At 70.3% G+C, this 57,224-nt stretch carries 49 protein-coding genes and 1 riboswitch (1 of these 50 running past the window's edge); of the genes, 15 read left to right on the top strand and 34 right to left on the bottom strand.

Annotation, left to right across the window (positions count from 1 at the left end):
• Both HC031_RS25700 and HC031_RS25695 read left to right on the top strand, forming a co-directional pair.
• Positions 1-780, top strand: partial view of an IclR family transcriptional regulator domain-containing protein gene (locus HC031_RS25700; protein ID WP_167927993.1) — the 3' portion only. The gene continues 6 nt to the left of window position 1, outside the view; the window shows 780 of its 786 coding nt (coding positions 7-786); its start codon lies beyond the left edge, outside the window; the stop codon is at positions 778-780.
• On the top strand, positions 777-1,781 hold the full coding sequence (locus tag HC031_RS25695) for a D-2-hydroxyacid dehydrogenase family protein (protein ID WP_167927992.1): 1,005 nt from the start codon (positions 777-779) through the stop codon (positions 1,779-1,781). Before HC031_RS25700 ends, HC031_RS25695 begins: the two co-directional genes overlap by 4 nt.
• Before the next feature lie 19 nt (positions 1,782-1,800).
• Here HC031_RS25695 and HC031_RS25690 read toward each other — a convergent pair whose 3' ends face one another.
• The 8 genes from HC031_RS25690 to HC031_RS25655 form a co-directional block, all read right to left on the bottom strand.
• The gene (locus HC031_RS25690; RefSeq protein WP_167927991.1) at positions 1,801-3,087 is read right to left on the bottom strand and encodes a DUF6986 family protein; all 1,287 of its coding nucleotides are present in this window, start codon (positions 3,085-3,087) and stop codon (positions 1,801-1,803) included.
• Positions 3,088-3,094: 7 nt separating this feature from the next.
• Positions 3,095-4,654 carry a malate synthase A gene (gene aceB, locus HC031_RS25685; protein ID WP_476704276.1) on the bottom strand — a complete coding sequence of 520 codons (1,560 nt, stop codon included), beginning with the start codon at positions 4,652-4,654 and terminating at the stop codon, positions 3,095-3,097.
• A 44-nt stretch (positions 4,655-4,698) separates the two neighbouring features.
• Complete coding sequence (locus tag HC031_RS25680) at positions 4,699-6,069, bottom strand: L-serine ammonia-lyase (RefSeq protein ID WP_167927989.1); 1,371 nt, start codon at positions 6,067-6,069, stop codon at positions 4,699-4,701.
• A gap of 234 nt (positions 6,070-6,303) precedes the next feature.
• Positions 6,304-6,397: riboswitch (glycine riboswitch) on the bottom strand.
• Positions 6,398-6,466: 69 nt separating this feature from the next.
• Positions 6,467-7,303, bottom strand: coding sequence for a nitrilase-related carbon-nitrogen hydrolase (locus tag HC031_RS25675; protein ID WP_167927988.1), 837 nt, complete (start codon positions 7,301-7,303; stop codon positions 6,467-6,469).
• A gap of 87 nt (positions 7,304-7,390) precedes the next feature.
• Positions 7,391-8,773 (bottom strand): dihydropyrimidinase, encoded by a 1,383-nt coding sequence (hydA, locus tag HC031_RS25670; RefSeq protein WP_167927987.1) that lies wholly within the window; start codon positions 8,771-8,773, stop codon positions 7,391-7,393.
• Complete coding sequence (locus HC031_RS25665) at positions 8,770-9,735, bottom strand: N-carbamoyl-D-amino-acid hydrolase (RefSeq protein WP_167927986.1); 966 nt, start codon at positions 9,733-9,735, stop codon at positions 8,770-8,772. Before HC031_RS25665 ends, hydA begins: the two co-directional genes overlap by 4 nt.
• A 42-nt stretch (positions 9,736-9,777) precedes the next feature.
• The gene (locus HC031_RS25660; RefSeq protein ID WP_205863249.1) at positions 9,778-11,043 is read right to left on the bottom strand and encodes a M20 family metallo-hydrolase; all 1,266 of its coding nucleotides are present in this window, start codon (positions 11,041-11,043) and stop codon (positions 9,778-9,780) included.
• 21 nt (positions 11,044-11,064) lie between these two features.
• Positions 11,065-12,537, bottom strand: a complete 1,473-nt coding sequence (locus tag HC031_RS25655) for an NCS1 family nucleobase:cation symporter-1 (RefSeq protein ID WP_167927985.1) — start codon at positions 12,535-12,537, stop codon at positions 11,065-11,067.
• A 437-nt stretch (positions 12,538-12,974) separates the two neighbouring features.
• Here HC031_RS25655 and HC031_RS25650 point away from each other — a divergent pair, with 437 nt between their 5' ends.
• Positions 12,975-14,018 carry a LacI family DNA-binding transcriptional regulator gene (locus HC031_RS25650; RefSeq protein ID WP_167927984.1) on the top strand — a complete coding sequence of 348 codons (1,044 nt, stop codon included), beginning with the start codon at positions 12,975-12,977 and terminating at the stop codon, positions 14,016-14,018.
• A 62-nt stretch (positions 14,019-14,080) separates the two neighbouring features.
• Here HC031_RS25650 and HC031_RS25645 read toward each other — a convergent pair whose 3' ends face one another.
• The 8 genes from HC031_RS25645 to HC031_RS25610 all read right to left on the bottom strand — a co-directional run bounded on the left by HC031_RS25645 (position 14,081) and on the right by HC031_RS25610 (position 24,160).
• Complete coding sequence (locus HC031_RS25645; RefSeq protein WP_167927983.1) at positions 14,081-14,968, bottom strand: polysaccharide deacetylase family protein; 888 nt, start codon at positions 14,966-14,968, stop codon at positions 14,081-14,083.
• A gap of 68 nt (positions 14,969-15,036) precedes the next feature.
• On the bottom strand, positions 15,037-15,987 hold the full coding sequence (locus HC031_RS34555; RefSeq protein ID WP_338090831.1) for an asparaginase: 951 nt from the start codon (positions 15,985-15,987) through the stop codon (positions 15,037-15,039).
• 240 nt (positions 15,988-16,227) lie between these two features.
• Positions 16,228-17,157 (bottom strand): alpha/beta hydrolase, encoded by a 930-nt coding sequence (locus tag HC031_RS25635; protein ID WP_167927981.1) that lies wholly within the window; start codon positions 17,155-17,157, stop codon positions 16,228-16,230.
• Positions 17,158-17,336: 179 nt separating this feature from the next.
• Positions 17,337-18,905 (bottom strand): APC family permease, encoded by a 1,569-nt coding sequence (locus tag HC031_RS25630; protein WP_167927980.1) that lies wholly within the window; start codon positions 18,903-18,905, stop codon positions 17,337-17,339.
• Positions 18,906-19,063: 158 nt separating this feature from the next.
• Complete coding sequence (locus tag HC031_RS25625; RefSeq protein ID WP_167927979.1) at positions 19,064-20,449, bottom strand: glutamine synthetase family protein; 1,386 nt, start codon at positions 20,447-20,449, stop codon at positions 19,064-19,066.
• A complete protein-coding gene (locus HC031_RS25620) occupies positions 20,446-22,098 on the bottom strand; it encodes a flavin-containing monooxygenase (protein ID WP_167927978.1) in 1,653 nt (550 codons plus the stop codon). The genes HC031_RS25625 and HC031_RS25620 overlap by 4 nt, the downstream gene beginning before the upstream one ends.
• A gap of 10 nt (positions 22,099-22,108) precedes the next feature.
• Positions 22,109-23,296: an iron-containing alcohol dehydrogenase family protein gene (locus HC031_RS25615; protein ID WP_167927977.1), complete on the bottom strand. Its 1,188-nt coding sequence runs from the start codon at positions 23,294-23,296 to the stop codon at positions 22,109-22,111.
• An 84-nt stretch (positions 23,297-23,380) separates the two neighbouring features.
• Positions 23,381-24,160 carry a gamma-glutamyl-gamma-aminobutyrate hydrolase family protein gene (locus HC031_RS25610; RefSeq protein WP_167927976.1) on the bottom strand — a complete coding sequence of 260 codons (780 nt, stop codon included), beginning with the start codon at positions 24,158-24,160 and terminating at the stop codon, positions 23,381-23,383.
• Between the two features lie 42 nt (positions 24,161-24,202).
• On the opposite strand from HC031_RS25610, the gene HC031_RS25605 reads away from it, so the two are divergent.
• Positions 24,203-24,949: a FadR/GntR family transcriptional regulator gene (locus HC031_RS25605; protein WP_167927975.1), complete on the top strand. Its 747-nt coding sequence runs from the start codon at positions 24,203-24,205 to the stop codon at positions 24,947-24,949.
• Between the two features lie 58 nt (positions 24,950-25,007).
• Entirely contained in the window at positions 25,008-25,313 is a 306-nt protein-coding gene (locus HC031_RS25600; RefSeq protein ID WP_167927974.1) for a hypothetical protein, read from the top strand.
• 18 nt (positions 25,314-25,331) lie between these two features.
• Here HC031_RS25600 and HC031_RS25595 read toward each other — a convergent pair whose 3' ends face one another.
• The 5 genes from HC031_RS25595 to pcaH are packed head-to-tail and all read right to left on the bottom strand — an operon-like array spanning position 25,332 to position 30,405.
• Complete coding sequence (locus tag HC031_RS25595; RefSeq protein ID WP_167927973.1) at positions 25,332-26,510, bottom strand: 4-hydroxybenzoate 3-monooxygenase; 1,179 nt, start codon at positions 26,508-26,510, stop codon at positions 25,332-25,334.
• Entirely contained in the window at positions 26,510-27,697 is a 1,188-nt protein-coding gene (gene pcaDC, locus HC031_RS34985; RefSeq protein ID WP_167927972.1) for a bifunctional 3-oxoadipate enol-lactonase/4-carboxymuconolactone decarboxylase PcaDC, read from the bottom strand. The genes HC031_RS25595 and pcaDC overlap by 1 nt, the downstream gene beginning before the upstream one ends.
• A complete protein-coding gene (gene pcaB, locus HC031_RS25585) occupies positions 27,694-29,070 on the bottom strand; it encodes a 3-carboxy-cis,cis-muconate cycloisomerase (protein WP_167927971.1) in 1,377 nt (458 codons plus the stop codon). The genes pcaDC and pcaB overlap by 4 nt, the downstream gene beginning before the upstream one ends.
• On the bottom strand, positions 29,057-29,614 hold the full coding sequence (gene pcaG, locus HC031_RS25580) for a protocatechuate 3,4-dioxygenase subunit alpha (protein ID WP_167927970.1): 558 nt from the start codon (positions 29,612-29,614) through the stop codon (positions 29,057-29,059). The genes pcaB and pcaG overlap by 14 nt, the downstream gene beginning before the upstream one ends.
• A complete protein-coding gene (pcaH, locus tag HC031_RS25575; RefSeq protein ID WP_240942974.1) occupies positions 29,611-30,405 on the bottom strand; it encodes a protocatechuate 3,4-dioxygenase subunit beta in 795 nt (264 codons plus the stop codon). The genes pcaG and pcaH overlap by 4 nt, the downstream gene beginning before the upstream one ends.
• Before the next feature lie 353 nt (positions 30,406-30,758).
• On the opposite strand from pcaH, the gene HC031_RS25570 reads away from it, so the two are divergent.
• Positions 30,759-32,456 (top strand): IclR family transcriptional regulator domain-containing protein, encoded by a 1,698-nt coding sequence (locus HC031_RS25570; protein WP_167928020.1) that lies wholly within the window; start codon positions 30,759-30,761, stop codon positions 32,454-32,456.
• Positions 32,457-32,540: 84 nt separating this feature from the next.
• Here HC031_RS25570 and HC031_RS25565 read toward each other — a convergent pair whose 3' ends face one another.
• Genes HC031_RS25565 through HC031_RS25555 form a run of 3 tightly spaced genes read right to left on the bottom strand, consistent with a single transcriptional unit; the run spans position 32,541 to position 35,120 of the window.
• A complete protein-coding gene (locus HC031_RS25565; RefSeq protein ID WP_167927969.1) occupies positions 32,541-33,752 on the bottom strand; it encodes an acetyl-CoA C-acetyltransferase in 1,212 nt (403 codons plus the stop codon).
• A complete protein-coding gene (locus HC031_RS25560) occupies positions 33,745-34,419 on the bottom strand; it encodes a 3-oxoacid CoA-transferase subunit B (protein WP_167927968.1) in 675 nt (224 codons plus the stop codon). Before HC031_RS25560 ends, HC031_RS25565 begins: the two co-directional genes overlap by 8 nt.
• Complete coding sequence (locus HC031_RS25555) at positions 34,416-35,120, bottom strand: CoA transferase subunit A (RefSeq protein WP_167927967.1); 705 nt, start codon at positions 35,118-35,120, stop codon at positions 34,416-34,418. Before HC031_RS25555 ends, HC031_RS25560 begins: the two co-directional genes overlap by 4 nt.
• Before the next feature lie 82 nt (positions 35,121-35,202).
• Here HC031_RS25555 and HC031_RS25550 point away from each other — a divergent pair, with 82 nt between their 5' ends.
• The gene (locus tag HC031_RS25550; RefSeq protein ID WP_167927966.1) at positions 35,203-36,129 is read left to right on the top strand and encodes a LysR substrate-binding domain-containing protein; all 927 of its coding nucleotides are present in this window, start codon (positions 35,203-35,205) and stop codon (positions 36,127-36,129) included.
• Here HC031_RS25550 and HC031_RS25545 read toward each other — a convergent pair.
• From HC031_RS25545 to HC031_RS25500, 10 genes are all read right to left on the bottom strand, one after another.
• Positions 36,102-37,583: an aldehyde dehydrogenase family protein gene (locus tag HC031_RS25545; protein ID WP_167927965.1), complete on the bottom strand. Its 1,482-nt coding sequence runs from the start codon at positions 37,581-37,583 to the stop codon at positions 36,102-36,104. The two genes, HC031_RS25550 and HC031_RS25545, sit on opposite strands and share 28 nt — an antisense overlap.
• Positions 37,580-38,248 carry an HD domain-containing protein gene (locus HC031_RS25540; protein ID WP_167927964.1) on the bottom strand — a complete coding sequence of 223 codons (669 nt, stop codon included), beginning with the start codon at positions 38,246-38,248 and terminating at the stop codon, positions 37,580-37,582. Before HC031_RS25540 ends, HC031_RS25545 begins: the two co-directional genes overlap by 4 nt.
• The gene (locus tag HC031_RS25535) at positions 38,245-39,534 is read right to left on the bottom strand and encodes an NAD(P)/FAD-dependent oxidoreductase (protein ID WP_167927963.1); all 1,290 of its coding nucleotides are present in this window, start codon (positions 39,532-39,534) and stop codon (positions 38,245-38,247) included. Before HC031_RS25535 ends, HC031_RS25540 begins: the two co-directional genes overlap by 4 nt.
• A 2-nt stretch (positions 39,535-39,536) precedes the next feature.
• The gene (locus tag HC031_RS25530; protein WP_167927962.1) at positions 39,537-39,857 is read right to left on the bottom strand and encodes a 2Fe-2S iron-sulfur cluster-binding protein; all 321 of its coding nucleotides are present in this window, start codon (positions 39,855-39,857) and stop codon (positions 39,537-39,539) included.
• 17 nt (positions 39,858-39,874) lie between these two features.
• Positions 39,875-40,639, bottom strand: coding sequence for an SDR family NAD(P)-dependent oxidoreductase (locus HC031_RS25525; protein ID WP_167927961.1), 765 nt, complete (start codon positions 40,637-40,639; stop codon positions 39,875-39,877).
• Between the two features lie 3 nt (positions 40,640-40,642).
• On the bottom strand, positions 40,643-42,472 hold the full coding sequence (locus tag HC031_RS25520) for a PEP-utilizing enzyme (RefSeq protein ID WP_167927960.1): 1,830 nt from the start codon (positions 42,470-42,472) through the stop codon (positions 40,643-40,645).
• 82 nt (positions 42,473-42,554) lie between these two features.
• Positions 42,555-43,646 (bottom strand): PEP/pyruvate-binding domain-containing protein, encoded by a 1,092-nt coding sequence (locus tag HC031_RS25515; RefSeq protein WP_167927959.1) that lies wholly within the window; start codon positions 43,644-43,646, stop codon positions 42,555-42,557.
• 1 nt (position 43,647) lies between these two features.
• Positions 43,648-44,784, bottom strand: coding sequence for a cytochrome P450 (locus HC031_RS25510; protein ID WP_205863248.1), 1,137 nt, complete (start codon positions 44,782-44,784; stop codon positions 43,648-43,650).
• A gap of 251 nt (positions 44,785-45,035) precedes the next feature.
• A complete protein-coding gene (locus HC031_RS25505) occupies positions 45,036-45,809 on the bottom strand; it encodes an IclR family transcriptional regulator (protein WP_167927957.1) in 774 nt (257 codons plus the stop codon).
• A 19-nt stretch (positions 45,810-45,828) separates the two neighbouring features.
• Positions 45,829-46,515, bottom strand: a complete 687-nt coding sequence (locus HC031_RS25500) for an HD domain-containing protein (RefSeq protein ID WP_167927956.1) — start codon at positions 46,513-46,515, stop codon at positions 45,829-45,831.
• A 529-nt stretch (positions 46,516-47,044) separates the two neighbouring features.
• On the opposite strand from HC031_RS25500, the gene HC031_RS32650 reads away from it, so the two are divergent.
• The 8 genes from HC031_RS32650 to HC031_RS25460 all read left to right on the top strand — a co-directional run bounded on the left by HC031_RS32650 (position 47,045) and on the right by HC031_RS25460 (position 56,922).
• Positions 47,045-47,518 carry a DUF3311 domain-containing protein gene (locus HC031_RS32650; RefSeq protein ID WP_205863247.1) on the top strand — a complete coding sequence of 158 codons (474 nt, stop codon included), beginning with the start codon at positions 47,045-47,047 and terminating at the stop codon, positions 47,516-47,518.
• A 3-nt stretch (positions 47,519-47,521) separates the two neighbouring features.
• Positions 47,522-49,192, top strand: a complete 1,671-nt coding sequence (gene mctP / locus HC031_RS25490) for a monocarboxylate uptake permease MctP (RefSeq protein WP_167927955.1) — start codon at positions 47,522-47,524, stop codon at positions 49,190-49,192.
• Between the two features lie 161 nt (positions 49,193-49,353).
• Positions 49,354-50,508: a GAF domain-containing sensor histidine kinase gene (locus HC031_RS25485; RefSeq protein WP_167927954.1), complete on the top strand. Its 1,155-nt coding sequence runs from the start codon at positions 49,354-49,356 to the stop codon at positions 50,506-50,508.
• Positions 50,505-51,137, top strand: coding sequence for a response regulator transcription factor (locus tag HC031_RS25480; RefSeq protein WP_167928018.1), 633 nt, complete (start codon positions 50,505-50,507; stop codon positions 51,135-51,137). Before HC031_RS25485 ends, HC031_RS25480 begins: the two co-directional genes overlap by 4 nt.
• A gap of 529 nt (positions 51,138-51,666) precedes the next feature.
• Positions 51,667-51,864, top strand: a complete 198-nt coding sequence (locus tag HC031_RS25475) for a hypothetical protein (protein ID WP_167927953.1) — start codon at positions 51,667-51,669, stop codon at positions 51,862-51,864.
• 143 nt (positions 51,865-52,007) lie between these two features.
• On the top strand, positions 52,008-53,681 hold the full coding sequence (locus tag HC031_RS34080; protein WP_277349800.1) for an exosporium protein: 1,674 nt from the start codon (positions 52,008-52,010) through the stop codon (positions 53,679-53,681).
• 105 nt (positions 53,682-53,786) lie between these two features.
• The gene (locus HC031_RS25465) at positions 53,787-56,246 is read left to right on the top strand and encodes a DUF2334 domain-containing protein (RefSeq protein ID WP_205863246.1); all 2,460 of its coding nucleotides are present in this window, start codon (positions 53,787-53,789) and stop codon (positions 56,244-56,246) included.
• 151 nt (positions 56,247-56,397) lie between these two features.
• Positions 56,398-56,922, top strand: a complete 525-nt coding sequence (locus tag HC031_RS25460; RefSeq protein ID WP_167927950.1) for a hypothetical protein — start codon at positions 56,398-56,400, stop codon at positions 56,920-56,922.
• Positions 56,923-57,224 lie beyond the last annotated feature (302 nt).

The following is a 57,224-nucleotide window of genomic DNA, read 5'->3' as shown; positions in this document are numbered from 1 at the left end:
CGAGAGGATCCGGACGTCATCGATTCGGTAGAAAAGGCCTTCCGGCTTCTCCAGGCATTCTCGGCTGAACATCCCACGGTGACCGTCAGTGAGGCTGCCCAGCTCACGGGGCTCACCCGGGCCACCGCGCGCCGGATCCTGCTGACGTTCACGCGTCTCGGCTTCGCCGAGTCAACCGGGCGCGAGTTCCGGCTCACCCCGCACGTGCTGCGGCTCGGTTACGGGTACCTGAACTCGCAGCCGGTGGCCGAGCGAGCGCAGCCGCACATGCGGGCGCTCGCCGACAAGCTGCTGGAGTCCTGCTCCATGGCGACCCTCGACGCGAGCGAGATCGTCTACCTCGCACGCGTGCCCGCCGCACGCAGCATGTCGATCACCCTGAGCGTGGGATCGCGACTGCCCGCGTACCCGACGTCGATGGGCCGCGTCCTCCTCGCCGCGCTCCCGCCGGAACGGCTCCAGGCGTACCTCGACGGCGTCGAGCTGCGCAAGCTCACCCCGCGCACGATCGACGACGCCGAGGCCCTGCGCGCCGAGCTCGAGCGGGTACGCCAGCAGGGGTACGCCGTGGTCGACGGTGAGCGCGAGGAGGGGGTACGGTCGGCGGCGGCTCCGGTCCGCGACGCCTCCGGCGCGGTCATCGCAGCGATCAACGTGTCGGCGAACGCCGCCCGGGTCTCCCTGGAGAGCCTCCGCGAGGAGTTCGTCCCGCACCTGGTGGCGACCGCCGACGCCGTTTCCCGGGACATCGGCTTCGACGGGGCACGGGCGGTGTCATGACCGTCGAACGTCCCCTGCGCGTCGCCGTCCTCGACGACTACCAGGGGGTGGCTCTGCGCAGCGCCGACTGGTCGTCGCTGGCCGGTACGGTCGAGGTCACCGCGCTCCGGGAACACCTACGGTCGGAGGCCGCCGTGGTCGAGGCGCTGCGGCAGTACCCCGTGGTGGTGGCGATGCGGGAGCGCACGCCCTTCCCCCGCACCACCCTCGCGCGGCTGCCGCGGTTGCGGCTGCTCGTCACCACGGGGCCGCGTAACACCGCCATCGACCTGGCGGCGTGCCGGGAGCTCGGCATCACGGTGTGCGGAACGGGCGGATCGGGCCTCGCGACCGCCGAGCGGACGTGGGCCCTGCTGCTGGCCTGCGCCCGGCGCATCGACGTCGAGCTCTCGAATGTCCGCGCCGGCGGCTGGATGACCACCCTCGGCACCGAACTGCGCGGGCGCACGCTCGGCGTTCTCGGCCTGGGCCGCCTCGGCACGCAGGTCGCGGTGGTGGCCCGCGCGTTCGGCATGCGGGTCCTCGCCTGGAGCCAGCACCTCACCGAGGAGCGGTGCGCGCAGGTCGGCGCCGAACTCGCCGTCTCCCTCGATCAGGTGCTGGCCGAGTCCGACTTCGTCACCATCCACCTCGTGCTGTCGGAGCGCACGCGCGGGCTCATCGGGCCGCAGCAGCTGAGGCGGATGAAGCGCACCGCGTGGCTCATCAACACCAGCCGCGGCCCGATCTGCGACGAGTCCGCCCTGGCACGCGCGTGCGGCGAGCGGTGGATCGCCGGCGCCGCCCTGGATGTCTTCACCGACGAGCCGCTACCGCCGGACCACCCCTTCCGCCACCTGGACAACGTCCTGGCGACCCCGCACATCGGCTATGTCACCGAGGACACGTACCGGACGTGGTTCGCGCACGTCGTCGAGGACATCGCCGCGTTCCTCGCCGGCGCGCCGGTGCGCGTACTCGCCTCCCCCGGCCAGTCGGATCGCGACGACCCGATTTCGTGACCGTGGCCGGAAACCCGGATCACGAGCCTCCACCGACCCCGGAGCGACGCCGCGCCACCTCCTCCAGCGCGGTCCGGTCCAGGCCGGTCGCCGCCCGTACCTCGGGCTCGTCGAGCGCACCGCAGTCCAGGCCACGCGTCAGGAAACCGGCGAGGGCGAGCGCCGTCGCCGGCTCGTCCAGCACCCCGGACTCCGCCCGCCGGGTGTACGCGGCGAGCCGCGCCGCGGCCGCACCGAAGCCGGCGCGGAAGAACGCGTACGTGGCGAGAAACCGGGTCGGCAGGTGCCCCGGGTGCAGGTCCCAGCCCTGGTAGAAGCCGCGCTCGAGGGACCGGCGGACCAGCCGGGCGTGCAGCCGCCACGCCGCGTGTACCTCCGCGGTACCGCCGACCGGCAGCACGTTGGTCGAGCCGTCGGAGCACCGCACGCCGGTACCGGCCGCCGCGACCTGCATGACCGCCTTGGCGTGGTCGGCGGCAGGGTGGTCCATGCTCTGGTACGCGGCGGCCACGCCCACCGAGGCGCTGTAGTCGTAGGTTCCGTAGTGCAGTCCGGCGCAGCGTCCGGCGGCCGCGTGCACCATCCGGGCCACCGCCGCCGTCCCGTCGGACGCGAGGATGGACTGCGGCGTCTCCACCTGGATCTCGAACCGCAGCCGCCCGTCGGGCAGCCCGTGGGCGTCCTCCAGCCACCGGCAGACCGTCACCATGGCCTCGACCTGTTCGACGGCGGTGACCTTCGGCAGGGTGACCACGAACCCGGGCGGCAGTCCGTCGGCGCCCCGCCGGTCGAGCAGCCGGGCGAGGACGAGGTCGAGCGTGCGCAGCCCGCGTCGGCGGCTGGCCCGCTCGAGGCACTTGAACCGGATCCCGAAGAACGGCGCGCCAGGGCGGTCGGCCAGCGCGTCGGCGGTGGCGAGGGCGGCCGCGTCCTCCGTACCGTCGCCGCGCCAGCCGTACCCGTCTTCGAAGTCCACCCGCAGGTCCTCGATCGGCTCGGTCGCCAGCTTCGCGCGGACCCGGTCGAAGACCTGCGCCACCACGGCCGGGTCGATTCCGGTGGCCGCCGCCAACGCGGCGGCGTCCGGGGCGTGCTCGTCGAGCAGCGCGAGCGCCGTGCGGCCCCAGTCGGCCACGGTGCCGCCGCGAAACCGGTCGGCCGGCACGTACACGGTGTGCACCGGCTGCCGGGTGCCGGGGTCGCCCGGGTAGTCCCGGGCGAGCCGGGTGTCCGTCTCGGCGAGCCGCACGTCGAGCTCGCCGAACAGGGCCTCGTCCAGCACGAGCCGGCCGCTGTCGATGGCCATGCCCGCCTCAGTCGATCAGCTCGTAGGCGGGCACGGTGAGGAAATCGGCGAAGTCGTCGGCGAGCGCCACCCGCTCGAAGAGGTCGCGCGCCTCGGTGAAGCTGCCGCCGTCGACCCGGTCACCGCCGGTCTCGTCGAGGATCCGCCGGACGAGGTCGGCGGTTACCGGTGCGCCGGTGTCCAGGACGACGCCGTTGTGCAGCCACTGCCAGATCTGCGACCGCGAGATCTCGGCGGTGGCGGCGTCCTCCATGAGGTTGTTGATCCCGACGGCGCCGCTGCCGCGCAGCCACGCGTCGAGGTACCGCAGGGCCACCGAGACGTTGTCGCGCAGGCCCTGCTCGGTGGCGCGGCCGGGGGTCGCGCGGACGTTCAGCAGATCGGAGGCCGCCACCCGCACGTCGTCCCGCAGCCGGTCGACCTGGTTGGGCCGGTCGCCGAGGACCCGGTCGAAGACCTCCCGGCACACCGGCACGAGGTCGGGGTGGGCCACCCACGAACCGTCGAAGCCGTCACGTGCCTCGCGCTCCTTGTCCTCGCGGACCTTCGTCAGCGCCCGCTCGTTGACCTCCGGGTCGCGCCGGCTCGGAATGAAGGCCGCCATCCCGCCCATCGCGAACGCGCCACGGCGGTGGCCGGTCGAGACCAGCAGTTCGGTGTACGCACGCATCATCGGCGCCGTCATGGTGACCGCTCCCCGGTCGGGCAGCACGAACGCCGGCCCGGCATCCCGGAAGTTCTTGATGATGCTGAACAGGTAGTCCCAGCGGCCGGCGTTGAGACCGGAGGCGTGGTCGCGCAGCTCGTACAGGATCTCGTCCATCTCGAACGCCGCGGTGATCGTCTCGATGAGGACCGTGGCCCGGACGGTGCCGACCGGGATCCCGAGCGCCTGCTGGGCGTGGACGAACACGTCGTTCCACAGCCGGGCCTCCAGGTGGCTCTCCGTCTTGGGCAGGTAGAAGTACGGACCGCTGCCGCGGGCGAGCAGCTCGGCCGCGTTGTGATGGAAGTACAGTCCGAAGTCGACGAACGCCCCCGCCACCGGTTCGCCGTCGACGAGGAGGTGCCGCTCGTCGAGGTGCCAGCCGCGGGGCCGCATCACGATCGTCGGGTACGGGTGGTCGCCCAGCTCGTACCGCTTGCCTTCCGGGGAGCGGTACGAGAGGGTACGGCGGACCGCGTCGGCCAGGTTGACCTGGCCCCCCGAGACGTTGCGCCAGTGCGGGGTGTTGGCGTCCTCGAGGTCGGCGAGCCATACCCGGGCCCCGGAGTTGAGCGCGTTGATCGCCATCTTGCGGTCGGTGGGGCCGGTGATCTCCACGCGCCGGTCGGTGAGGTCCGCGGGCGCCGGCGCCACCCGCCACTCGGCCCGGCGCACCTCCGCCGTCTCCGGCAGGAAGTCCAGCCGCCCGGTTCGGGCGATCTCCGCGCGGCGCTCCCGCCGCCGTGCGAGCAACTCCTTGCGCCGTGCCCCGAAACGAGCGTGGAGGTCGGCGACGAACTCCAGCGCCGCCGGGGTGAGCACCTCCTCCTGGCGGTCGACGGGCTCACCGGTCACGCGGATGTCTGGCACGGCTGGCACCTTTCTGTCGATTCTGTCGGTGAACCTCAGCACTCGATGACGTTGACGGCGAGGCCGCCCCGGGCGGTCTCCTTGTACTTGACCTTCATGTCGGCGCCGGTCTCGCGCATGGTCTTGATGACCTTGTCGAGGCTGACGACGTGCTGACCGTCGCCGCTCAGCGCGATCCGGGCCGCGTTGATCGCCTTCACCGCGGCCATGGCGTTACGTTCGATGCACGGCACCTGAACCAGGCCGCCGACGGGGTCGCAGGTCAGGCCGAGGTTGTGCTCCATGCCGATCTCGGCCGCGTTCTCGACCTGGGTGTGGGTACCCCCGAGCACCTCGCAGAGCGCCCCCGCCGCCATCGAGCAGGCGGAGCCCACCTCCCCCTGGCAGCCGACCTCTGCCCCGGATATGGATGCGTTCTGCTTGTACAGCACACCGATCGCGCCGGCGGTCAGCAGGAACCGGACCACGCCGTCCTCCGACGCGCCCGGTACGAACCGGCGGTAGTAGTGCAGCACGGCGGGGATGACCCCGGCCGCGCCGTTCGTGGGGGCGGTGACCACTCTTCCCCCGGCGGCGTTCTCCTCGTTGACGGCGAGGGCGAACAGGTCCACCCAGTCCATCACCCGCAGCGGGTCGGTGGAGTACGGGTCCTCGACGAGCCGGCGGTACAGATCCGGCCCACGGCGACGCACCTTCAACCCACCGGGCAGCACGCCCTGGTTGGTGATACCGGCCTGGACGCAGTCCTGCATCACCTGCCAGATCCGCAGCAGCCCCGCCCGTACCTCGGCTTCCGGCCGCCACACGGTCTCGTTCGCCAGCATCAGGTCCGAAATGGACATCCCGGTGTCGGCGCACCGCCGGCACAGCTCCTCGGCGGTGCCGAACGGGTACGGCAGAGCCGTGTCGTCGGGCTTCACCCGGTCGGCGCCGGTCGCGGTCTCGTCGACGACGAAGCCTCCGCCGACCGAGTAGTACGTCCGTTCGCGCAGTGGCGCGCCCGTCGCGTCGAACGCGGTGAACCGCATGCCGTTCGGGTGGAACGGCAGGGTGGCACGGCGGTGCAGCACCAGGTCGGCCTCGGCCAGCGCCACCGGGTGCTCGCCCAGGAGCCGGACCGACCCCGCCGCTTTCGCTTCGGTCACCCTCGGCAGCACCGTGGCGGTGTCGACCTCCTCCGGCGTCTCCCCCTCCAGCCCGAGGATGACCGCCCGGTCCGAGCCGTGTCCGTGTCCGGTGGCGCCGAGCGATCCGAACAGCTCCGCTCGCACGCGGGCGACGCGCTCGAGCACACCGTCCTGCTTCAGGCCGAGCGCGAAGGTACGGGCGGCGCGCATCGGGCCGACCGTGTGCGACGACGACGGTCCGATGCCGATGGAGAACAGGTCGAACACACTGATCGCCATCAGACGCCACCCTTCCCGACCGTGGCGCCGAGCGGGGCGTGGCTGCCTTGAAGAGGCGTCTGCCTGGACACCGGTTGCGTCATTCGGGAGGCTCCCCTGGTCGTGGCTCCGCGGATGCGCAGCCGTGGTGGGTAACCTCCCCCTCTGTCATCACGGCCTGAGAGCTTCACCGCCCGGTATGAGCGGTTTGCACCGTTGGCGCAGGACGCACGGGCCCTGTCTTTCCAGAGTCGCCTCGCCGCGGCGGTCATTGTGCCTGAGAGATTCTGGGGAGAGTTGCTCCTTCGGCGCCATGCCCGATCGGCATGGACTCTCCCGCTGCGGTTCGAACAGCGCAATATGTACTTGTTCATCGTGACTATAGCCGGTGCCATGGACAGGCGTCAGCCGACGCCGATCACGGGCGGACGAGGTCCGCGTACGCGTCCGGACGGCGGTCGCGGTAGAAGGCCCAGCGGTTGCGGACGGTCTGGATGAGGTCCATGTCCAGGTCACGAACGATCAACTCGTTCGTGCTGCGGTCGCCGACGTCGCCCACGAACGCGCCTTCCGGGTCGACGAAGTAGGAGCTGCCGTAGAAGTCGTCGTCGCCGAGCTCCTCGATACCGACGCGGTTGATGGCGCCGACGTAGTACTCGTTGGCGACCGCCGCGGCGGGCTGCTCCAGCTTCCACAGGTACTCCGACAGGCCCGCGCTGGTGGCGCTGGGGTTGAACACGATCTGCGCGCCGTTCAGTCCGAGCGCCCGCCAGCCCTCCGGGAAGTGGCGGTCGTAGCAGATGTAGACCCCGACCTTGCCGACCGCGGTGTCGAACACCGGGTATCCACCGTTGCCCGGACGGAAGTAGAACTTCTCCCAGAAACCGTTCACGTGCGGGAGGTGTTGCTTGCGGTACTTGCCGAGGTACCTGCCGTCCGCGTCGACCACGGCGGCGGTGTTGTAAAGGACTCCCGGCTGCTCCTCCTCGTACATCGGCAGCACCATGACCAGACCGAGCTCCTTGGCGATGGCCTGGAAGCGCTGGGTGGTCGGGCCGGGGATGGCCTCGGTGTACTCGTAGTACCTGGTGTCCTGCACCTGGCAGAAGTACGGACCGTAGAACAGCTCCTGGAAGCAGATGACCTGGGCACCCGCCGCGGCCGCCTCGTACGCCCGCTCCTCGTGGTGGGAGATCATGCTTTCTTTGTCCCCCGTCCAGGCGGCCTGCACCAGAGCCGCGCGCACCGTCGTCATGTCGGCTTCTCCTCGGTTGTCCTCGTTGTCATCGGTGGTTGGTCGCCGCGGGTGACCGGGATCCGGCCACCCGCGGCGAAAGGCCTGTTACAGCGACGCCCGCGCGATGAAGTTCCCGCGCCCCTCACGCCCGACGTACTTGCCGTTGCTGGCGATCAGCTCGCCGCGGGAGTAGACCGCGTCGATCCGGCCCGGCAGCTTCCAGCCCTCGTACAGGCTGTAGTCGACGGCCTGCGTCTGGGTGGCCGCGGAGATCGCCGTCTCGCCGTTGGGGTCGAGGACGATGATGTCGGCGTCGGAACCCGGGGTCACGCTGCCCTTCTTCGGGAACAGCCCGAACTGCTTGGCGGGCGCGGTGGAGGTCACGTCCACGAACTTCTCCAACGTGATGCGGCCCTCGGCGACACCACGGCCGTACATGACGCTCATGCGCTGCTCGACGCCCGGCCCGCCGTTCGGGATCTTCCGGAAGTCGTCCCCGCCGAGCCGCTGCTTCTCCTCCAGGCAGAACGGGCAGTGGTCGGAGCTGACGACGCTCAACGAGCCCGCGGCGATCCCGCGCCACAGCGCATCCTGGTGCTCCTTGGTACGCAGGGGCGGGGTGAGCACGGCCTTCGCCGGCAGGAAGCCCGGCTCGTCGTACACGCTGCGATCGAGCGCGAGGTAGTGGGTGCAGCTCTCGCCGGCGACCGGGAGGCCGTCAGCCTGGGCGGCGCTGAGCGCGGCGACCGCGCCCTCGGTGGACAGGTGGACGAAGTAGATCGGCGTCCCGGCCAGCTTCGAGATCATGATTGCCCGCTGTACCGCCTCCACCTCGGTGGACGGCGGCCGGGCGATCTCGTGCGTGGCCGGGCCGGTCTTCCCGGCGGCGATGAGGTCGTCGGCGATCCGGTCGATGACGTCACCGTTCTCCGCGTGCACGCACACCTGGGAGCCGACGCGGTTGGCGGCCCGCAGGACGTCGTACATCTCGCCGTCGTGCAGCATCAGCGAACCCCGGTAGGCCATGAATACCTTGAAGCTGGTGACCCCGGCGGTCGCGACGTCGGCGAACTCCTTGGTCGCGCCCTCGTACAGATCGGTGATGCACATGTGGAAGCCGTAGTCGATGACGGCCTTGCCCTGGGCCTTGCGGTGGTGGGCCTCCAGGGAGTCCAGCAGGCGGTGCCCCGCGGGCTGCATGGCGAAGTCGACGATCGTGGTCGTGCCGCCGACCGCCGCGGCCTTGGTCCCGGACTCGAAATCGTCGGCGGTGTTGGTGCCCATCATCGGTGAGTCGATGTGGGTGTGTACGTCCACGCCGCCGGGCAGCACGTACCTGCCGCGGCAGTCCACCCGTTCGACCTCGCCGAGCGGCACGTTGGAGAAGTCCCCGACCGCCTCGATCCGGTCGTCGACGACAAGGACGTCGCAGGTCGTACGGCCTGCGGAGCTGACTACCGTTCCACCTTCAAGCAGAATCTTGTTCATGCGTCTCTCCTAGCAGCGGTTGTGACCGGGGGCTGGTCGAACGACACGGGGACCGGCTCGCCGCGACCCACCCGGTCGACGATGAGGCGGTAATGCTCGGGCCGGCGGTGGGCGGCGAAGTTGAAGACACTGGTGCGGTAGATCTCGCTGAGGCCCAGGTCGACGTCGGCGACGATGAGCTCCTCGCCCTCGGAGCGCGCCTTCGCGACGATCTCCCCGCTCGGCGCCACGATCGCCGAACCGCCGATCATGTGGTGGCCGTCCTCGTAACCGCACTTCGCGGCGGCCGCCACCCACACGGAGTTCTGGTACGCGCCCGCCTGAAGCGACAGGAGGTGGGTGAACATCTTGGCGTGCGGCTCCTCCTGCCACCCCGGCACGAAGACCGGCGTGTTGTAGCCCAGGACGACGACCTCGGCCCCCTGCAGGGACAGGCAGCGGTAGACCTCAGGCCACCGGCGGTCGTTGCACAGGCACATGCCGACCTTCACGCCGTCGACGTCGAACACCCCGAAGCCGAGGTCTCCCACCTCGAAGTACCGCTTCTCGGCATGCTGGGCGGGTACGTCGTCGAGCCGCTCCGCGTGGCCGGGCAGATGGATCTTGCGGTACTTGCCGACGATCCGGCCTGACCTGTCGACCAGGATCGACGTGTTGAAGCGCCGTCCCCGCGGATCGATCTCCGCGTACCCGAGGTAGAACGCCACACCTCGGTCCGCTGCCAGTTCGAAGAGCGGGGCGACGTCGTCGCCCGGCATGCTGCGCTCGAAGAACCGGTCGGCCTCCGCGGCGTCGTCGTACCAGTACCGGGGGAAGAACGTCGTGAGGGTCAGTTCCGGAAAGACGACCAGGTCCGCACGCTGGTCGGCGGCCTGCTCGAGCAGGTTCGCGAGACGGCCCACGACCGCCCTGCGCGTTTCTGACAGCTGGATCCCGCCGACCTGGGCGACCGCGATTCTCATGTCAGTACCCGCTTTCTGTCACGTTGTCGGGAGGTCGGCGCGTCAGGCGACCGTGCGGTCGAGCGCGACGAGGGTGGCGGCCAGCGCGTCGACGCCGGTGGCGATGTCCTGCGCGTCGGTCCACTCGTCCGGTGAGTGGCTGATCCCGCCGTTACGGGACGGGATGAAGATCATTCCGGCCGGCGCGAGCGTCGCCATGTGCACCGCGTCGTGTGTCGCCCCGCTGGGGATGGGCATCCACGGGATGCCGAGTCCGTCGAGCACACCGGCGGTGGTGTCCTGCACGACCAGGTCGGTCGGTACGACCTCGTTGTCGGTCGACCAGTCGACCTCGACGTCGACCCCGCATGCCTGGGCCGCCTCCAGGATCTGCTCCGAGACCCGGCGGCGGGCGCCGTGCAACCAGGATGCGTCGATGCTGCGTAGCTCGCTCTGCAACGTCACCCGGGACGCGACGACGTTCGGCGACGGGTTGGCGTTCTCCACCTTCGTCGTCGTCGCCACGCCGTGCACGGGCGCTTCGCAGCCGGTCCGCTGGATGGCGAGTACGGCCTGCGCCGCGGCCACCATGGCGTCCCGGCGGTCGGTCATCGCCCGCGTCCCGGCGTGGTCGGCGCGGCCGAGGAACCGGGCGATGAGCCGTTCGATCCCGGTGATCGCGGTGACTACCCCGATCGGCAGGTTCTGCTCGGCGAGCGTCGGCCCCTGCTCGACGTGGAGCTCGACGAACGCCTTCACCGTGCCGGGCACCCACACCGGCGTACCGATCTCGCCGGGATCGATCCCGTCCACGGCCAGCCGCTCGTGCAGTGGCACGTCGTCCTGGTCGCGACGGTCGAGGAACGACTCCGGGATCCCCTCGGCCGCCGCACGACTGCCGAAGCAGCCGAAGCCGAAGTCGTTCGTCTCCTCGCCGAAGAAGTCGACGACCAGGAGGTCGTGAACGAGCTGGACGCCCGACTCCTGAAGACAGCGTGCGGCCTCGATCGCGCCGAGCACCCCGCAGATTCCGTCGAACCGACCGCCGCCGACCACGGAGTCCGTGTGTGATCCGGTGACCAGGGCCCCCGGACGGCTCCCCTGACCGGGGAGCCGTCCGAGGATGTTGCCCGCCTTGTCCCGGGACACCTCCAGACCCGCCGACTTCATCAGCGCGGCGACCCAGGACCTCGACTCCCGATAGGGCTCGGCGAGAGCGCGCCGGGTCCAGCCGGGCATCGACGCATCCACGAACTCCGCAAGGGCGTGCAGGTCGGCGGTGAGGCGGTCGATCTGAGCAGCGGCCAGGTTCCTGCTGCGATTCATCATGAACCTATTCCTTTGCGCGTCCTACGACGCCACGGACTCTCCACTTGCGACAACCGCCGGCGCGGGTCTGGGTGCGAGCGCCGCCCGTTCGGCCCCGTTGAGGAGGTAGTAGCTCACGCCGCCGAGCAGCACCCCGATGGGCCAGGAGAAGTGGGCGAGCACGCTCAACGCGGGAACGTACGCCGCGGCCAGCGCGGCCACCCCGGCGATCACCAGGCTCACGATCGCCTTGCGGTTGAAGCCCTTCCGGTAGAAGTACGGCCCGTTCGGATCGTCGGAGTACAGCGCCGCGACGTCCACGACCCCGCGCCGGACCAGGTAGTAGTCGACCAGCGTGATGCCCAGCAGCGGGCCCATGGTCGCACCCACACCGCCGATGAAGTAGTTCACGGCGATGGGGTTCGAGTAGAGCTTCCACGGCATGACCAGCAGAGCGAGCACCGCGGTGATGACGCCGCCGGTGCGGAAGCTGATGTACTTCGGTGCCGCGTTGGCGAAGTCGTAGGCCGGCGAGACGAAGTTGAGAATGATGTTGATGCCGACGGTGGCGATCGCCACCGAGATGATCGCGACCAACAGCATCGCGACGCTGTCCATGTCGGCCAGCATCTGCAGCGGGTCGGTCACCGCCTTCCCGTACACCTTCACCGAGGCCAGTGCGATGACGACCGAGACGACGCCGAACGCCACACCGTTGAGGAGGAGTCCGAGCTGGTTGCCCCGCCGCACGTCGCGGGCGTTGGGTGCCAACCGGGTGAAGTCGGCGAAGTTCAGCATGGGACCGCCCATATAGGCGGTGGTGATGAAGATTGCGCCGAGCAGGGCGACGAAGGTGCCTCCCGGCGCGTTGCTGACGGCCTCCCGGTAGTTCCAGTTCAGGCTCCAGTGCGCCCGGTTGAGTACCCACACGGCCAGGGCGATCATCGCCACCCAGATCGTCGTCCCCGCGAAGTCGGACAGCTTCCGCACGGCTTCCATGCCTCGCCACAGCACAGCGAGCTGAGCCGCCCAGAGCACCAGGAAGCAGAGCCAGCCCAGCCCGGACAGCCCGAGGAAGGAGGCCGTCGTCATCCCCTTGGCGGACGGGAACACCTTGACGATCAGCAGCATGACCGCGGCGGAGGCCAGGTAGGTCTGGATGCCGTACCAGGCGACCGCGACGATCGCACGCAGGATGGCGGGAATGTTCGCGCCGTACACGCCGAAGGAGATCCGCGCGAACACGGGGAACGGCACACCGACCTTCTGGCCGGCGGCACCCATCAGGTTGCTGAACAAGTAAATGATCACCAGGCCGACGATCAGGCCGACGGCCATCTGCCAACCGCTGATGCCCAGGACGATCAGGCCGACCGCCATGGCGTAGCCACCGAGGCTGTGCCAGGCGGACATCCACCAGGCGAACAGGTCCCAGGCCTTCCAGTGACCGGCCTCGGATCTCGGGGCGATGTCTTCGTTGTATAACTTGGAGTTCTGCGGCACGGTTGTCGCCATCTCTAAATCCTTCGGATTCCCATGAGCTACACCGTCTGCGGTGGCTTCGGCTGGATGACAGCTCGGACGCCCGCGGGACGTCCTTTGTTGTGCGGCAGTCGCAGGGAAGGCCCATCAACGTGGGAGTGTGTCCGTCACCTTCGGTTTGCCGACTGAGGAGTTGCGTTCCTCCGGTTGTGCGGTTTGCGGTTCTGCGGTCGCCGGCCGCGAAGGCCGTCACTTTCATCCGTGGGCTCGCAGCCCTGACCGGGCTGCCGGGAAAGGGTGCTCGCGGCGTATCCGTCCGCCCGCGAACAACGTCTTCGTAACGCCGGCTCCCCTGAGCGGGGCCGCCGACCATTGCGTGCTAACGTTCGCGCAAACGTTCTCGTGACCTGGTTCACGTACACTAAGGACCACGGGACGGAACAGTCAAGGTCTTCCCGGAAAGGTGGACGATGAGTCTTGACGCGGAGGGCGTGAGCCGCCGTGGGGTGACGCTCAAGGAGATCGCCCGTCGGACCGGTGTGCACGTGTCCACGGTGTCCCGCGTCCTGCGTCAGGCCCCACCACCGGACGGCTGGTCGGACGTCGCGCTGAAGATCCGGGAGACCGCCCGCGAGCTCGGTTATCAGCCCAATCCGTGGGCCGCGAGCCTGCGCACCCGCCGGACCGGCGTCCTGGGCGCGGTGATGCCCCGACTCACCGACGGCGTCATCGCCAAGATGTACCAGGGCGTCCAACAGGCGGCCGAGGAGGCCGGGTACTCCGTCCTGCTGTCCAGCCCCGAGGACGACCTGGTCGCGATGAAGAAGGCGATCAACCTCGTCGTGGGCCGTTACGTGGACGGGTTGATCCTTAGCGGACTCCGTCGGCCCGGCCCGCCGTTCCTGGCCTCGCTCAACGTCGGCAACACCCCCGTGCTGCTGCTCAGCCGGCACGCCGACACCGATCTACCGTCCGTGACCAGCGACGACTACGAGGGCGGCCGACTGGCCGCCCGCCACCTCGTCGAGCTGGGTCACCAGCGCTGCGGGATCATCGCCGGACCGAAGGACGCGAGCACCGCGAGCGAGCGGGTCGCGGGCTTCCTCGACGGGCTCAAGGAAGCGGGCCTCAGGCAGGACCGGCGCCTCATCGTGCCGTCCGGATTCGGCGTCAACGGAGGCGTCGAAGCCGCGCGCGTGATCCTGGGCGACAAGGACCGGCCCACGGCGATATTCGCCATCAACGACGACGCCGCGATCGGCGCGCTCGGCGTCGCCCGCGATCTCGGCATCACCGTTCCGACCGGGCTGTCGGTCGTCGGCTTCAACGACGCGGACGTGTCGGCACAGCTCCCCGTTCCGCTCACGTCCATCCGGACCCAGCCACGCGTCATGGGCGCCACCGCGGTGCACCGGCTCCTGCGCCTCATGGGTAACGAGGAGGTCGGGTCGGTGAAGCTACCGGTGGAGCTCGTCGTGCGTTCCTCCACCGTCGCCCCGCCCGGGGTGAGGTAGACACCGCCAGGTGGTCACCGCGGCGGCACCGCCGTGCGCTGCCGCCGCGGAGCGCCCGACGGTTACCGGTTCGCCTTGCGGGGGTTGCGCCGGACGAAGTCGTCGGCGATCTGGTCGAAGGTCACCCAGCGGACACCCTCGTGGCCGCTGATGTACTCGATCAGCCGTTCGTGCATCAACAGCACCTGCGGTCGGCCCGACACGTCGGGGTGGATCGTCATCGTGAAGACGGCGTAGTCGTTCTCGCGGTACACCCAGTCGAACTGGTCCCGCCACATCTGCTCGATGTCGCGCGGGTTGACGAAGCCGTGGCTGTTCGGGCTGGCCTTGATGAACATCATCGGCGGCAGGTCGTCGAGGTACCAGTTGGCCGGGATCTCGACGAGATCGGTCTCCTCACCCCGGACCAGAGGCTTCATCCAGTCCTCGGCGGCACCCTCATAGTCGATCTTGGTCCAGTTGTCCCCGACCCGGACGTAGTACGGCTCGAAGTCACGGTGCATGAGCGAGTGGTCGTACTTGATACCGCGGTCGAGCAGCAGCTCGTTCGTGATCGGGCTGAACTCCCACCACGGCGCGACGTACCCGGTCGGCGCCTTCCCGGCCCGCTCGGCGATCAGCGTGACGCACCGGTCGAGGACGGCGATCTCCTGCTCGCGGCTCATCGCGATCGGATTCTCGTGGCTGTACCCGTGCACCCCGATCTCGTGCCCGGCGGCGACGCAGGCGTCGAACTGCTCCGGGAACGTCTCGATCGAGTGTCCGGGCCAGAAGAACGTCTGGGTGAGCTGGTAGCGGCGGAACAGCTCCAGCAACCTGGGCACCCCGACCTCCCCGGCGAACATGCCGCGCGAGATGTCGTCCGGTGAGTTCTCCCCACCGTAGGAGCCGAGCCAACCACCGACGGCGTCGATGTCGACCCCGTACGACACCAGGATCTCTTTGCTCAACGTTTCCTCCATTTCACGGGCACGGTCCGCGACCCCGGTCATTCACAGCGCAGACGGCCGCGGAGCGGTTAATCGGGTAGGTGCGCGGAGACGACCCGGACCGGGTCCTCCGGCGCGACGGCGAGCGCTGCCGACAGCAGTAGCCGCGCCTGCCAGGGGCTGAGATCGGATGCGAAGACGGCGCCGGCGCGCGCGAGGTCGACCCCACCGCCCCCGCCGTAGAGCGGGGAGACCGGCCCCGACGGCACGCGCGAGCAGACCAGGACCGGCACACCGGTCTCGGTGAGGGTGCGCACCGCGTCGACGACCTCGTCGTTGGCGTTGCCGACGCCGAACGCGGCGAGGACGATCCCCCGCGCGCCGGCGGCAGCCGCGGCTCGCAGCAGCGCGGCGTCCGCCCCCACGTACATGCTGATCACATCCACCCGCGCCAGCTCGCCGGGATCGGCCGGCAGCACCGGAGGCCGTCCCGGAGCGGTGAGCGGCAGGACCGACCCGTTCGCCACCCGCAGGACCGGCCCCCGCCCCGGCGCGTCGAACGCATGTGAGCCCAACGTCTCGACCTTACGCACGCCACGGGCCGCGAACGCGTGACCGTCGAAGCACAGCAGCGGCCCGCGACCGCGGGCATGGTCGCTGGTGGCGACGGCGAGCGCATCGGCCAGGTTCGCCGGACCGTCCGGGGCAGGGTCGTCGAACGGCCGCTGCGCACCGGTGAAAACCACCGGCCGGTCGTCGTCGATCAGCAGTGAGGCCAGGAAGACCGTCTCCTCCATGGTGTCCGTCCCGTGGGTGACCACGACGCCGCTCACCTCGTCGTCGAGCGCCGCGCGGATGCGGTGGACGATCGCGCGCAGGTCGGCGAGTGACCAGGCGAAGCTGCCGCGTGCGGGCACGTCGTGCACCGTCACCGTGATACCTCGCGGTACGGTCGTCTGCGCCAACAGGTCTTGCCCTCGGGCGCTCGCAACGCGCCCGCCCGCACCGGCACGACTCGCGATCGTGCCACCGGTCGCCACTAAACAGGCCCTGGGCACTCGGCAGCCTCCGTCCCGTCGAGAACGATTGCACTGACGCTACGCAAACGTTTGCGCCCTGGTCAAGAGGCGATCTTCTCGGCACCGGCGTGCTTGCTCCTCGGCACCGGCGTCCGTGCCGGTGCAGCGCCGAGACGCCTCCGACCGCCCCCAGACGCCAGGTACCCACCGGCGCGACACTTACCAGGCGGTCCATGGCGGCGTGGTCGGCCGCGCCCCTCCCTACGCGGCGCCGAACGCGGCCGACAACTGCTGGCCGGCAAAGATCATTGCCTGGTCCGCCTCGCTGAACACCTCGTCGAGCCCGAAGAACCCGTGCATGAGCGCTTCCGATTCATACACCACGACAGGGACGCCCGCGCGGCGCAGCGCCTGCGCGTAGGCCACGCCTTGCGGCCGGATGGGGTCGCACTCGGCGAGGACGACGGCCGTCGGTGGCAGGCCGGCCAGGTTGCCCAGGAGCGGTGAGACTCTCGGGTCGTACCTGTCCTCCGGCCGGCTGAGGTAATTGTCCTGGTGCCACTGCATCTCGTCCCGGTACAGCAGGTGACCCTCGTAGGCCATGTCGAAGCCGACGGTGAGGTCGCACGTGGTTACGGGATAGACCAGAAGCTGAAAGGTGATCGAATGATCGCCGTCGTCGCGCAGCACCGCAGCGGCGACCGTGGCAAGGTTTCCGCCCGCGCTGTCGCCCGCGACAGCGAGCCGGGATGCGTCCACCCCGAGTTCGTCGGCGGCGCTCACCGACCACCGCACCGCGTCGACGGCATCGTGGACCGCAGCGGGGAACCTGGCTTCGGGTCCGCGACGGTATCCGACGCTGAGCACCGCGCACCCAGCGGCACGGGCCAGTTTCCGGGTAACCACGTCATGGGAGTCGATGCTGCCGAGCAGCCATCCGCCGCCATGGAAGTAGACCACGAGGGGAAGCCCGGCAGACTCGTGGGGAAGATAGAGGCGGGCGGGGATCGTGCCGCCGTCACGCGTGGGGATGACGAGGTTCCGTACCCCGGCGACCGGAACCCGTGCGAGTGCCGCGTAGTCGGCCTCGAAATTCGCCCGGGCGATCTCCACCGGCAGCAGGTGAGCGTTCGGGCGTCCCGACGCGGCGAGGGCGTCCAACACCTGCTGGGCTACTGTGTGTAACGGCATTCCGGTCCTTCCGCGTCGAAGCGCGCGCCGTTGTTCAGATGGCGGGCGGGACGCGACACCTGCGGATCTGGGCTCGTCACGCCAACCCGTCCGGTACTCCCCTGCCGGGGGTGTCGTTCCCGGTCGAGGAACGACACCCCCGTTGAGCCCGTCACCGACCGTCTGAGCTCGGGGACCTGTCAGGCCTCTTCGGCCAGTTCTGTGCTCCGCCGTCGCTCCCGGGTACTCGCAGGCACCGCGTGGGAGGTGGCTGACTCTACGGTGGGGTCGTCCCCCTCCGCGAGGGAACTGCCGATGCGCTCCATCACCTCGGGCCGCCTGCTGCGGGTGTGGAGCATCAGGCCGACACCGACGACGATCCAGCCGACGTAGACAAATGGCAGCGCTCCGTAGATCCCGCTCTGCAGCGGCCACACCGTTTTGTACAGCGGATAGAGGAACACCACAGACCCCACCAGGCCCAGGACACCGTGGCGGAACCAGTGGAACTCCCCGATCGCACGGGTGTACCGGATCAGGCCGAGGTTGGTGAAGGTGTAGGACACCAGGAACGCGATCGAGATGAGAAACCCGAAGTAGCCCCAGACGTTGAACGGCCCGGTGAGAAACGCGAGGGGCACGCCGAGCGCCATGGAGAGCACACCCATGACCGCGATGGCCACCCCCGGGGTCTGGCGCGCGGAGACCCGGCCGAGAACGGAGGGCAGCACCTGCTCGCGACCCAGCGTGTAAAGCACCCGGGCACCGGCGATGAACGCGGTCTGGCTGAAGGCCAGGATGCTGCTGACCGTGGCGAGAACGACGATGAACAGTCCGAACTGGCCCCAGTAGGACTGCGCGATGGTCTGCAGGGGCGCGGGGTCGACGCCGAACTGTTTCATCTTGTCCGCACCGTAGCCGTAGACCATCGCGTAGGAGATCACCACGTAGAAGACCGGGACCACGATGGCCGCGACCCACAAGCCACGCGGGATTCCTCGTTTGGGATCCTTCACCTCGAGGCCGAGGGTGGCGCCTTCCTCGATACCCACGTGGGAGAGCACGGCGTAGGTCATGGCCAACCCGATCCCGCCCCAGCCGAGGGTCCCGGCAGACGACACGTGGAACGGCAGGAGCCCGAAGCTCGGCCCGGTCTTGGGCCCGTCGATGAAGATCCACACGGCCAGCGCGGTCAGCACGACCATCTCGAATCCGAGCAGGGTCAGCGCGGCGTGCAGAGACTGCGTGATGCCCAGGTAGGCAAGGGTGCAGACGTAGGCGAGCGCCAGGAAGGTGAAGATCCACCAGGGGGCATGGACATGGAACTGCGCCTTCAACCACTCTTCGACCCAGCCTCCGAAGACCGCGAACCCGGCTGCGGAGAAGACCAGGTAGGCGCCGATGAAGGTCCATCCGTAGACGAAGCCCACGTTGACGCCCCAGGCGCGTGAGTTCCAGGTGTAGAGGCCACCGGAGGTCGGCAACCGCTTCGAGAACTCCGCGAAGGTGTTGACCAGCAGCAGGATCCCGGGCCAGACCAGCACGAAGGCCAGGACGAGCGCTGTGCCGGCGAACTGTCCCATGAACTGCAGGTTCAAGGCGATGACCGAGGCTGGTCCACAGCCGGCCACCGATAGGATCGCGACTTGCTTCCAGTCGATCGCCGCCCGGCGCAGGGTGGCTTCCTCTTCGACCTGGGCAGGGGTGATTTCACCGTGCGGTGAGGCCCTCAGCTCCCCGTGGGTTTGACGTTCGGTGGGCTCTTGCATGTACACCTGCTCCTCTACAACGCTGCTCCAAGGACGTCACGGTCTTCGCGTGGGTGTAGGCCGGCTCGGGGCGTGGCAGAGACCGGCTAGCTGCCGGCACCGACGAGGCGTTCACTCGTGGTGCCGGCGGGTGGAACTCCTGGGGTCGCGCGGCGATTTCACATGGACTCGAGGTAGCGGCTGACCTCCCAGTCGGTAACGGCGGTGGCCTGCGCCCGCAGCTCCGCTCGTTTCATGGCCACGTAGTGGTCGACGAAGTCGTCACCGAGCCATTTGCGCGCGGTCGTGCTGGCGGCCAGCAGCTCGACCGCCGCGCCGAGGTTGTCCGGAAGGGCCGGCACCTGGCCGGCGGGCAGACCGTACACGTCCGTGTCGGTGAGGTCCGCGGGCTCGATCTGCTCCGCGATTCCGTAGAGACCGCCGGCCAGCACTGCCGCCGTGGCGATGTACGGGTTGGCGTCGCCGCCGGGCTGGCGGTGCTCGACCCGGGTCCCCTTGTCCCCCTCGCAGATGACCCGAAGACCGGCGGACCTGTTGTCGATGCCCCACGTAGCGGTCGTGCCGGCCCACGAGTACGGGACGTAGCGGCGGTAGGAGTTCGGGGTCGGCGCCATCAACGCCGTGAACTCGCGCATCGTCGCCAGCACGCCGCCGACGAAGTAGCGCAAGGTGTCCGAGATCTGGCGCGGCGCCGCCTCGTCGTAGAACACCCCGTTGTCCTGGCTGTCGCGCAGACTGGCGTGGATGTGGCAGCTGTTGCCCGCCCAGGCGGAGTTCGGCTTGGCCATGAACGTGGCGAGCAGGCCCTGTTGTGCGGCGACCTCCTTGACCGCGGACTTGAACAGAAAGGCGTTGTCGGCGGCCTGCAGACTGGAGGCGTACCGGAGGTTGATCTCGAACTGACCGGGGCCGGTCTCGGGGTTGCACGCCTCGATGGGGAGACCGTACTGGAGCATCATCGACCTGATGAGCGAGGCGATGTTCTCCTGCTGCGATCCCAGGACCACCCCGTAGGTGCTCGGCTGGTCCTGCAGCGGGACCAGCTCGGCCGCCCGCTTGTGGTGCGTGGTGCCGGTGGGCTCGCGCAGGAGGTAGAACTCCAGTTCCAGCGCGCTGAGCGGTTCGTAGCCCATCTCTCGCGCCCGCTCCACGACCCGGCGCAGGACGGTCCGGGGAGCGATGGGAACCGGTCCGGCGCCGTGGGGAAGCTCCCAGTCGCACAGCATCAGGGCGGTGCCCTTGTGCCACGGGACGATCCGCACGGTGCTCGGGTCAACGGTGGCAAAGATGTCGGGGTAGCCGAGCCGCTCCGTGGGAAAGTACCCGACGTGCCCCTCGGGCCGCGGCACCAGGTCGGACTCGTCGACATGCATCACCCAGAAGACGTCACAGAGGGCGAGTCCGTGCTCCAGTACCCTCGGCAGCTCCGCCACGGGCAGGCGCTTACCGCGCATGACGCCGTGCGTGTCGCAGCCTCCCAGCACGACGGTGTCGACGGCGTGCTGCTCGAGGAACGCCATCACATCAGTGCCCACGTTGGTCATGCGTTGACCTCCTCGTTGTGCAACTCCGCAGTCTCGCCGAGAACGAAGCCCGTGTATCCGGAGTTGACGATCTCTTCACACTCCCGGCGGTACTGGCCACAGCCCGCCACATACGGCATGAAGACGCGCGGCTTGCCGGGGATGTTGGCCCCCACGTACCAGGAGTTGGCCCGGGGGTAGAGGGTTCCGGCGGCCAGCTCGGCGACGTGACGCATCCACCGCTCCTCCGCTTCCACGGTGGCCTCGATCCGGTCGACGCCCCGGTCGCGCAGGTAGGCCAGGCAGTCCGCCACCCAGTCGACGTGCTGTTCGATGGAGACCACCATGTTGCTCAGTACCGAGGGGCTGCCGGGCCCTGTGATCATGAACAGGTTCGGAAAGCCGGCGGTCTGCAGCCCGAGCAGGGTGAGTGGCCCGTGCGTCCACTTGTCCTGCAGCGCTTGTCCGTCGACCCCCCGGATCGCTATCTCGGTGAGGGCTCCGGTCATGGCGTCGAAGCCGATCGCGAAGACGATGACGTCCACGTCGATGGTCCGGACGGAAAGCCGGATCCCGGTCGGCGTGATCTCCTGAATCGGATTGTCACGGACGTCGACGAGCTCGACGTTGTCGCGGTTGTAGGTCTCGAAGTAGCCGATGTCGGTACAGGTGCGCTTGGTACCGATGTGATGCCTCGGGCAGAGCAGCTCGGCCACCTTCGGATCCCGCACGATCTGGCGTATCTTCGCCCGCGCGAAGTCCTGGGCCTGCCGGTTCGCCTCCTCGTCGGTGAAGAAGTCCGTGAAGGCGAAGGACAGCGAGCTGATCCCGCCGCGTCGCCAGCCTTCCTCGTAGCGGGCGCTCCGCTGCTCGGGCGGCACCTCGTACGTGGCCAGGGTCGGCGGTGCGAGCGGGGTGCCGGCCTCGGACTCCTCGCAGAGCCGCCGACGCTCCCGGAAGTCGCGCAGAGCCTCCCGGACCTCGTCGGCCGACAGCAACCGGTTCTGTGCCGGCATGCTGTAGTTGGGGGTGCGTTGCAGCACGTACAGCCGCTCGGCCTGCTTGGCGATCTGCGGGATGGCCTGGATCGCCGAGGAGCCGGTGCCCACCACCGCGACGGTCTTGCCGGAGAAGTCCACCGGCTCGTGCGGCCACTGACCGGTGTGGTACCACTGCCCGCGGAAGGTCGACAGTCCCGGGAAGTCCGGCTTCTTGGTCGTGGACAGGCATCCGGTGGCCATCACGCAGTAGGTGGCGGTGACCGTCTCGCCGGTGTCGCAACGCAGCATCCAGACGTTGCGGGACTCGTCCCAGTCCGCGGCGACCACGCTGGTGCCGAACGTGATGTCCCGGCGCAGGTCGAACCGGTCGGCGACGTGCTCGAGGTACCGCAGGATCTCCGGTTGGGTCGCGTACCGCTCGCTCCAGCGCCACTCCTGGACCAGGTCCTCATCGAAGGAGTAGCAGTAGTCGAGGCTCTCGATGTCGCAGCGCGCGCCGGGATACCGGTTCCAGTACCAGGTGCCGCCGACGCCGTGGGCCCGCTCGATCACCCGTGCCGTCATGCCCAAGCCGCGCAGCCGGTGCAACATGTACAGGCCGGAGAAGCCGGCGCCGACGATGACGACGTCGATCCGGTCGGCGGGCGTGGACGATTGTGTGAAGGTCATCCCGGCTCCTTTATCCGGCTACCACAGCGGGCTGCCGTGACTGCAGCGCGAGGGCGGACGCGAACGCGCCGCGCACCTCCTGCCTGCTCCACGGATGCGGTGACATGGTCAGGAAGTAGTCAGCCAGGGCGAGGTCGGTGAGTCGGTCCAGATCGGTCTCGGTGATGCCGAGGCCGCTGAGGACCGGAAAGCCCAGGTTGGCCAGCAGGTTGCGGATGCCCGCCACGGCGCGCGACCCGTCGTGGGTGCCGTCGGGCGGCACACCCAGCGCGTCCGCTACCCGTTCGAGCCGATCCGGGACGAACTGCCGCTCTCGCTCGAGCGTTTCAGCCAGCACCAGCCCGACGGTCAGCCCGTGCGCGGCGCCGGTCAGTCCTCCGATCGCCTGGCCGAGGGAGTGTTCCGCGGTGCAGTCGGAGATGTTCATGGCCAGGCCGGCCATCATGCTTCCGCACGCCATCCTCGACCGGGCGACCCGGTCGCCGCCGTCCAGGTACGCGGCAAGGAGCGAATCGCCCATCAACCGAACCGCCTCCAGGGCGATGGCATCCCCGATCGGCGTTCGTACCTTGGCGACCACCGCCGCTATCGCCTGCGCGAGGGCGTCGATGCCGGTGTTGGCCGTCATCGACGGGGGCATGCTCCAGGTCAGCTGCGGATCGATCACGGCATGCTGTGGGCGAAGGTGGGGGTTGGCGATGCCCGCCTTGCGGCCGGTTTCGGGGTCGGAGACAACAGAGCCGCCAGAGACCTCCGAGCCGGTCCCCGCCGTGGTCGGTACGGCGATGAGTGGGATGTCCGGCGCTGGATAGGTCAGCGCCGAGGCCAGGAATTCTCCGAAGGTACAGCCGAGCTGGACACACAGCCGAGCGGCCTTCGCGGTGTCGATCACCGAGCCGCCGCCGAGCGCGACCACCGCGTCGGCTGCGGCCTCACGGATGCGGGCGGTCGCCGCGTCGATCATCGCGATGGTCGGCTCCCCCGCCGGTTTGCTCACCCGTGTCACCGTCAGCGCCGAGGCCCGCAGCGCGTCAAGTACCTGCGCCACGGCCGGGTTGTACTGCTCGATCCCCTCATCCAACAGCACCACTACCCGGTCCGCGCCGATATCTTGAAGCAGCTTCGGCAGCTGCAGGGCGGTTCCTTCCCCGAACTGGATCTTGACGGGAAGGTGGTTGGCGAACGGGGAGATTGTCATAGGACTGTTTCCTGCCTGCCGGTAGACATTGCTGGGGACGTCATGGGGTGGTGGACACGAACGCGGACTCCATGGCCTCGTGGATCACGCCGCCCCCCGGGCCATGCTCGGTTCACAGGCCGCTGAAGCCGACAACCGCTCGGCGGCCGCGCGTACGAACCCATCGAAGATGCCAGGCATTGCGGGACTCTCGGCATGCCACTGCACTCCGAGGGCGAACCGCTGGGCCGGCCACTCGACAGCCTCCACCGCCCCGTCGGGTACCGAGCAGGCCACGACCCGCCCACCGACGCCCACTGTGTCCACTCCTTGGTGGTGGTGGGAATTGACCTGGCACCGCTCGGCCATCCCGCAGCGCCCCAACAGGCTGTCGGGCGCGACCCGCAGCCCGTGGTTGGCTGCCTCGTCAAGGCGGCCGGGCGCCGGGCGGTGCTCGGCAAACCCCGCGTCGAGGAGGTGCTGGTGCAGCGTCCCACCGGCGGCCACATTGAGGATCTGCAGGCCGCGGCAGATGCCCAGCACCGGAACGTCGTGCTCGAACGCGTAGCGTGCGATCGCCAGCTCGAACAGGTCCCGCTCGCGGGTCACTTCCTCCATGCGGACGCCGGCCGTCTGCCCGTACAGATCCGCGCACACGTCGTTGCCGCCGGCCAGCAGCACCCCATCCACGGCGGCGAGGAGATCGGCCGGATCGGCTGCGTCAGCCGGCGGCAGGATCACCGGCGAACCTCCCGCCACCCGCACCGCGCTGAGGTAGGTCTCGGCGACCAGGACCGCCGGCTGGGTCCAGAAACCCCACGTCGCGGTTGTGAGGACACCACCGATACCGATGACCGGCCTGGCGGCCCTTGGTCTGATTTGCATACCAGCAGACAGTAGGACCATGTGCGGTACGATGCAAGAGCCATGACGAGCGAAGACATCCTCCTTGCGCCGCTCCATACGCCGCCCGCCTACGCGGCCGTCGTCGACCGGCTACGCCGAGCCATTGCCCTGGGCGTTGTCCTGCCCGGAGAGCGGCTACCCTCCGAGCGCACGCTGGCCGACCGGCTCGAGGTGTCCCGGGTGACCGTCCGGGAAGCGCTCAGGGTCCTACAGGGAGAAGGGCTGCTGGTCACCAGGCGTGGCAGCAGCGGTTCCGTGGTCGCCGCGGGAGCCACGAGCCTGGACAAGCTCGGCGAGGAGTACAAGGCCGAGGTCGGCGAGGTGTTCGAGTACCGCATGGCGGTGGAGACCATGGCCGCCAGACTCGCGGCGCAGCGCGGCTCCGAGGATCAGATCGCGCAGCTTCTGTCGTGCCAGGAGTCGCTGGCAGCAAGCTCCGATGTGGACAGTTTCCGGCGGGCCGACTCGGAGTTCCACCTCACGGTGGCCGCGATGAGCGGCAACATGATGCTTCGCCAGTCGGTCGAAGACGCGCGCGCCGCCGCCTTCTCGTGGTTGGACCTACGCGAGTTCCGCGTGTTCCACGAATCCTCCATCCGCGGACACTCCACCATCATCAACGCCATCTCCCGGCATGACCCGGACGAGGCAGCCGCGGCGATGGCAGCCCACATAGACCAGGCACACGACGAGGTACTGGCCGCCCTGGCGGACACCCCAGCGCCGAAGAGCGGTCGAACCCGGTCAGCGCGGACCGTCAGTCGGTGAGCTCGGATCAGCACCGGCTTCGGGCGCGGGCGATCCACCAGCGGTGTACGGTCGTGTCATGCGCCTCCCCACCTCGGCGGTCACCGCAGGCTCCCTCATCGGCGGCTGGCAGCTCGCCCGCCGGACCGGTAACCGGTCCCTCGGCGGCGCGGTCCTTGCGGCGGGCGGTGTGCTGGCGGGACGGGAGTGGGCCCGGCGGACGAGCCCGGCCGTGACCGCAGCGCTGGTCGCGACCTACGTCGGGGCCTTCGGCCTGTCGCACCCGCTGGCGAAGCGCATCGGCGCCTGGCCCTCCGTGCTGGCCGTCTCGGCGCTCACCGCCGCGGTTTCGTACGCCGCCGCAGACCGCCGCGCTCCGCGCTGACCGCCACCCGGCGGGCCCTCAGCCGATCGGCAGACCGGTGTAGTTCTCCGCCAGCTCGGTCGCGGCGGCGGTGGACGTGGCGATGCGATCCAGCTGCGCGATCTGCAGACGGGTGTCGAACGGGGACTGTGCCGGGTCGGGGTGCAGCGTGGTGGTCATGAAGTACGAGAAGTGCTCGGCCCGCCACACCCGCCGCAGGCAGGTGTCGGAGTAGGCGTCGAGCAGCGAGGTGGAGCCGGCGGTGTGCAGGTGGGCGAAGGCCCGGGCGAGCACGACGACGTCGGCGACGGCCAGGTTGAGCCCCTTGGCGCCGGTGGGCGGCACGATGTGGGCGGCGTCGCCGGCGAGGAAGACCCGCCCGTACCGCATCGGTTCGGCGACGAAGCTGCGCATCGGGGTGACGGACTTGCTGGTGATCGGGCCGCGCTGCAGCTTCCAGCCGCCGTCGCGGAGGGCGAACCGGGCGTCGAGCTCGTCCCAGATCCGCTCGTCGGACCAGGCGTGCGGGTCGGTGTCGTTGGGGACCTGCAGGTACAGCCGGCTCACGACGGGTGAGCGCATGCTCAGCAGGGCGAAGCCGCGTTCGGAGTGCGCGTAGATCAGCTCGTCGTTGGACGGTGCCACGTCGGCGAGGATGCCCAGCCACGAGTACGGGTAGGTCCGCTCGAAGGTCCGCCGCGCGCCGTCGGGGATGGCGTGCCGGGCGACGCCGTGGAAGCCGTCGCAGCCGACCACATAGTCGCACCGCAGGGTCTGCTCGCGGCCCTCGTGGGTGAAGCGGATGACCGGGCTGTCGGTGTCGGCCCCCTCGACGGCGGTGACCTGGGCCTCGAACAGCAGTGGCGCGCCGTCGGCCAACTGCAGGGCGATGAGGTCCTTCACGACCTCGGTCTGGGCGTACACCATCACGCTGCGACCGCCGGTCAGGGCCGGGAAGTCGATGCGGTGGCGCCGGCCGTCGAAGTGGAGCTCGATGCCGTCGTGGACGAGCCCCTCGCGGTCCATGCGGTCGCCCGCGCCGCAGGCCCGCAGCACGTCGATGGTGCCCTGCTCGAGGATGCCGGCACGCTGACGCTGCTCGACGTAGGCGCGGTCGCGGCACTCCAGGAGCACGCAGTCGATCCCGGCCTGGTGGAGCAGTCGGGCGAGCAGCAGCCCTGCCGGGCCGCCGCCGACGATGCCGACGGTGGTACGCATCAGTTCCTCCCGGAGGGGTGTTTCGTGGCAGGGAAGCCCGGCTCGATTCCCTCATCGCGGAGGGTGCGCTGGGCGACGCCGAAGGCGGCGTTCGCGGCCGGTACGCCGCAGTACACGCCGACCTGCAGCAGGACCTCGGCGATCTCCTGCGGCGTCAGTCCGTTGCGTAGGGCGGCTCGTACGTGCATGGCCAGCTCGTCCAGGTGGCCGTGGGCGACCAGCGCGGTCATGGTGATGCAGGACCGGGTGCGGCGGTCCAGGCCGGGGCGGGTCCAGATCTCGCCCCACGCGTACCGGGTGATGAAGTCCTGGAAGTCCGTGGTGAAAGCGGTCGTGTTGGCGGTGGCCCGGTCCACGTGGGCGTCGCCGAGGACGGCCCGGCGCACGGCCATGCCGGCGGCGTGCCGCGCCCGGTCCGCGCTGGGCGCGGGCGAGGCGGCGAGGTGCTGGCTCAGCGCCGCGGTCACGACCTCGGGCTTCTCCACCCCGGCCAGGTGCGCGGCGCCGGCCACCTCGAGCAGGCTCGCGCCGGGAATGCCGTCGGCGAGCTCACGGGCGTGGGCGGGTGGGGTGGCCGGGTCCTCGCGGCCGGCGACCACCAGGGTGGGCACGGCGATCCGGGGCAGCTCAGCGCGCAGGTCGTAGGCGGCGAGCGCGTCGCAGCAGGCGGCGTACCCGGCAGCGTCGGCGGCGAGAAGGTCGCCGACGAGCGCTTTCGCGCGTGGGGACTCGGCGAAGGAGGCGGTGAACCAGCGGCCGGGGGTCGCGTCGGCCACGGCCTTCGTGCCCTCGGCGCGCACCAGGGCGGCCCGGTCGTGCCACCCCTGCGGTTCGCCGAATCGGGCGGACGAACAGACCATCGCGAGGTTCGCGACCCGGTCGGGGTGGTGCAGCGCGAGGTACGCGCCGATCGCGCCGCCCAGCGAGATGCCCGCGTACCCGAACCGCTGCCATCCATAGTGGTCGGTGAGGTCGAGGACGAGCCGGGCCAGGCCTTCGACGGTCGTGGTGCCGGTGGCTGCCGAGCCGCCGTGGCCGGGCAGGTCGAAGCGCAGCACCCGGTGCGTACGGGCGAGCTCGGGCAGCGACGGCTCCCACACCGCCAGGGAGGTCCCCAGCGACGGGCCGAGGATCAGCGGCGGCGCGCCTTCCGGGCCGTCGAGGCGGTGGTGCAGAAGGGCGGTCATGTCGTCTCTCCAGAGGGCTCGCGCCGCAGCGCCCGGTCGGTGAGCGCGACGGCCGAGCCGAGGTAGCCGGTGGGATCGGTCAGTTCGCGCAGCCGGTCGGGGTCCAGCATGCCGGCGAGCGCGGGCTCGTCGGCCAGGGCCGCATCGAGGCCGATCCCCCCGGCCACGGCGCGCCGGGAGGCGCGGGCGACGATCTCCTTGGCGTTGGCCCGGCCGACCTTCGCGACAAGCGCCGCGCTCAGCCGCTCCGACACGATCAGCCCGCCGGTGAGGTCGAGGTGGGCACGCATCCGGTCCGGGCGTACCCGCAGGCCTTCGGCCAGCTCGGCGGCGTCCCGGGCGGCGCCACCGGTCAGCCGCAGCGCCTCGCGCAGGGTCTGCCACTCGGCGTGCCAGGCGCCCGACGGGCGCTCGTCCTCGGCGGCGACGGCGCCGAACAGCACGGCGGCCAGCGCCGGCACCTGACGTGCCGTGGCGGCGATGAGGGTGGCGCGCACCGGATTGCTCTTGTGCGGCATCGCCGACGAGCCGCCGCCGCTGCCCTCGGCAACCTCGCCGATCTCGGTACGCGACAGCACCAGCACGTCGGCGGCGAGCTTGCCGAGCGCCCCCGCGGTGAACGCCAGGGCCGCCGCGAGGTCGGCGACGGGGGTGCGCAGGGTGTGCCACGGAAGAACGGGCTCGGCGAGGCCGGTCTCGCGGGCGAACCGCGCAAGGAGCGACAGGCCGTCAGCGCCGGACTCGCCGAACGCGGCGAGCGTTCCCGCCGCGCCGCCGAGCTGCGCCGGCAACGACTCCCGTACTGCGTGCAGCCGGTCACGGGCGTCCAGCACCAGGCTGCGCCAGCCGGCGGCCTTGAGCCCGAACGTGGTGGGCACCGCGTGCTGGGTGAGGGTACGGCCGGGCATCGGGGTGTCCCGGTGCTCCGCGGCGAGCCGGGCGAGCGCGGCTGCCGTGCGGTCGAGGTCGCCCAGCATCGGGGCCAGGGTGCGCCGGGCGACCAGCATCGCCGCGGTGTCGAGGATGTCCTGGCTGGTCGCGCCGCGGTGCACGTACCCGGCGGCGTCCGGGTCGCGCTCGGCGACAGCGGCGGTGAGGTCGGCGACGAGCGGGATGACCGGATTGCCGCCGGAGCGGGCGCGCGCCGCGATACCCCGCAGGTCGTACCGGTCGGCGGCCGCTGCCGCGCCGACCGCGGTGGCCGCCGACGCCGGGGCGAGCCCGAGCGCCGCCTGCGCCCGGGTGAGCGCCGCCTCGGCGTCCAGCATGGCCTGCAGGAACGCGGCGTCGCCGGTGGCCACCTCAGCCGCCGACCCGGCGCGTACCGGGGACAGCAGGCCGAGGTCGGCGCCGGAGAGCTCAGCCGAAGTCAAGGAAGACCGTCTCTTCCTCGGGTCCGCCCTGCACGCGGATGTCGAAGCGGTACACCCGGTCGCGCTCGGGCCGCGCGATAAGGGTGGCGCGGCGCCGGGGCTCCAGCGACGCGAGTAGCTGGTCCTCGGCGCTCTCCGGCAGGTAGATCCTGGTGAACAGGTGGTGCAGCAGGCCACGGGCGAAGACGCACACCGACAGGTAGCCGGGGGTGCCGGGCGGCAGCGTACGCAGCGCGTAGTGCCCGTCGGCGTCGGTGGGCACCCGGCCGAACCCGGTGAAGTCGACGCCGTTGCGGCCGAGGACCGCGCCGGTCACGGGGTCCCGGCGCAGCGAGCCGGGCGCGCCGGCCGTCGAACCGTCCGGGCCGGCCTGCCAGAACTCCAGCAGGGAGTCAGGGATCGGCTGCCCGGCGCCGTCGTAGACGTACCCGTGGACGGTGATGGTGTCGGGGTGCCCGGCCGGGGCGACGTCGCCGCCCCCGGGGAACGGAAGCGCGTACCCGTAGAACGGGCCGACGGTCTGGGACGGGGTGGGAGCTGTCATGACCGGCCCTCCTCGATCCAGGTCGCCGCCGGGCCGTCGAGGACGATGTCCCAGCGGTAGCCCAGCGACCACTCGGGGCTGGACTGGTCGTGGTCGTAGGTGGCGATGAGGCGCTCCCGCGCCCGCTCGTCGGTGATGGACTGGTAGATCGGGTCGAACGAGAACAGCGGATCGCCGGGGAAGTACATCTGGGTGACGAGCCGCTGGGTGAACGCCGTGCCGAACAGCGAGAAGTGGATGTGGGCCGGCCGCCAGGCGTTGAGGTGGTTGCGCCACGGGTACGGGCCCGGCTTGATCGTCGTGAAGTGGTAACGACCCTCGTCGTCGGTCAGGCAGCGGCCGACACCGGTGAAGTTGGGGTCGAGGGGTGCCGGGTGCTGGTCGCGCTGGTGGGCGTACCGGCCGGACGCGTTCGCCTGCCAGATCTCGACGAGCTGGCCGCGCACCGGCCGGCCCTGGCGGTCGAGGACCCGGCCGGTCACGGTGATCCGCTCGCCGAGCGGCTCGCCGACGTGCTGCCGGGTGAGGTCGGAGTCGAGGTCGGTGACGTCGGTGACGCCGAAGACCGGCCCGGTCAGCTCAACCGCCTCGGGGTCGCGGACCACGACGAGGGGCTGTTTGGGGTGGCGCAGCACGCTGCTGCGGTACGGAGGGTAGTCACGGGACGGGTGGAGCGGGGCGGGCGCTCCGTTGCCTGCCGCGTCGGCGGTGCGCCGCAGCTCGGCCATCTCGCGGTCGATGTCGGCCTGGCCGAGCGGCGCCGCGGACACCCGCTCGATAGATGTGGTCATGTGGGTCTCCATGCAGGCTCAGGCGGCCGGTGTGGGGGGTACGGAGCCGGTGCGGCGCACGGTGCCCGTCAGCAGTTCGGGTGCCGGGGGGCCCTGGCCGACATCGCCCTTGTTCGCGGGTTGCAGGTCTTGTTCGCGGGCTTGCAGGTCTCGTTCGCGGGCTTGCAGGTCTCGTTCGCGATTTTCAGTCTTGTTCGCGATTTTCAGTCTTGTTCGCAAAGTGAACTTTAGTTCATAATTTGCGTCACGAGTTTCCGCCCGCCACCGGGCGGGTGTCAACAATCCCACCGGCGGAATTTCCCCCGGGGTCACCCGCGGTTCCACGGTGCGCAGCCAGACCAGGGAGCACTCCAATGACCGGCATCGACGCGAGCGTCCCGGCCGAGACTCCGGCCGGCTCCCCCGACGAGCCGGTGGTCGGGCCGCTCGAACGCGGCCTGGCCGTGCTGCGGGCCATGTCCGCCCCCGGCGAACACCGGCTTCGCCCCAGCGACCTGGTACACCTGACCGGCCTCGCGCGGGCCACGGTCGACCGGGTCGTCGGCACGCTCGTCCGGCTGGGCTACCTCCGGGCGACGGGCCGCGAGGTGGAGCTCACGCCCCGACTGCTGGAACTGGGTAACGCGTACCTGGCCGGCTGCGGTATCCCCGACGCCCTCGGACCGCGTGCCGAGCGGCTCGCCGGCGAGTTCGACGAATCGGTCTCGATCGCGGTACCCGACGGGGGCGGCGTCCGTTTCGTCACGAGGATCTCCCGCCGGCGGACCATGTCACTGGCTTTCCGCATCGGCGACCTGCTACCCGCGGAGCGTTGCGCGCCGGGTGCGCTGTTCGCCCGCGGATGGACCAGCCAGCAGTGGGAGGCCTGGCGGCGGCGCCGGGCCGCCGACCCCCGCGACGCCACCTTCCCCGCGGTCCCCGCCCGCCCGGCCGACAGCGACCCGTACCTCGTCGAGTCGGACTTCGCCCGACGCACCGCCGAAGCCGCCGAGCGCGGCTGGGCCGCCGACGACCAGCTCGTCGAGCCGGGCCTGATCGCCGTGGCGGTCCCGGTGACGGACCCATCGGGGCGAACGGTGTGCGCGGTCAGCGTGGTCAGCCACACCAGCCGGCACACCGTGGCGTCACTCGCCGCCGCCGTGCTGCCCAGGCTGCGCGAGGAGGCCGCCGCCATGGAGCGGGCCCTGGCCGACGCCGTCCGACACCGGGGCGCCCCGCCCCACCCCGCTGCCGCCACCGATACCTCACTGATCGCGAAGCAGGAGCTGGGAGCGGACTTCCTGCAGTCGCTGGCGCGGGGGCTGGCCACGCTGACCTCGCTCGGCCTGGCCGCGGGCGGGCGCACCCTGTCCGAGGTGGCAGCCACCACCGGACTTCCGCGCGCCACCGCGCGGCGATCCCTGCTCAGCCTCCAGCAGCTCGGCTACGTGGAGTCCGACGGGCGGCTGTTCCGGCTGCTGCCCCGGGTCCTCGAACTCGGCTACGCCCACCTGTCGGGCCTCAGCTTCGCCCAGATCGTCCAACCCCACCTGGAGCTCCTGGTAGCGGAGATCCACGAGTCCGCGTCGGCGACCGTCCTGGACGGCGACGACATCCGCTACGTGGCCCGGGTCCCCACCTACCGGATCATGAGCGTCGACATCACCACCGGCACCCGCTTCCCCGCCTACGCGACGTCGATGGGGCGGGTGCTCCTGGCCGGGCTGGACGAGCGGGAACGCGCGGCCCGGCTGCGCGGCGCCGACCTGCGGCCGTTGACGCGACGCACCGTCACCGACCCGGAGGCGCTGGCGCGGATCCTGCGGGAGACGGCCGAGCGCGGGTACGCGCTGGTCGAGGAGGAGCTGGACGAGGGGCTGCGCTCGATCGCCGTACCGGTGCGCGACGTCAGCGGCCGGGTGGTGGCTGCGGTGAACCTCTCCACCCACACCGGGCGCGGCACCGTCGAGCACACCTGCGCCACTCTCCTGCCTGCCCTGCGCCGGACCGCGTCCCACATCGAAGCCGATCTGCGCGCGATCTCAGGGCGGACACCGTTGCGGCTGCCGTAGATCCGCGCAGAGAGTCACTCTTTGTTGCCTCAACGGCGCGTATGGCTGCAATATCTCACTTCTTGCGCGGATCTTGCCCGCGCGTCAGACCCGCTCAAAGATCGCGGCCAGCCCCTGTCCGCCGCCGATGCACATCGTCTCCAGCCCGTACCGGGCGTCGCGGCGGGCCATCTCCCGGGTCAGGGTGGCCAGAATCCGACCGCCGGTCGCGCCGACCGGGTGTCCGAGCGAGATGCCCGACCCGTTGACGTTGAGCCGGTCGAAGTCGGCCCGGGTGAACTTCCACTCCGTGGTGCAGGCCAGTACCTGCGCGGCGAACGCCTCGTTGAGCTCGATGAGGTCGATGTCGGCGAGCGTCAGCTCCGCGGCGGCGAGCGCCTTCGCGGTCGCCGGTACCGGGCCGATGCCCATCGTCGCCGGCGGCACCCCGCCGAGCCCTGCGGAGACCAGCCGGGCCAGCGGTCGCAGCCCGAGCTCGGCGGCCCGGGCCGGGTGGGTCACCACGCAGATCGCGGCGCCGTCGTTCTGACCGGACGCGTTGCCGGCCGTCACGGTCGCCGCCGGGTCGTCGCGGCCGAGGATCGGGCGCAGCGTGGCGAGCTTGTCCACCGTGGAGTCGGGGCGGATGTGCTCGTCGCGGTCGACGACCGTGTCGCCCTTGCGGCCCTTCACCGTCACCGGGACGATCTCGTGGGCGAACCGGCCCGCCGCGGCGGCCGCGGCCGCCCGCTGATGGCTGCGCACCGCGTACTCGTCCTGGTCGGCACGGCTGATGGCGTACTCCCGGCGCAGGTTCTCCGCGGTCTCCAACATGCCGCCGGGCACCGGGTGGTTCTTGCCGCCTGCGGTGACCCGGCCGCGCGCCAGCGCGTCGTGCAGCATCACGCCCGGCCCGGCCTTGGCGCCCCAGCGCATCGAGGTCGAGTAGAACGGCGCGTTCGACATCGACTCCGCCCCGCCGGCCAGCACCACGTCCGAGGCGCCGGTCTGCACCTGCATGGCCGCGTACAGCACGGCCTGCAGCCCGGAGCCGCACCGCCGGTCGATCTGGATTCCGGTGACGCTCACCGGCAGGCCCGCGTCGAGCGCGGCGACCCGGCCGATCGCGGGCGCGTCCATGGTCGGGTAGCAGTGGCCGAGGACGACGTCGTCCACCGCCTCCGGCGGCAGCCCGGTGCGCCTCAGCAGGGCCCGGATCACGGTGGCCGCCAGCTCGTGGGCCGGCACGTCCCGCAGCGACCCGCCGAAGGCCCCGACCGGGGTCCGCAACGGTTCACAGATGACGGCGTCACGCATGGTCGATGCTCTCCTCATGGCGGGCGGGGTTTCGCAGGGCCGTGCGGAACGGGGCTGCGGTGTGCTCGCGCACCCAGTCGAGGGTCACGCCGTCGGCCAGGTCGACGAGGACGAGTTCGCCGTTCTCAACGGTGAACGTCGCCGCCTCGGTGACGACGACGTCGACGGGGCGCAGCGCGGTCAGCGGGAAGGTGCACTCAGCGACGATCTTGGCCGACCCGTCCTTGGCCGTGTGTGTGGTGGCGACGATCACGCGCTTGGCGCCCACGAGCAGGTCCATCGCGCCGCCGACACCGAGTACCGGCTTGCCGGGCAGCGCCCAGTTCGCGATCCGGCCCTGGGCGTCGATCTGCAGCGCGCCCAGCACGGCGATCCCGACGTGCCCGCCACGGATCATCCCGAACGAGGCGGAGCTGGCGAAGTACGACGCGCCCGGCCGCGCGGTGACCGGCTGCTTGCCCGCGTGCACCAGGTCGGGGTCGACGTCCTCGGGCGCCGGCGTCGGGCCGACACCGAGCAGGCCGTTCTCGGTCTGCAGGAACACGGCGTCGGCGTCGGGCAGGTGGTCGGCCACCAGCGTGGGGATGCCGATACCCAGGTTGACCACGGCGCCGGGCGGGATGTGCGGAACGACGCGGGCGGCGATGCGGTTCTGGACGTCGCTCACTTCCCGGCTCCCCTCGCGGTCGTGCTCAGCACGAGGTGGTCCACGAACAGGTGCGGCGTCACGATCGCCTCCGGGTCGAGGGCCCCGACCGGGACGATCTCGTCGACCTCCGCGATGACGAGATCGGCCGCGGTGGCCATGTCGGGGTTGAAGTTGCGGGCGGTCTTGGAGTAGACGAGGTTTCCCAGCTCATCGGCGACGCGCGCCCGTACGAGCGCGACGTCGGCGTGCAGGCTCTCCCGGAACAGGTACCGCTCGCCGCGGATCACCCGCTCCTCGCACCCCTCGCCCAGCAGGGTGCCCAGGCCCGTCTTGGTGTAGAAGCCGCCGATCCCGGCGCCCCCGGCGCGGATCGACTCGGCCAGGGTCCCCTGCGGCAGCAGGTCGATCTCCAGCCGCCCCTCGGCGTGGGCCCGGACGACGTCCGGGTTGCTGGTGAAGTAGGACCCGATCGCCTTGCGCACGCGGCCCTCGAGCAGCAGCCGGCCGAGGCCCCTGCCGGGCTCCCCCAGGTTGTTGCTGATCACGGTCAGGTCGCGGGCGTCCGGGCTCTCGCAGAGCGCCTCGATCACCGTGAGCGGCGCTCCGACCAGCCCGAACCCGCCCACCATCAACGTGGCACCCGGCCGGATGAGGGCGACCGCCTCCGCGGCGCCGCGTACCAGCGATCGATCGCGGGTCGCCGAATTCGTCTGGGACATGCCGTGATTGTGCTACCGACCGGCCGATACTTCAAAGATCTGGTTGCTAGCTACCTATACCGATTCCATCTAGACTTGCCCCGTGCAGTACCGGCGATTGAAGTACTTCGTAGCCGTTGCCGAGGAGCTCAGCTTCACGCGGGCAGCGGAACGGCTCCACATGGCCCAGCCGCCCCTGAGCCATCAGATCGGCCTGCTGGAGAACGAGCTGGGCGTGGCCCTGTTCGACCGGTCCCGCCGGGCGATCCGGCTCACCGACGCCGGGCAGGCGCTGCTGCCCGAAGCGCGACGCCTGCTCGCCGACCTCGACCAGACGGTCCGCATGGTCCGCCGGGTCGGCGACGGCGCGCGGGGTGTGCTGTCGATCGGTTTCGTCCCGTCGGCCGCCAACGGCGACCTGCCCCACCTCATCCGGTCCTTCCGGGCCGATCACCCCGGCGTCGAGCTGGTGCTGCGCGAGATGGGGCCGGACGCGCTGGTCCGCGCCCTGCACGATCGGCAGCTCGACGTCGCCCTGCTCTACCTGCCGGTGAGCGACCCGGAACTCACCTCGTACCGGCTGTCCACCGAGCGACTGCTCCTCGCCCTGCCGACCGATCATCCCGCCGTCAACACCGGCCCGGTCGACCTGCGCGACGTCCGGCACGAACCGTTCGTCATGCCGGAGCAGCACGACGTTCCCGGGCTGCACGCCCGCATCACCGAGCTGTTCACCGAAGCCGGGATCGCCCCCGAGGTCGCCCAGCAGGGCGTCTGGCTGATCCAGACCGTGCTCGGCCTGGTCGCCGCCGGGATCGGGCTGGCCATCGTCCCCGAGTCGGTGGCCACCCTGAACCGGTCCGGCGTCACCCTCCGGCCCCTGCGCGGGACCCCGCGCACCGTCGAACTCGCCGCCGTCTGGCGCCGCGACGACCGGTCCGACCTGGTGGCCGATTTCCGGGACTGCATCAAACGGGAGATCCCGGCCCGGGCCGGTCCGGTTCACCGCCGGCGGTGGATGGACTTGTAGGCCAGGTACGCCGACAGCCCCTCGATCCCGTACTCCACGCCGAGCCCGGAGTCGTGCCGACCGCCGAACGGGGCGCTGTGGTTGGAGGCGAAGAAGTTGATGCCGACCGATCCGGTGTCCATCCGCTCGGCCACCGCCAACGCCGCGTCAGGGTCCGACGAGAACACGATGCCGCCCAGCCCGTACCCGGTGCCGTTGGCGATCTGCACGGCCTCGTCGACCGTGTCGTACCGGAGCACCGTGACGACCGGGCCGAAGATCTCTTCCCGCGCCACCCGCATGTCCGGGGTGACGTCGGCGAGCACGGTGGGCTCGACGAACCAGCCGCGGTCGACCTGCGCCGGCCGCCCTCCGGTGGTGACCCGGGCCCCTTCCTCCCGGGCGGAAGCCAGGAACCCGAGCACGGTCTCGTACTGCTCGCGCGTGGCCAGCGGACCGAAGACGGTGTCGGAGTCGAAGGGATCCCCGAGCTTCCCGGCCGCCACCGTCCGGGTCACCATGTCCACGACCTCGTCGTAGCGCTCGGCGGGCGCGAGGATCCGGGTCGAGATGTAGCAGGTCTGCCCGGTGTTACGCAGGCAGGAGCGGATGAGTACGCCCGACACCTGCTCCAGAACCGCGTCCGGCAGCACGATCGCCGACGACTTGCCGCCGAGCTCCAGGGTGACCGGCCGCAGCAGCTCGCCGCAGGCGGCGGCGATCCGCCGGCCCACCGCGGTCGACCCGGTGAACGCGACCTTCGCGGTCAACGGATGCCGGACCAGGGCCTCCCCCACGGTCCCCGCCCCGGTCACGACGTTGACCACCCCCGCCGGAACCCCGGCCGCCTCGACCGCCTCGATGACGAAGCGGACGGACAGCGGCGTGGACTCGGCCGGTTTGATCACCACGGGGCAGCCGGCCAGCAGGGCGGGCGCGAGCTTCACGACCACGAGGTTGATCGGAAAGTTCCACGGCGCGATCAGGACGCTGACCCCGACGGGGTCGCGCCGCACCAGCGACTCCGCCCCGCCGGCCGGGAACGCCCGGACGTCTTCGGCCTCGAGGTACGCGGACAGGCCGGCGAAGTACCGCAGGATGCCGGCGGCGTTCGCGGCGGCTCCCCTGGTCTCGGCGATCGGCGAGCCGTTCTCCCGCGTGTTGGTCTCCGCCATCACCTCGGCGCGGCGCTCGATCTCGTCGGCGATCCGCAGCAGGTACCCGGCGCGCTCGGACGGCGTCAGGCGGGGCCACGGGCCCTCGTGGAAGGCCCGGTCGGCAGCGGCCAGGGCCGCGTCGACATCGACCGGGCTGGCGTCCGGTACCGATCCCCACACCTCTTCCGTGGCCGGATCGACGACGTCGAGACGCGCCGCGCTCGCCGACGCGCGCCAGGCGCCGTCGATGTAGAGGTCGGTTACGTGCGTGTACGGCAGCGCCAGCGCGCCCCGGCGGTCGAGCTGTGCGGCGGTCATCGCAGGACGGCCGTCTTGAGCAGGTCCTGCGACCGCCGGAGCTCAGCGTGGGCGATGGCGATCGCCGCCTCGGTGAGCAGCTCGGGCACGATCTCGCTGGCGAGCCGGTCGCAGTAGGTGGCGGGATCCATCTTGAACCAGCCGGACGCCAGCGCGATGCCCGCGTGGTCGAACCGCCACAGCCGGTCGGCGTCGCGGACCAGGGCGTCCTCCAGGGTCCTGGCCTCCTTGCGGGTGTCGTGGCCGTCGATGATGTCGACCACCGCGTCGACGAACTCCGGGGCGTAGCCCAGCGGTGGGAGAACCTCCCGGGCGATGACGCAGCCCTGCTTCTCGTGCTCGTACCGGATGGCGGCCTTGCGCCAGTCCCCGCTGAAGCCCTCGCTCAGGATGCGGTCCTCGTCCACCCGGCCCCAGCCGGTGTCGTGCAGCAGAATCGCCACCCGGACCACCAGGCGATCCGCGTCCGGGTAGGCGGCACAGAGCCGCTCGGCGTAGGCCAGGGAGATCGGCAGGTGGATGTCGTTGCTGCGGGTGCGCGTCTCGGGGACCACGGCCGCCCAGATCGGGTCGAGGTCGGCCCCGGCCGGCGGGGTGAGCGAGATCGGCGACGTGTCGACCGGACGCGAGGTGACGACCGGCGTCGGAGGCAGTTCCGTTCTCATGTCAGCTCGTTCCTTGTCTCCCGGGGCGCATCCGCCGCGACCGTGATCTTCTTCAGTGGCACCGTGGGGTCGGCCGCCTGCTCGTACGGAATGACCGACCCGTCGGCGAGCGCGGCCTTGACAGCCATGAAATCGAGGGGGGCATTGACACAGTCCGCGGCGAGGATCCGGTCGCCCCGGTAGTACAGCACCGAGAACTTCCCGCGGGTGTCGTCGCGGCGGACCACGGTCCGGTCGTAGCCGCGCGACAGACCGGCGATCTGCAGCTTGAGGGCTCCCTGATTCGACCAGAACCAGGGGATGCCGGCGTACTCCTCCTTGCGGCCGGTGATCGCGTAGGCGGCCACCTTGGCCTGCTCGACGGCGTTGTTGACGCTCTCGAAGCGGATCCGGTCGCCGGGCGGCGCGCCGGGCACGGGGTTGGGCAGGTTGGCGCAGTCGCCGACGGCGATGGTGACGCCGTCGGACGTCAGCGCGTACCGGTCGACCCGGATCCCGTCGTCGCACTCCAGGCCGAGGGTTGACGCCAGCTCGGTGTTCGGGACGACCCCGATGCCGATGAGCACGATGTCGGCCGGAACGACCCGCCCGTCGGCCAGTTGCACGCCACCGACGGCAGCGCCGGAGTCGGCGGGCACGAGCCGCGTCACCTGCGCGTCCAGGACGATCTCGATCCCCCGCTCCGCGTGGTACGCCCGCAGGTACTCCGACATCTCCGGCCCGACCGCGCGGCCGACCAGCCGGGGGCCGGCCTCCAGCACGGTCACCCGCTTGCCCATCTTGGTCAGGCTGGCCGCCGCCTCGAGACCGATGAATCCGCCGCCGATGACCACCACGTCGCCGGCTTCGGGAGCGCGCGCCTTGAGCTCCAGGGCGTCGTCGGCGTTGCGCAGGTAGAGGACACCGGCCAGGTCGGCCCCGGGGATCTCCAGCCGCCGGGCACGGGCGCCGACGGTGAGCGCCAGCCGCTCGAAGTCGAACGCCGCGCCCGACTCCGCGTACGCCGTACCCGAGCCGTCGTCGGACTTTCCGATCTGGACGATGCGCTCGTTCTTCACGACTCTGATCCGGTGTTCGGCCCAGTACGCTTCACTCCGGAAGATCAGGGACTCCTTGCTGATCAGGCCCTGGAGGAACTCCTTCGACAGCGCCGGCCGCTGGTACGGGCGATGGTTCTCCTCCCCCACCAGCGTGATCGGCCCGTCGTGGCCGAGCGCCCGCAGCGACACGGCCAGCTGCACCCCCGCCTGGGAGGCGCCGACGATCAGCAGTCCGTCGCGCGACATGCTCAGACCTGCGTCTCTGGCGTGGTCACGTGCAGATCCAGGTCCTCGGTGATCCTGATCTGGCAGCTCAGCCGGGAGGTCTCCCGCCGCTCGACGGCCGTGCCGTAGAGCATCTCGTCCTCCATCTCCTCCATCGGCGGCAGCGAGGCGAAGTCGGCGGGGTCGACGATCACGTGGCAGGTGGCGCAGGACAGCGACCCCCCGCATTCGGCCACGATTCCCGGAACGCCGTTGCGCACCGCGGTCTCCATGACCGAGTCGCCGGGGTTGGCGTCGATGGCGCGGGTCTCCCCGGCGTGGTCGGTGAAGGTGACCTTGGGCATGTCCGTTATCTCCTTGCTCAGATGAACTGCCGGCCGCCGTCGACGACGAGCGTCTGGCCCGTCATGTAGGCGCTGTCCGGGCCGGCGAGGAACAGCGCGGCCCCGACGATGTCTTCCGGCCGGCTGGGTCGGCGCAGCGCGCCGCGGTCGACCCCGTACTGCTCGGCGTTTTCCATGAGGCCGTAGCTGGCCTCGGTGAGCGTGAACCCGGGCGCGATGGCGTTGACCGTGATGGAACGGCGTCCCAACTCCTTCGCCATGACGCGGGTGAGGGCGATGACCCCGCCCTTCGACGCGACGTAGTGCAGCCAGTTCTCCGACCCGCTGTACACGGTGGCCGACGACAGGTTGATCACCCGCGCCCCCTCGCCCAGGTACGGGCTGCAGGCGCGTACGACCAGCCAGGGGCCCTTGAGGTTGACCGCCATCACCCGGTCCCACTCCGCCGGGTCAAGTTCCTCCAGTGGCGCGCGGTGGAGGCCGGCGTAGATGGCGGCGTTGTTGACGACGACGTCGATTCGGCCGTCCCCGAACGCGGCGACGCCCGCCGAGACCTCGGTGACCGACTCCGGCGAGGTCACGTCCAGCCGGCCGTGCCAGGCAGTTGCCCCCTGCTGTTCGACGAGCCGGGCGGTCTCGGCGACCCCGGCCGTGTCGACGTCGGCGACGGCGACGCGGTACCCGCGGTCGGCGAAGCCCAGGGCGAAGCTGCGGCCGAGGCCGCCGGCCGCGCCCGTCACGAGGACGGTGCGGCCGGCGCCTTCGGCGCTCCGGTTCGGCATCGATCAGTCCGAGAGGATCTCGACGCGGCCGGCCGAACCGTCGACCCGGATCCGCTGACCGGTTCTGATGGTGGTCGACGCGCGCCCGGTTCCGGTCACGGCCGGCAGCCCGTACTCGCGGCAGACGATCGCGGCGTGGCTCATCATGCCGCCGATGTCGGTGACGGTCGCCTTGATCTTGCCGAAGATCGGTCCCCAGGAGGGCGCGGTGATGGTGGCCACCAGGATCTCGTCCTGCTGCACCTCGCTGAGCTGGTCGGCGCTGGTCACGACGCGGGCGATCCCCTCGACCACGCCGGGCGAGGCCGCCATACCGGTGATGGCGCCGTCGCCGCCCTCGTCATCGCCGGCCAGCCACTGCTGCACCTGCTCGGTGGTGATGCCGTAGAGCATCATCGTGAACGGCTCGGTGATCTGGGCCGGCGGCGTGTTCAACGCCGGCTGCGGACGCTGGGTCTTCAGCGCGTCGATGATCGCCCGGCGGCGCTCGATCTCGGCCGGCCAGTAGTGCGGCCCGGTCGCCTCGGTGCCGACGCCCCAGCCGCAGACGTAGTCGAACAGTGCCTCGCGGACCTCACCCCGGGTCAGGTACAGGATGTCGTCGCGGTCGGCCCAGAAGCCGGCCGCGACGAAGACGGCGCTCAGCTCGCGGACCTTGCGCCAGAAGACGCCCATGGTCCAGTGCTCGATGTAGAAGTTGTGGTTCTCCACGTACGGGTACGCCGTCGCGGCGAGCCCCCGCTTGGCGTCGAACTGGGCCAGCTGCTCGCCGTCGAGCAGTTCGCGGTACTCGGAGACGATGCGGTCGCGCTCGGCGATCAGCTCGTCGACCGGACGCATGATCTGCTCGCCCTGCTCCAGCCGGCGGATGTAGTCCTTGATGAAGCCGAGCGGGATCTCCTGGTGCTCGATCCAGTACTCGTCGTGGCCGTAGAAGCCGTTGCCGATGGTGAAGTTGAACCATGGGTCCTGCGCGGCCATGTAGGCGTCCAGCCACTCCCGGCCGCCGGCGGCCTCGGCGACGCGCGCGAGGGTACCGGGGACGTCGTCGGTGTCGGCGAACGCGGACTGCAGGCCGAGCCGCACCGCCAGGGTGGCGAGCTTCTTCAGCTCGTCGTCGGGCCGGAACAGCTCCATGTCCACGCCCTGGACCATCTTGGCGATGGCCTGGTCGGGGATGCCGGGGAAGACCTGCTTGCAGAAGCTGAAGAAGTCCAGGTACGCGAGGTAGCCGAGGTTGAGGAACTCGAAGTGGTACTGCCAGTTCTGGTAGCAGAGCTGGATCAGCCGGTCGTAGCCCTCCATGAGGACCTCGGAGCCGTCCTTGGCCTTGCCGCTGAGGATGTCGTCGAACGGCACCATCTCCGGCAGGGGCTTGAAGGTCAGCCCCTCCATCTCGTCGATCGTGGCGCGCACCTTCTGCCGCCACTTCTCGAGCAGGCTGTCCCAGTTCTGGAAGTAGTGGCCGACGCGGCGCTCGAACTCGGGTACGCGTGCCGGGATCTGCTCCTCCGGTACCGGGATCGGGCTCATGTACAGGTAGCCCAGGTGGATCTTGAACTCGATCCCGTTCGCCACCGGGATGATCAGGTGGCGGGCGTTGTACTGGCCCAGGCACTTGACCGCGAACTCACCGCCGATGGTCTCGAACGGCTTGAAGACGGTCGGCCAGTGCTGGCTGTCGCAGAACCAGAACTTCTCGTCCTCGGCACCGCTGCCGTTGCGAAAGACGAGGTTGTACGGATAGAGCTCCTCCCACCCCTCCGCGCCCGGAGGCACCGGAAGCTCGGAGGGCTTCGGGAAGGACTTCAAAGACGGCTGCACTGCTGTCATTGGCGGTTCCTGTCGTGGGCAGGGACGTGAGGACACGAGCCGGCGCTCGCCGGTTCGCGGAAGTGCGGTGGTGCGGGCTGGATCAGACCTTGCCGAGTCCAGCGGTGAGCATCGAGGTGATGCCGGAGAGGTTGAACCCGGGGACAGCCGGCGCGGGCGCCGGCGCCTCCTTCCTGCCGGAGCCCGCGGAGTGGACCGTCTCGGGGCGGGCCTGCAGGAGCAGCAGGTCCTGCCCCGGCGGCAGGTCCGCGTCAAGGGCCCACTCGACGTCCTGGGGACAGCAGTAGTGCTTCTCGGCCCGCTTGGCCATGCGGGCGATCGCGGTGACCTCCTCGGCGGTGAGGCAGCGCCGCCGGCGACGCTCCGCATCGACCGCGCGCTCCACGAGTCGGCCCGCCGCGACGTCGGGTACGAGCTCGGCGTGCTTGTCGCCGATCGTCTCGGCGACCACGCACAGCATGACCTTGTCCAGGACGATGTTGTCGGGGGTGACCTGACCGGAGACCACCATCTCCCCCACCCCGTACGAGGCGTCGATCGTGATCTTGGATCGGTCCCCGCTGGTCGGATCGATCGTCATGGCCACGCCGGCGACGCGGGAGTTCACCATCTTCTGCACGGCGACGGCCATCGACAGCCCCTCGTCGGGGATGCCGTTCTTCAAGCGGTAGAGGATGGCCCGGCAGGTGTACAGCGATGCCCAGCAGCGCCGGATGTGCTCCAGTACCGCGTCGCGGCCACGCACCCACAGGTACGTGTCCTGCTGCCCGGCGAAGCTGGCGTCGGGCAGGTCCTCCGCGGTCGCCGACGAGCGCACGGCGACGGGCACCTCGTCGGCGAAGCGGGACTGCAGCGCGTCGTAGGCGGCCAGGACCTGCGCCCGCAGGTCGGCCGGGATCTCCCGGGACGCGATCTGCTCCCGGATGCGCGCGGACGCGGCGTCGACGGCGGCCACGTCGTGGTAGTCGAGCCCGGCCAGTTCGGCCTGGATCGCCGCGGCCATGCCCGAGCGGTGGACGACCTCGTCGTAGTGGGCGGTGGTGACGGCGAAGCCCGGCGGGACCGGCATGCCGGCGGCGGTCATGGTGACCAGCGAGGCGCACTTGCCGCCCAGCAGCGCGTGCGTCGGCTCGCTCCCGCCGTCGAAGAACTGGATGTACGGGGTGTCCTGCACGTCAGGCCTCCCAGGTGACAGGGACGCGGACGGGGGCGCGGAAGGAGAGGTTGTGGCCGAACTCGATGGCGTCGGCGTCGACGAGCCGCAGGCCGGGCGCGAGCCGCGCGACCTCCTCGATGGCGACCTTGGCCTGGAGCTTCGCCAGCATGTTGCCGAGGCAGTAGTGGATGCCGTAGCCGAAGGCCAGGTGCTCGCGGGCGTTGGGCCGCGAGATGTCGAAGACCTCGGGCGCTTCGAAGTGGCTCTCGTCCCGGTTCGCCGAGCCCATCACCAGCAGGAGATTGGCGCCGGCGGGGATCTCCACTCCCCCCACGACGGCGTCCCGCTTGGCGCGGCGGCGCCAGGCCACGATCGACGGGCTGTAGCGCAGGACCTCCTCGACGGCGGCGGAGATCTTCTTCGGGTCCTCGACCACCTGCCGCCACTGCTCGGGGTGGGCGAGCAGCACGCGCAGCGCGTTGGAGATCAGCGTCGTGGTGGTCTCGTGACCGGCGAAGAGCAGGCTGTAGCAGACCGAGGCGATCTCGTGGTCGGTGATCTCCTCGCCGGCCTCCTGCGCCCGGACCAGGTCACCGACCAGGCTGTCCGGGTGGGTCCGGTGGGCCTCCTCGACCAGTCGGAGGCACTCCTGCCAGTACTCGACGAGGTTGTGCGCGTGCGGGATCTGCTCCTCGTCGCTCAGGTCACCCCACGTCATCGCTCCCCGCGAGTCCGACCAGCGCTTGTACGTGTCGATCTGGGAGGTGTCCGCGCCGATCAGCGTCAGAATGGTGACGGTCGGCAGCTCGTAGGCGAGGTCGGCGACCAGGTCGCCGGTACGGTCGGGCCGCCGCAGCATCGTCTCGATCTCGCGTACCACGTTGGCCCGGATGGCCGGTTCGAGGGCCTTGTAGCGCCGGGGGGTGAACGCGCGAGCGACGATCTTGCGGATGCGGGTGTGCTCCGGGGGTACCCGCGCCGAGAGCCCCGAGTATGCGGTGAACCCACCTTCGGCCATGATCCGCTTCGCCTCGGCGCCCCGCTCACGAACCGGTGCCTGCGCGTTCTCGCTGCTGAAGGTCTCCCAGTCGTCGAAGACGGCCTTGACGTCGTCGTACCGGGTCACCACCCAGTAGCCGATGCGCTCGTCGTACATGACCGGCTCCTCGGTCCGCAGCGCCGCGTACGCAGGAAAGGGGTTCTGCTGCGCGAAAGGCTCGTAACCGTGGTGAGCGGGACACCCGGTGGGCGCGCCGGCCGTGGTTGGCAAGGGGTGTGACACGGTGCTCCCTTGTGCCGTGGACTGTGACCTGACGCACCCATCCTTGGGCGTGGACAACCGCACCACAACGCGGTCCTTTCATTGAATGAAAGTGAGTTGGCACCTTCAGCAGCCGCGGCGTGCGTTTACGGAACTACGCCGGTGATCCATCGGCGGTCGATCGCCGAAGCGATCCGTCCGGCGACGCCCTGGAGGGCGGGAAGGTGACGGGCCATCTGCGCGGCCTGGGCGGACAGCAGGGACAGCCCGAGCGCCGCGACCGCCGTGTCCGGGCCTTTCAGCACCGGGACGGCGATGGAACACGCCCCGGGCCGCACCTCTTCGAAGGTCGTCGCGTGGCCCTGCTCCTTGATCCGATCCAGCTCCTCGAGAAACCGACCCGGATGAACGTGCGTGCGCGCCGTCGGAGCCTCCAAGGGCCCGGCGACGTACGCCTCCTGCACCCACCGTTCCTCGTACGCCAGCAGGACCTTGCCGACGGCGGTGGCGTGCAGGGGAAGCCGGCCACCGACGCGCGAGGCCCGCGGCACGCGCTTGGACGAGTAGACCCGGTCGATGTAGAGGGCCTCCCGGCCCTCGCGTACGGCGAGGTGCGAGGTCTCCTGGGTGAGTGAGAAGAGATCCTGCAGGTACGGCCGGGCGGCCTCGCGGAGCTGCCGCCCGCCGTGCTGGGCGACCTCCCACAGCCGCAGGCCCACCTGGTACCGGCCGGTCGGGTCACGCTGCAGCGCACCCCACTCGGTCAGCTCATTGACCAGCCGGTGGGCGGTGGGCAGCGAAAGCCCGGCCGATTCGGCGATCTGGGTCAGCGACAGCGAAGACGGCCCGACCTCGAACGCCGCCAGGATGGCGAGTACTCGGGACGTGACCGACTGGCCGGCCAACCGCTGACGAGGCATGGGCGGCGGATGCCTCCGCTCAGCCCAGCTTCACCCGTTGCTCACTGGCGTCGACCCAGGCGACGGCAGCGAGCGCGCGCGCCATCGTCCGCGCGGCGTCGGTGAAGAGGTGATCGTGTACCCGGCTGCCGATGAGGCGGTGCGCCTGTTCCCGGGTCAACCCGAACCAGTCCATCACCGTGTCCACGCCGTGCGGCGTCAGGCGCCACAGCTTGTCCGCGTCCTTGACGAGGGCGTCGTTCAGGGACAGCGCCTCGTGCCGCGAGTCGTGGCCGTCGATGATCCCGACGATCTCCTCGATCCGGGCGGCGTCGTGGCCGACCTCCTCGAGGATCTCGCGGCCGATGCGGGCGCCCTCCTTCTCGTGGAGCAGCACCAGGTCGGGCCGGTTCCCGCCGGGCGCGATCGCCGTGAGGACCTCGTCCGCGGGCGCGGCGGACCAGCCGGTGTCGTGCAGGAGGATGCCGGGCAGGACGACCTCGGGATCAGCGTCCGGGTGCAGGTCGACCAGCGCCCGCGCCAGGCCGTACGAGTAGATGGTGTGCTCGTCGTTGTTGCGGACGGCGAGGTACGGGGCCGCCCGCTGCCAGATGACGTCGTGCGCGGGCGGCAGCGCGGAGATACCGACGACGGACGCGGCGTCCGGGAGACGGCCGGTGACGTCCCGGCCGTGGTGGTTCGCGAAAGGCTCCAGCTTGGGCAGCATGCGGGCATCCTAGCCACGCGCTTCGCCGGCTCCGTCCGGGTATGGCCGGCCGGGCGGAGCGAGCGAGGGACCTCCGCGCCTGCACGGCCGTAGGGCGGCGCGGTCGTGACGACCGCCCACGGGTCGCCGCCGTGCTGTACGGACACCCGCCGTGCGTCCGACTTCGTATCATTCGCGGAGCCCATCGCGAGATCTCCATGTGGAGACGGCAACGCCGACCGGCGTGGGGTGTGCCGTAGCCCGATCGGCGGGCACGGGGACCGCCCGACCTCGGCGACCACGGCTCCCGCGCCGTTATTCACAGCCCCTTTTAGACAAGTCTCCATACGGAGATGTCGCCGCATCATGATCTGCGCAACGATGACCGCGTAAGCCGCGCGGCCGCACGCGACCGACGATCAAGACCCCAAGACGTCGGCCGTGCCGGCCCACCGCGCCCCGCTGAGCGACCCCACCTCGGCCGACACCGCCGCGCGCCCGGGGCTGCCTGGTCCGTCGCCCACCTCGCCTGTGAAAGAGACCGCCCGCCATGTACGACACCCCCCGCCCGGTCGGCCGGGCACCAGGAGCGCGCTGGGACGGCAGCCCCTTCAGTGAAAGGACCTCCGCGGCCCGACCCGTCGGCGTACCGCCGGCACCGTCCCACGCGGCCCGTCCCGGACACCACGCGCCGCCGGCGCCCGACGGGCGACACCGCTACGACGCGGGCGCCGAGCCGGACCAGTGGCGAGCACCTGAGACGTGGGGGCTGCGGGAGCCCCGTCGCGACACCGGTTCCGCGCACCCCCGCACGGATGCCGTCATCAAGCGCCACAGCGGCCGTAGCGGTTGGTACTGGCTGCTGCTCGTGCCGGTCGTCGCGTCGCTGCTCAGTCCTTACTACAACCACATGGAGCCAGTTCTGGGCGGTATGCCATTTTTCTACTGGTTCCCCCTGTCGCTGAACGTGGTTGCCACGGCCTGCATGTTGGCCGTGCACCTCGCGACGAAGCGAGGGCGGTGAGCGGTGCCCCGGTTTCAGGACCACTACCCCCAGTTCGTCATCTTCGTCATCCTCTTCGCGACGGTCACCGTGCTCGGCTTCGCCAGCGCCCGATGGCGCCGCCCGCACACGTTGGATTCACTGGACGAGTGGGGGTTGGGCGGGCGTAGCTTCGGCTCCTGGAACACCTGGTTCCTGCTCGGCGGCGACCTCTACACCGCGTACACCTTCGTAGCGCTGCCAGCGCTGATGTTCGGCGCCGGCGCGGTGGGCTTCTTCGCCGTGCCGTACACGGTCATGGGCTATCCGCTGCTCTTCCTGCCGCTGTTGCGATTATGGTCCGTATCGCACGTACACGGCTTCGTCACCACCTCCGACTTCGTACGTGCCCGGTTCGCCTCGCCCACGCTGGCCCTGCTCGTAGCGCTCACCAGCATCGTCGCCACCATCCCCTACGTCGCGCTGAACATGGTGGGCATCGAGGCGGTGTTCAAGACCATGGGCCTGACCGGGCGGTGGCCGGTCACCCTCGCCTTCCTGGTACTGGCCATCTACACCTACCGGGCCGGCCTGCGCGCACCCGCACTGATCGCGCTCGTCAAGGACGCTCTGGTCTGCTTCACGATCGTCGCGGCGGTCCTGGTGCTGCCGTTCGCCCAGGGCGGCTGGGGGAACGTATTCCACCGCACGGCCGCCAGGTTCGACGAGACCGGATCCACAATGGCCGGCCTGCTGCTGAACTCCAACCAGCACCTCAACTTCATCACGCTGGCGATCGGCTCAGCCCTGGGCACCTTCATGTACCCACACGCCATGACCGGCCTACTGGCCGCCCGCAGCCGGACAACCGTCAAACACAACATGATCGCCCTGCCGGTGTTCTCGATCCTGCTCGGCATGCTCTGTCTGCTCGGCTATATCGCCCTGACCGAGGATGTCCAGCCGGTCGGCGCCGACCCCGCACACGGCAGGATCGGCGACCTCAACACCGTGGTTCCGCGGCTGTTCGACCAGATCGGACCACCCTGGTTCGCCGGAGTGGCGTTCGCGACGATCGGGATCGCGGCTCTGGTGCCGGCCGCCATCATGGCGATCGGTGCGGCAAACCTGTTCGCCCGCAACGTCTACCGGGAGTTCATCCACCCCGAGGCGACCGCCGCGCAGGAAGCGCGGGTGAGCAAGGTGGTCTCGCTGCTGGTGAAGTTCGGGGCGGTGTCGCTCGTCCTCTTTCTCGACCCCCAGTTCTCCATCGACATGCAGCTCATCGGAGGGGTCGTCATCATGCAGGTGGTGCCGACGGTCATCCTCGGCCTGTACACCCGTTGGCTGCACCGCTGGGGGCTGACCGCCGGTCTGATCGTGGGCCTGCTCGCCGGCATCGTCATGATCTACCAGATTCCCGAGCGCGGCGGTCCACACGGCGCCATCATCCGGGCCCACTGGGGCGGCTCCTCGTATCCACTGTGGCATTTCGGGCTCGATACCCAAGTAACGGTTTATGCCGGCTTCGTCGCCTTTCTACTTAATCTCGTCGTCGCGATCGCCGCCACCGTCGTACTCCGGGCCGCCGGTGTCCCGACGGGGCACGATCGCACGCGTCCGGAGGACTACACCGCCGACGCGGGAGATCCGCGCATCGACAAGCTCTCCGAGCTCTCCGACGGCGAACTGGCTGTCGCCGCACGGTCGGGATAGTCCCTACGGCACGGCGGTTGGCGGATGCAGCCGCAGATCTCCTCCATCCGGAGGTACCAGACAGTCCGTGAACAGGTGAAAAATGGCGGCTCGAGGTCCCTCACCAACCGCCGCTGGCCGGTACCGACCGGCTCTGACAACCGGTTATTCGATCGAAGGGCATGGCCACAATGTCCAATGCGGGCCGTCGCAGGAACGGGCGTCCCCGGCACGACCTGCTCGCCGAACTGGACGAGGAGTTCGCCGAAATCCTGGCGCTGCTCGACCGCTCCGCGGCGATGCGGCGCCTGTCGTCCACCGTGCCGACGTTGACCGGTGTCGAGGTCGCGTGGATCGGCTCGCCCCGTGGCCCGGAACAGCTCGTACTCGGCGATTTCGTGAACGACCACACCGGCGTGGCCGACGGGCTCATCGTGCCGGCCGGTGCGGGACTGGGCGGCAAGGTCCTGATGGGCCGCCGCCCCCTGTGGGTCAGCGACTACCGGGAATCGCCGGAGATCGGCCTGGACTTCGTACCGCACGTAGCTGCCGAAGGAGTGCACGCGATGATCGCCGCGCCGATCCTGCACGACGGCCGCCTCCTCGGCGTCCTCTATGGCGCGGACCGCTACAGCCGCCGCTACGACGACCGTGCCATCCACGCGTTCGAGCAGGTGGCCGCGCGGATGGCGGCCGCTCAGGTCGTCGCCGAGCGCGCCCGGCACGCCGCCGAAGTGGCCGCCCACGAGGAGCGCCGACGGTTGGCGCTCGAACTGCACGACACCGTCGGCGCGATGCTGTTCACTCTCGGAGCCGGCATCCGGCTACTGCGCGACGAGCCCAATCTCGACGAAACGGTACGCGCCCGACTGGCCATGATCGACCAGCAAGCCAGCGAAGCCAGCGCGGCCCTGCGCGGGTCGCTCCACGTGCTCAGCACGCCACCCGAGCGGGTCGCCCTGGGCGTCGCGCTGCGCGAGCACTGCCGGGCCTTCTCCGAGCGTACCGGCGTCATCGCCCGGATGATCACCCTGACCGAGCTACCCAGCCTGGCTCCCACCCGTATCCGCGCGCTCGCCGACGCCGCCCGTGAGGCGCTGCTCAACGTGGAAAAGCACGCCCGGGCGCACTCTGTCGTGGTCAGCGCCTTCGCGGCCCGCGACGGCGTCACGGTCACCGTCTCCGACGACGGGGAGGGCATCGCTACCGACCGACCCTGCCCTCGCGGCCTCGGCCTGGCCGCGGCCTCCGATCGGCTCGCGCGCATCGGCGGCACGCTCACGGTCGGCGAAAACGACGACGGTGGGGTGACGGTGCAGGCGTGGGTACCCGCATGAGCACGCCGGCCCTGCGCGTCCTGGTCGTCGACGACCACCCGGTGGTCCTCGACGGGGTGTCGCTGGCACTCCAGCGCACCACGTTCGTCACGGTCGCCGGCTACGCCCGCTGCGCTTCGGAAGCCCTCAACGCGGCGGGCCAGACCCGCCCTGACGTGGTCCTGCTCGATCTGCGCCTACCGGACATGCTGGCCCCCGAGACGATCCGTGCGCTGCTGGCCCAGAACCCGGCAGTGAAGATCATCGTCTTTACCGCCTACCCCGACCACGCCGCGCTGGACGCCGCCCTCGCCGCCGGGGCGCACGGCGTCGTCGTGAAGGACACCGAACAGGCGGATCTTGTCGACGCGATCCGGCGGGTCGCCGACGGCGAACGCGTGGTCTACGCGAACACCGGGCACGACGGCGGAGTCCTGCTCGATCGCAAGCTGCGCGAGCATGGGCTGACCCGCCGCGAGTACGAGATCCTCCGACACGTAGCCATGGGCCAGACCAACCCGGAGATCGCCGCCGCGCTCGGATTGACCCGCAACACGGTCAAGACGTACCTGCAGCGCGCCATGGAGAAGCTCGGCGCCCGCAACCGGGTGGAGGCACTCGCGCACGCCAACCAGCTCGGAATCCTCTGACCATCGGTCTGGTCGCCGCCGGCGGCTCAATGTCGTTCGGGTGATGGTCGCTCGCGTCCGACCGGCCACACAAGGCGCTCCTCAGCGGCTCGGCCGGCGCCACGACGGCCAGGTGGGGTTGCCCGGCTGCCGCACCGACCGATAGCGACTGACCTGGGTGCAGTGAGCCCGTTGACCATTCGTTGTCATCCGAGCGTCCGATATCGGTAGGCCCTGGCTGCTGACAGCGCCACCGCAACCGAATCGCTACCTTGATGCAACAGTCCAGCACCGGACTACCGGGAATGCATTGATCTGCCGGGCGCACACATGGTCGCCCTTAGGTCCGGCAGGGAGCTAGTGGCGAAACCGAGCCCGTACCACTGACGCGCCCGGGAGATGCCATGACATCCGTCGCCACCCTGTCACCTGTTCATGCGCGGTCGGATATCCGCGCCTCTTCCGTCTGATCAGGTTCGCCGATCACCGAGGTGGCCTCTGGCCGCCGATTTCGGTCGGCATTTCACGCGCAATCGTGCCAGGAGAATCTGTGAAGAAGAAGGCCGCATTGGTTCTGGCCGCCGTCGTGGCGGCGCTGGGTATCGCGTCCGCGGCGCTCACGTTGTCGGACAAGGCGCACCACCCCAACGACACCAAGCAGGCCTCGCCCCGGGACGGCCAAGTTCAGGCGCCGCCTCCCCCACCCCGGGCGAAGCCCCTGGAAAGGGTCGTCGTCGGCTCGAAATAGCCGTAGCGCCATTTCACTTTTGTCGTCCGTACTGAAACAGGAGATCGTCTGTGTTCCAGTCAAAGAAGCGCAAGTTAGCGGCCATTTCCGCGACGGCCGCGGCAGTTCTGGTCGGAGTCGGGTCGGCTGCGGCCTACGCGTCCGTGCCGAACAGCAGTACCGGTGTCATCACGGGTTGCCGTAACACCAGCACCGGCGCCCTGCGCGTCATCGACTACCAGCGCGGCACCCGATGCAGGAGCGGCGAGCAGACGATCAACTGGAACAACACGGGTCCGCGAGGTGCGACCGGCCCGGCTGGCCCCAAGGGCGCCACCGGCGCGACCGGGCCGGCTGGTCCGAAGGGCGCCACCGGCGCGACCGGGCCGGCTGGTCCGAAGGGCACCACCGGCGCGACCGGCCCGGTTGGACCGAAGGGCACCACCGGCGCGACCGGCCCGGCTGGTCCGAAGGGCGCGACCGGCGCGACCGGCCCGGCTGGTCCGCAGGGTCCGACGGGCCCACAGGGCGCGAAGGGCGACAAGGGTGACACCGGCGCCCAGGGCCCGCAGGGCGTTCCCGGCATCCCCGGCGCTGACGGCAAGGACGGCGCCGTAGGCCCCCAGGGTCCCCAGGGCGAAAAGGGCGACACCGGGCCCCAGGGCCCGCAGGGCGAAAAGGGCGACACCGGCGCCCAGGGCCCGCAGGGCGAAAAGGGCGACACCGGGCCCCAGGGCCCGCAGGGCGAGAAGGGCGACACCGGCGCCCAGGGCCCGCAGGGCGTTCCCGGCATCCCCGGCGCTGACGGCAAGGACGGCGCGGTCGGTCCGCAGGGCGAGAAGGGCGACACGGGCGCCCAGGGCCCGCAGGGCGACAAGGGCGACACCGGCGCCCAGGGCGACAAGGGCGACACGGGCGCCCAGGGCCCGCAGGGCGACAAGGGCGACACCGGCGCCCAGGGCGACAAGGGCGACACCGGACCCCAGGGCCCGCAGGGCGAGAAGGGCGACAAGGGCGACAAGGGCGACACCGGGCCCCAGGGCCCCCAGGGCGTGCCCGGCATCCCCGGCGCTGACGGCAAGGACGGCGCCGTAGGCCCCCAGGGCCCTCAGGGCGAAAAGGGCGACAAGGGCGACAAGGGCGACACCGGACCCCAGGGTCCGCAGGGCCTGCAGGGCATCGCCGGCGCGAGCGCCTACGACATCGCCCTCGCCAACGACCCGTCGATCGGTTCGGTTCAGGACTGGCTGCAGTCGCTGGTCGGCCACGGTACCGACGGCCAGGACGCGTACCAGCTGGCTGTCGACAGTGGGCTCTTCTCGGGTACCCCCGAGGAGTGGATCGCGTCCCTGCACGGCAAGGACGGCGCCACCGGTCCGCAGGGCCCCAAGGGCGACACCGGCGCCGCGGGTCCGGCCGGTCCGGCGGGTCCGGCCGGTCCGGCAGGCGCGACCGGCGCGACCGGCGCGACCATGCTGCAGGGTTCGTCGATGGCCGTGCTGAACCCCACGTCGACCAGCCCGTACTACATGTACCTGGGCGCGTCCACATCAGAGTCGGCCGCGCAGCAGCCGGCCGCGGTCGCGGGTACCCTCTCGGGCCTGAACGTGGCCCTCACCGCGGCGCCGGGGAGCAGCTACACCTGGACCTTCATGATCCGCAAGAACGGCGCCGACACCGGGATCACCTGCACCGTCTCCGGCAGCGCGGTCAAGAGCTGCGGCGACGCCGCCCACTCGGTGTCCGTCGCCACCGGTGACCTGATCGAGCTCAAGGCCACCCCGAGCAGCAGCAACGTGGCCAACGCGAACATCGCCTGGTCGGCCAAGATCAGCTAGTTGCGCGGAGCCCGGGGGGTGGCGGACCGCACCACCACCCCCCCGGGCTTCTCTCCACATGCGACGGTGCACATCCTCGACAGGAACGAGACAAGAGTGCGAACCATGTTGAAGCTGCTCGTGTTCGCGACGGCCGGCGTTGCCGTCGCGGGTGGCTTGAGCACGCCAGCCTTCGCCGCCACGCCGGACGTGGTGGCGGTGACGCCCGGGAACGGGACCACCGGCAACGCCACCACGGTCCACCCCACCGCCACCTTCGGCGCCGCGATCAATCCGACGTCGCTTCGGTACTCGTTCGTCAAGACGGTCGGCGGGGCGGACGTGTCGGGGTACACCAGATACGACGCGGCGACGAAGACCGTCACGTTCACCCCGCGCGGCGTGCTGACCAGCAGCACCCGATACACCATCACCATCAAGCTCAAGGACGCCTCGGGCGTGTTGAGCAGCCCGTACATCTGGTCCTTCACCGTCGGGTCCGTCTCCGACACCGCGCCGCCCACCAGGCCGGGTACGCCCGTCGCCGGGGCGCCCGACGCCTCGTCGGCCACCCTCACCTGGGGCGCGTCGACGGACAACGTGGGGGTCACCGCGTACCAGCTTTTCAACGGCGCGAGCACGACGCCCATCGCCACGGTCACCGGCGCCCCTCCCGTCGCCGCGACGACCCTGACCGGGCTCACCCCGGCGACCACCTACTCCATCACGGTCAAAGCCATGGACGCGGCCGGAAACCTCTCGCCGGCGTCCGACGCGGTGACGTTCACGACGGCGGCCCCGCCAGCGGTACCGGACACGACGCCGCCGACGGTCCCGGGCACGCCGACCGTCGGCGCCGTCACCGCGACCACCGCCGACCTCACCTGGACACCGTCGACCGACGCGGTCGGTGTCGTGGCGTACGAAGTCTCCGGCGGCCCATCGGTGGTCACCACGACCACCCCCGCCGTCACGCTGACCGGGCTGACCCCGTCGACCACGTACACCATCACCGTCAAGGCGCTCGACGCGGCCGACAACGTCTCCGATCCGTCCGGCGCGGCGGTGTTCACCACCCCATCGGCACCGCTGAAGGGGGCCACCTCCGGTGCCGGGATCCCCGGCACCGGCGGCAGGACGCTCGTCGTGTACGACAGCACCGGGCCGTACGCGTTCCTCGGCGAGCAGTACGCGATCCTGACGGCGAACCTCGCCTCGCACTTCGGTGACTGGACCGCCCAGCCCGCGGCCGACTACTCGGCCGGTGAGCTGGCGAGCTTCTCGGCGGTCGTATACGTCGGTTCCACGTACGACGAGCCGCTGCCGATCGCGTTCCTCGACGACATCGCGGCCACCACCAAGCCGGTCATCTGGATGTACGACAACATCTGGCAGCTGACCGCCCGCGCCCCCGGCTTCGCGGCGGACCACGGGTTCACCTGGACCGGCTTCGACTTCGCCGCGGTGTCGACGGTCGACTACAAGGGCAAGGCCTTCACCCGGGACCCGCAGAACGGTGCCGGCATCATGGACACGTCGATCAGCGACCCGGCCAAGGCGACCCCGGTCGGGCAGGCCGTCCGGGCGGACGGAACCACGATGTCCTGGGGCGTCCGGTCGGGCAACTTCACGTACCTCGGCGAGATCCCGTACGCGTACATGACCGCCGACGACCGCTACGTCGCCTTCGCCGACCTGCTCATCGACGTCCTAGCGCCGGCGACGCCGGTGCGGCACCGGGCGCTGGTCCGGCTCGAGGACGTGGGCCCGGACGCCGACCCGGCGCAGCTGCGGGCGATGACGAACTACCTGTACAGCAAGGGTGTTCCGTTCTCGGTCGCGGTCTATCCGCGCTACCGGGACCCGAACGGCGCGAACTCGAGCGGTTCCCCCGAGGACTACACGCTGGCCCAACGTCCGCAGGTCGTGGCGGAGCTGAAGTACATGCAGTCGCACGGCGGGACGCTGCTGATGCACGGCTACACGCACCAGTACAGCAACGTGCCGAACCCGTACAACGGCGTCAGCGCCGACGACTTCGAGTTCTACCGCGCGCACATCGATGACACGAACACCGTCGTCTACGACGGGCCGGTCAGCGAGGACTCGCAGGCGTGGGCGCAGGGCCGGATCAACGACGGCCTCGCGGCCTTCACCGCGGCCGGCCTGGCGAAGCCGACCATGTTCGAGTTCCCGCACTACGCCGGCAGCGGCGCGGACAACAAGGCGGTCGCGGCGTCGTTCCAGGTGCGCTACGACCGCGGGCTGTACCCGTCGGGCGTGCTGAGCGGCGGGACGCTCGACTACTCGCGGATCGTCGGGCAGTTCTTCCCGTACACCGTGCGCGACATCTACGGCGTCCTGGTGGTGCCGGAGAACCTCGGCAATGTCGAGCTGGAGTGGTACAACAACCACCCGCCGCGCCTGCCGGCCGACATCCTCGCGACCGCGCAGTTGAACACGGCGGTACGCGACGGGGTCGCGAGCTTCTTCTTCCACCCGTACCTCGACGTCAGCTACCTGAAGACGATCGTCGAGGGCGTCCAGGCCGACGGTTACACGTTCGTACCGGCGTCCGGAATGTAGCGCGGGGCGCCATCCGGGACAGGCCAGGGTCTCGACGGCCCTGGCCTGTCGCCGGTGACGCCGGACCGGTCAGACGACAGAACTCCGACCGCTCGGTCAATAAAATTAACTATGTCCCGGAAACAACCGACACATTCCTGGGGAGTAAAGCGTGGTTGCAGTTCAGGAAGCTCCAGTAAGCCCCACCGGTACCACCGGTTTCGCGGGTGACGGTGGCTCCCGGCTGCGGGTCGTCGGCGCGGCCGTCGTGCTGGCGGTTGTCGCGGGCCTGATCGGGTGGGGAGCTCCGCAGCTCGTGGCGCGGTTCAACCAGCCGAAGTACCTGGGGCAGCCGGCTGCCTCGCTGGCCCGGGACATGAACTGCACCGAGTTCAAGCAGGCAGCCAGGCACGACCAGTCCGTCTACCGGTACCACGACCAGGGCACCTGCACGCTGGACGGCACGATCGTCACGGTCACCACCTTCGACAGCGTGGCCGACGGTGACGCCTTCGCCGCGGTGATGCGCGCCATCATCCCGGTGCTGCACCCGACCTGGGTCGGCGCGACGTACGCGGCCGGCGACGGCTGGAACGTCGCTGACGCCCGCAACCTCACCGCGCAGGCCGCCGAACTGGCGGTGCGCCGGCTGGGCATGGGCGCCACCCACATCATCCCGTCCGCCAAGAGCTCATAGCGCTCCGCGCACATAGCAGAAACCCGCGCCGACAGTCCGGCGCGGGTTTCTGCTGTGCGGTACCCCGGCCCAGCCGATCGGCCGCCGGCCCGCCCTTGGGTACGCCAGCGGCTGGCGGATTCAGGTAAGCGAAAGCTTGCCGTTGGTAATCGGTACCCGGAAATGCCGCCAGCCAGGGACACGGCGAATAAGCGCAGCACTACCCCTCGTGGCCGTTGACGCCGGAACTGACAAGTTCTATCCACAAAGATCAACCCGGGGTGGCGCGAATTCAACCCCGCTCGCTACCGTATCGGCGAAAC

It is taken from the genome of Planosporangium thailandense (assembly GCF_011947195.1).
Taxonomy (GTDB): Bacteria; Actinomycetota; Actinomycetes; order Mycobacteriales; family Micromonosporaceae; genus Planosporangium; species Planosporangium thailandense.
This window is presented reverse-complemented; position numbering and strand designations above follow the sequence as displayed.

Bases quoted from the DNA above. Each gene is read 5' to 3' on its own strand.
- HC031_RS25625 (WP_167927979.1), bottom strand. From the start codon at position 20,449: ATGACCAACGTGGGCACTGATGTGATGGCGTTCCTCGAGCAGCACGCC.
- HC031_RS25570 (WP_167928020.1), top strand. From the start codon at position 30,759: ATGACCGGCATCGACGCGAGCGTCCCGGCCGAGACTCCGGCCGGCTCC.
- pcaDC (WP_167927972.1), bottom strand. From the start codon at position 27,697: ATGACCGCCCTTCTGCACCACCGCCTCGACGGCCCGGAAGGCGCGCCG.
- HC031_RS25610 (WP_167927976.1), bottom strand. From the start codon at position 24,160: ATGCAAATCAGACCAAGGGCCGCCAGGCCGGTCATCGGTATCGGTGGT.
- HC031_RS25555 (WP_167927967.1), bottom strand. From the start codon at position 35,120: ATGTCCCAGACGAATTCGGCGACCCGCGATCGATCGCTGGTACGCGGC.
- HC031_RS25485 (WP_167927954.1), top strand. From the start codon at position 49,354: ATGGCCACAATGTCCAATGCGGGCCGTCGCAGGAACGGGCGTCCCCGG.
- HC031_RS25630 (WP_167927980.1), bottom strand. From the start codon at position 18,905: ATGCAAGAGCCCACCGAACGTCAAACCCACGGGGAGCTGAGGGCCTCA.
- HC031_RS32650 (WP_205863247.1), top strand. From the start codon at position 47,045: ATGTACGACACCCCCCGCCCGGTCGGCCGGGCACCAGGAGCGCGCTGG.
- HC031_RS25530 (WP_167927962.1), bottom strand. From the start codon at position 39,857: ATGCCCAAGGTCACCTTCACCGACCACGCCGGGGAGACCCGCGCCATC.
- HC031_RS25695 (WP_167927992.1), top strand. From the start codon at position 777: ATGACCGTCGAACGTCCCCTGCGCGTCGCCGTCCTCGACGACTACCAG.
- HC031_RS25540 (WP_167927964.1), bottom strand. From the start codon at position 38,248: ATGAGAACGGAACTGCCTCCGACGCCGGTCGTCACCTCGCGTCCGGTC.
- HC031_RS25520 (WP_167927960.1), bottom strand. From the start codon at position 42,472: ATGACAGCAGTGCAGCCGTCTTTGAAGTCCTTCCCGAAGCCCTCCGAG.
- HC031_RS25605 (WP_167927975.1), top strand. From the start codon at position 24,203: ATGACGAGCGAAGACATCCTCCTTGCGCCGCTCCATACGCCGCCCGCC.
- hydA (WP_167927987.1), bottom strand. From the start codon at position 8,773: ATGAACAAGATTCTGCTTGAAGGTGGAACGGTAGTCAGCTCCGCAGGC.
- HC031_RS25615 (WP_167927977.1), bottom strand. From the start codon at position 23,296: ATGACAATCTCCCCGTTCGCCAACCACCTTCCCGTCAAGATCCAGTTC.
- HC031_RS25595 (WP_167927973.1), bottom strand. From the start codon at position 26,510: ATGCGTACCACCGTCGGCATCGTCGGCGGCGGCCCGGCAGGGCTGCTG.
- HC031_RS25465 (WP_205863246.1), top strand. From the start codon at position 53,787: ATGTTGAAGCTGCTCGTGTTCGCGACGGCCGGCGTTGCCGTCGCGGGT.
- HC031_RS25660 (WP_205863249.1), bottom strand. From the start codon at position 11,043: ATGATGAATCGCAGCAGGAACCTGGCCGCTGCTCAGATCGACCGCCTC.
- HC031_RS25680 (WP_167927989.1), bottom strand. From the start codon at position 6,069: ATGGCGATCAGTGTGTTCGACCTGTTCTCCATCGGCATCGGACCGTCG.
- HC031_RS25510 (WP_205863248.1), bottom strand. From the start codon at position 44,784: ATGTACGACGAGCGCATCGGCTACTGGGTGGTGACCCGGTACGACGAC.
- HC031_RS25650 (WP_167927984.1), top strand. From the start codon at position 12,975: ATGAGTCTTGACGCGGAGGGCGTGAGCCGCCGTGGGGTGACGCTCAAG.
- HC031_RS25535 (WP_167927963.1), bottom strand. From the start codon at position 39,534: ATGTCGCGCGACGGACTGCTGATCGTCGGCGCCTCCCAGGCGGGGGTG.
- HC031_RS25665 (WP_167927986.1), bottom strand. From the start codon at position 9,735: ATGAGAATCGCGGTCGCCCAGGTCGGCGGGATCCAGCTGTCAGAAACG.
- pcaG (WP_167927970.1), bottom strand. From the start codon at position 29,614: ATGACAGCTCCCACCCCGTCCCAGACCGTCGGCCCGTTCTACGGGTAC.
- HC031_RS25635 (WP_167927981.1), bottom strand. From the start codon at position 17,157: ATGCCGTTACACACAGTAGCCCAGCAGGTGTTGGACGCCCTCGCCGCG.
- HC031_RS25565 (WP_167927969.1), bottom strand. From the start codon at position 33,752: ATGCGTGACGCCGTCATCTGTGAACCGTTGCGGACCCCGGTCGGGGCC.
- HC031_RS25545 (WP_167927965.1), bottom strand. From the start codon at position 37,583: ATGACCGCCGCACAGCTCGACCGCCGGGGCGCGCTGGCGCTGCCGTAC.
- HC031_RS25505 (WP_167927957.1), bottom strand. From the start codon at position 45,809: ATGCCTCGTCAGCGGTTGGCCGGCCAGTCGGTCACGTCCCGAGTACTC.
- HC031_RS25690 (WP_167927991.1), bottom strand. From the start codon at position 3,087: ATGGCCATCGACAGCGGCCGGCTCGTGCTGGACGAGGCCCTGTTCGGC.
- HC031_RS25600 (WP_167927974.1), top strand. From the start codon at position 25,008: ATGCGCCTCCCCACCTCGGCGGTCACCGCAGGCTCCCTCATCGGCGGC.
- HC031_RS25620 (WP_167927978.1), bottom strand. From the start codon at position 22,098: ATGACCTTCACACAATCGTCCACGCCCGCCGACCGGATCGACGTCGTC.
- HC031_RS25500 (WP_167927956.1), bottom strand. From the start codon at position 46,515: ATGCTGCCCAAGCTGGAGCCTTTCGCGAACCACCACGGCCGGGACGTC.
- HC031_RS25655 (WP_167927985.1), bottom strand. From the start codon at position 12,537: ATGGCGACAACCGTGCCGCAGAACTCCAAGTTATACAACGAAGACATC.
- HC031_RS25675 (WP_167927988.1), bottom strand. From the start codon at position 7,303: ATGACGACGGTGCGCGCGGCTCTGGTGCAGGCCGCCTGGACGGGGGAC.
- HC031_RS25480 (WP_167928018.1), top strand. From the start codon at position 50,505: ATGAGCACGCCGGCCCTGCGCGTCCTGGTCGTCGACGACCACCCGGTG.
- HC031_RS25525 (WP_167927961.1), bottom strand. From the start codon at position 40,639: ATGCCGAACCGGAGCGCCGAAGGCGCCGGCCGCACCGTCCTCGTGACG.
- pcaH (WP_240942974.1), bottom strand. From the start codon at position 30,405: ATGACCACATCTATCGAGCGGGTGTCCGCGGCGCCGCTCGGCCAGGCC.